The organism is Isoptericola sp. NPDC055063 (genome assembly GCF_053608125.1).
The window spans coordinates 201,723-259,393 of record NZ_JBSGUW010000003.1; the positions used below are offsets into that span (position 1 = coordinate 201,723).

Here is a 57,671-nt window from a genome sequence, read left to right on the forward strand (position 1 = left end):
GCGGCGACGCGGGCGTGTTGGCCGGGCAAAGGGAAAGACGTCAATCGAAAAACCGACAACACGAGGGCCCCCGGGGGGGGGGGGACGGCGGGTCCCCCCCCCCCCCACCGGGGGCCCGTGTGTCGTGCGCCGTATCTCGCGGGCTACGACGTCGCGAGCGTGAACGTCACCGTGGTGGCGTTCCCGGCGACATCACGCACGACGAGGGTGTTGGCGCCCCCGACCGCGCCGAACGCCCCCGGCTTCACGTAGTTCAGGTCCGACCACGTGTTGTCGGTGAGGTCCTTGGCCGTGCCGTTGAGGGTGAGGCCGTCGACCTTGCCGGCGTCGTGCAGCTTGAACGACACGAGGCTGTACGTGCCGTCCGAGCCCACCGTGAGCTGCGCACCGTCCTTGACGGTGACGGTCGGGCCCGTGACGTCGAGCGTGAAGGTCACGGTGGTGGCGTTCCCGGCGAGGTCCTTGACGACGAGGGTGTTGGTGCCCTCGACCGCGCCGAACGATCCCGGCTTCACGTAGTTCAGGTCCGACCACTCGTCGTCGACGAGGTCCTTCTCCACCCCGTTGAGGGTGAGGCGGTCGACCTTGCCGGCGTCGTGCAGCTTGAACGAGACCGTGCTGTACGTGCCGTCGCGGCCGGTGGTGAACTCGTCGCCCTCCTTGACGGTGACGGTCGGCCCGTCGACGTCGGCCGGCGTCGACGTGACCGTGAGGTCGCGCAGGCGCCCGTAGTTGTCGAACGACCCGAACCCGACCCTGCCGGTCTCGAAGGTGGTGTCGTTCGCGGTGAGCAGCGGGGTGTCGAGGCCGTCGAGGTAGACGGCGATGTCGCCGCTGTCCGTGCACCGCACGACGCGCACGTCGTGCCACTCCTCGTCGGTGATGGCCGGGGGAGCGCCGACGGTGCCGTCCCACTGGTCGTCGATCCGCTCCCGGTCCTTGCCGTCGACCTTGAAGATCCCGTTGTGGGGGTAGATCGTGTTGTCCTTCGACAGGTGGGCGTAGTAGTACTCCGTGTCCGACTGCCAGCCGAACACCACGATGACGTCGCGGTTGTTCACGCTGGCCGGCTCGTCGATCCGGACCTGCGCGCCGAGGTCGAACGACCCGAGCTCCGGCCCCTGGGTGAGGACGGCGTACTCGAACGGCCGCCGGATGCCGTCGTCGGGGTTGGTCCCCGCCTCGGTCTGGATGATCTGGTCCCCGGGGAACTGCCACTTCGCGGGAGTCTTCGGGGCCCAGTTCTCCGCCGCCATGACGTCGGTGGTCGTGGAGCCGGCGGGCGTGCACGACGGCGGCTCCGTGGGCTCGGTCGGCGTCGCGCCGAACAGCGCGTACTGCGCGGCGACCTGTTCCGGCGTCGGGACGGTGTCGAGGAACATCAGGTCGTCCATCCGGCCGTTGAACGGGTTCGCCTCCTTGGTGTCCTGCGGGAAGCTGCCGCCGATCTTGATGCCGCGCGACGTCGTCGCCGACGTGGGGCCGGATCCCCACGGGTTGGACGAGGTGTACCGGCCCGCGAGCTCCTCGCCGTTGCGGTACAGCTTCATCTCGCCCGCCGCGAAGTCGAACGTCGCGGTGAGGTGGACCCACTCGCCCTGCGCCAGGATCTCGTCCCACGGCATGTCGGCGGCGAAGGTCCACGACCCGGCGCCGTCGACGCGCCGCCCGAGGGCGACCAGCTTGAGCTCGTCGCCCACCGTGATCACCTCGAGCAGCGCCCGCACGGCATGGCCGTCGGAGTCGCCGGTCAGCACGCCGGCCAGCCCGATGGCGTTGTACCGGTCGTCCGGGTTCGTCGTGCCGGAGTTCAGGCCGGCGACGTTCGCGCCGGTCCGCTTGAACCAGCCCATGACGGCGGCCTGGTCGGTGGCCGAGAACGCGTCGAGCGAGGCGACGCCGTTCGCGTCGTACACGCCCGCCTTCCAGTCGTCGTTCGACGCGGTGGCCGGGCTCATCTGCTGGGTCTGCAGCGCGCGGCCCGCGCCCGGGTAGGCACGGTCGGTGACGCGCTGCTCGACGCCGCCGTTGACGAGCTGGATCTTCGTGCCCGACCAGCCCTGGTCGGCCTCGAAGGTCGTGGCGCCCGCGACCGGGTGGTCGAAGTCGTAGTGCGCCACCAGGTTCGGGGCGAGTTCGGGGAGCGCGACGGGGGAGGTGGCCGCGACCCGGTGCGCGCCGGTGACCTTCCAGATCTTCCCGTTCGCCTTGGAGATCAGGTAGAGCTCGCCGTCGGCGTCGGAGCCGAAGCGCAGGTCGACGCGCTTGTCGCCGACCAGCTCGGCGAACGTGGTCTCCTTGCCGCCGGCGAACACGCGCAGCTGCTCGATCGGCGCCAGGTCCTCGACGTCGCCGTCGTTACGGACCATCTTGTCCGCCTCGGTCGACAGCACCCAGCCGTGCACCAGGTCGGTGAACAGGTAGCGCCCCCGCAGGGCGGCGATGTCGCCGCGGTAGACGAAGCCGCCGTTGTTGGCGACGCCGGCGTCGCCGGTCTGGCCGGGGTCGCGGTTGTGGTCGTAGGCGGCCACGGGGTACGTGAACCCGTTCTTGGCGTCGTCGGCCGGCAGCGGGTAGATCTGTCGGTTGTCCGCCCGGAAGGGCCCCTCGCGCTCGGACCAGCCGAAGTTGTCCCCAGGCTCGACGGCGTAGATCGACTCGACCTGCCACTCGCCGATGTGCCCGAGGTACATGGTGTGGTCGCCAGCGGGGTCCCAGCTGATGCGGTGGGGGTCGCGCATGCCGATCGCGTAGATCTCGGGCAGTGCGCCCGCGGTGTCGAGGAACGGGTTGTCGTCGGGGATACCGTACTCCCCGTTGGCGCTGTCCCGGCCCAGCGGGTCGATCCGGAAGATCTTCCCCTGCGGCGTGGTGACGTCCTGCGGGTTGCCGTTGCCGACGCCCGCGCCGCCGTCGCCGACCAGGATGTAGAGGTTGCCGTAGTCGGGGTCGCCCGGCTCGGCGGTCGGGTTGAACGAGATCTGCTGCACGGTGTGCACGCGGCCGGCGAACGGCACGCGCATGATCTCGCGGCTGGTGCCCTCGAAGGTCGCCGCCGACGGGTCCGTGGCCTTCCACTCGGTGACGACGCTGTGGAACTGCGTGGTGCCGTAGCCGGGGAAGTCGGGGGTGTCCTCCGTCAGGGCGGTTCCGCCCTCCGTGTGCACCGTGTAGAAGAGGCCGTTCTCGGCGAAGTCCGGGTGGAACTCGGCCGCGCCGAGGCCGGTGCCCAGGCCGGCGGAGTTGTGGAAGTTGTCGATGAACGCCTGGCGCACGTCGAGGTACGGCGTGTACGCGCCGGTCTCCTTGTCGACCGTGTACAGCGTGCCGTTGTTGTCCGGGACCATGAGTCGGCCGGAGCCGTCCGGGATCTCGTCGAGATGCGTGATCCGGTTGTACCGGTCAAGGCGCGGGTCCTGCGTCGCGGGCGTGGTGTGGGACTCGGGCAGCTGGGCGAGCTCCTCCACCTCGACGCCGAGCGTCGACATCTTCGGGTCGGGCAGCGGGTTGATCAGCGGGGCCTCGGACTCGCCGCCGGCCGCGCAGTCGCCCGGGTTGCCGGTCGCGATTGAGAGGTTCTCGCCGGCCGTGTCGACGGCGACGTCGTCGAGCATGAGGTTGCCGGCGCTGCTGGCGCCGTTGATCCACCAGAAGCGGTCGAGCGCCGTCGTGACGCCCTGCCGGAAGCCGAACTGCTGCTCGGTGCCCTCCGGGAGCCGCGTCAGCTCCTCGTAGGGGCCGCCCTGGCTGTACACCGAGACCTTGTCGGCGGCGTTGTCGGCGACGACCCACACGCACTGCCAGGCGTCGCGGCCCCAGATGCCGGCGGGCTTGAAGCCGCCGCCGTCGCGGACCAGCATCTGGTCGCTGTTCTGGTTGTTGACGTACGCGCGGCTGTCCCCGGTCCCCGACGGCTGGTCGACGTCGGTGAGCCCGAACGACGTGTCGACGCTCCCCGTGCGCAGGAACCGGAAGAACAGGGTGCCGGTGGAGCCGTCCGCGATCCCCGGGACGGCGCGGTAGGCCTTCTGGTTGCCGCCCGTCATCTCGAGGACCTGGTTGTTCCCGTTGAGCGGGTCCGCGATCACCTTCGCGGCGCCGGACGCCGACCAGCCGTCCTGGCCGTCGAGCGCCGTGCGCGCGTACTGCTCGAAGCCGAGCAGCTCGGTGAACTCCTGGTCCGCGGCGTCCGCGGTGGCGTCCGCGGCGGACTGCTCCGCGGCGAGCGCGGGGGCCCCGACCAGGAAGGTCGTGCCGGCGACGGCCGCGGCGGCGACCGCGGCCGCGAGGCGCGCGGGACCCGATCGCGGGGTGGTGGGTACGGGCGGGCGGGCCGGGTCCGTTGGCCGCCGGGGGATGAGCTCGCGCATCTGTGACCTCTCAACGTCGTTGTCGAACAGGGCCCTGCCAGGGTGCTGAAAGCGCTTGCCAGGCAAGCGCTTTCAGGATGGTAGGCCGACGCACAGGATGCGGCAAGGGATGGCCCAGGGAACTCGGACCGGCGACGCAACCGGGACGCGGGCAGCGGCCTGCCGCCGGGTGATCCCCCTCTGCGCACCCGGCCCGGCGCTTCCGGACCGGCGTCGCCGTCAGCGGTGTGAGACCAGCGGACTGCCGGCCCGGCACCTCCCGACCCGGGCCGCCGTCAGCGGCCGGCCAGCGACATGCCCATCGTCCGGCCCCAGGGCTGCTCCTCGAGCGTGCGGAACCCGAGGTGCTCGTAGAAGCCGATCGCGCGCACGTTGCGGCCGCCGACGCCCAGGTGGATGCCGGGGGCGCCCGCTGCGGCGACGGCGTCGAGCACCGCCTCCAGCACGCGCCGTCCCGCGCCGCCGCCCTGCGCCTCCGGCAGCAGGTCGACGTGCAGGTGCGCCGGGTACTGCTCCAGCCACGGCGCCGCCGACCGCGACGGCGCGTGGATCGCATGCAGGAGGCGCGCGTCCGGCGACTCGTCGTCGGGCGCGGGGACCGCGAGCCGCGCGCGCAGCGGCGGCCACCAGGACTCCTCGCAGCGGCGTTCGAAGTCGACGGTGCTCGCCGTGGCCACGCAGTAGCCCACCGCCGTGCCGTCCGCGCGGCGCAGCACGCGGGCGAGCCCCGGCTCCAGCTCGAGGTAGGCCCCGAGGTAGACGTGGCCGAGCAGCTCGCCGTCCTCGTACATGTCCGTGGCGTCCTCGCCGGAGTCGCCGGTGCGCAGGCAGACGTCGTAGAGGGCGGCGCGGTCGGCCGGGTCGTACCGGTCCACCGCGAGGGCCGGGCGGGCGTGCGGCTCGGGCGTCGTGACGTCGGGTCCGTGGTGCGGGCTCATGGACGTATCGTCCCCGGTCGTGGGCGCGGAGTCACGCTTCCGGGCGGTCGGGGAGCGTGGAACGGCGCGTCCGGGGCCGGGCGGCGGCCCCGGACGCGTCGGGCACGGGCGCGGGCCGGGTCAGGCCCGCGGGACGGACAGCTTCCGCAGGTTCGCGTACGAGACGTTGGCGGTGCGGACGGGGTCGGGCTGCTGGTCGCGCTCGACGACGAACTCGTGGCGCCCCATCGCGTGGACGTGCGAGAGGATCCCCCGGAAGTCCACGGTCCCCTCGCCGAGGTCGGTCTCGATGCCCTGCGTGGGGGTGCCGTCCTTGAGGTGGAACAGCGGGAACCGGTCCTGGTGCGCGTCGAGGTAGGGCACCGGGTCGGCCCCTGCCCGCAGGATCCAGTACAGGTCCAGCTCGAACGACACCAGGTCGGGGTCGGTCTCCGCCAGCCAGACGTCGAAGAGGACCTCGCCGGTGGTGGGGTCGGTGTGGAACTCGTTGTCGTGCAGGTGGGCGTACCACCGCAGGCCATAACCGCGGGCGACCTCGCCCCACCGGTTCATCTCCTCGGCCATGCGCCGGTAGCCGTCCGCCGTCTGGGCGCCGTCCATGTACGAGACGCCGACGTACTTCTGGCCGAGGGTCACGGCACGCTCCAGGGTGACCGCCGCGAGGTCGCCCCGGAAGTCGTACGGGTTGTGGTGGCTGCCCACGACCCGCAGGCCGTTCGCGTCGACGATGGCGCGGAACTGCTCCGGGGTGCGGTTGCCGTAGTCGTAGGCCGGCTCGACCGACGCGTACCCGGCCGCCGCGACCATCGCGAGGGTGCCCTCGGGGTCGGCGCGGAGCATGTCCCGCACCGAGTAGAGCTGGAAGCCGATCTTGCCGGGCGGGACCGCCCGGCCCCCGTCGTCCGTCGCCGCCGAGGCCGTACCGGGCAGCGAGACCGCGCCGAGGCCGACCGCTGCGGCGGCGCCGGCACCCTGCAGGAAGGTGCGACGGGAGTACTTCTGAGCGTGACCAGTCAACTTTTCCACCTCATCGTCAAAAGTCGGGTGAAATCGACTGTAGGCCTGCGCCCAGCTCTTGACAACACCCGACCTGCCCTCGGCCTGCGCGGACGTTGCGGGCCGCCAGGTTGGCCGCACCCGCTCTGGGGCCGATGATCGAGTTCAACTTTCAACAAAAGCGATGCCTGTCATGCAATTCCTATGCGGATACCGGACAACTTCTGATTGACAGTCGACAGAAGTCTCCCTAATGTCGGCACCGCACCTGTGATGTGCGTGCGCACCCCTCCGAGTCGTCGTCAGACGGATTCCCTCGGGGAGGTACGCGAGCCGTGTCCTGGAGGGAACGACGATGAGGTCTGCCTTCGCACCACCAGCACGTGTCGTCCGCGGTGTCGCCGCCGACGGTCCCGCGCGCACCAGGCCCGTCGCCTCCCGCACTTCTGTCCGCCGGACGAGCTGACGCCCCCGGCGACGTCGAACGGAGTCTCATGCCTGAGAACAGCACGGAGTACAGCACCGCGACGGAGGGACCACGGCACGACCGTGTCTCGCGTCGGTCGATGCTGACCGGCACCCTCGCCGGACTGGTGGTGCCGGCCACGGCCGGCGCCCTCGGCGTCGGGGCGGCCGCGGCCGCACCGAAGCCCACCCCGACCCCCACCCCGACCCCCACCCCGACCGCGACGCCGACGGTGGCGCCGAACGCCACGACCCGGAACATCACGGTGTTCGCCGAGTCGCTCGGCAACGGTCAGGTCGGCTACGGCCTCGCGCCGGGGGAGGCCACGATCCCCGGCCCGCTGCTCGAGATGTGGGAGGGGGACACCCTCCAGATCGAGCTGGTGAACAACACCGAGAAGCGGCTCTCGATCCACCCGCACGGCGTGGACTACGAGACCGACTCCGACGGCAGCCCGTTCAACGACTCGTTCAACGAGCCCGGCGAGACGCGCACGTACGTGTGGCGCTCGCACACCACGCACCAGGCCGAGGACGGCCGCTGGGTGACCGGGTCCGCGGGCTACTGGCACTACCACGACCACGCGATGGACGGCGAGCACGGCACGGCCGGCCTGCGTGCCGGGCTCTACGGCGCGCTCGTCGTGCGGCGCCGCGGCGACCGCGTCCCCGACCGCCAGTACACGGTCGTGTTCAACGACATGACGGTCAACAACAAGATGGCCCCGAACACGCCGATGTTCGAGGCGAACCTCGGCGAGACCGTCGAGTGGATCGCCATCGGGCACGGCGACCAGCTGCACACGTTCCACCTGCACGCGCACCGCTGGGCGGACAACCGGACCGGCTACCTCGCCGGGCCGGACGACCCCAGCCGGGTCATCGACACGCGCGACCTCAACCCGGGCACGTCCTTCGGGTTCCAGGTGGTCGCGGGCGAGGCGGTCGGGGCCGGGGCGTGGATGTACCACTGTCACGTCCAGTTCCACTCCGACGGCGGCATGGCCGGCGTCTTCCTCGTCCGGAACGCCGACGGCTCGATGCCCGACGGCGCCCAGGCGGCGATCGACCGCTTCAAGAACCACGGCGGCCACTCGATGTGATCCCGGGCGAGAGGGCGACCGCGCCCTCGCCCGACGTGCTTCGGTCCCACGCAAAGGAGCAGTGATGGAACGGACAGCAAGAGGCAGCGCCCGTATCACACCACGGGCTGCTCGCGGCATCCTCGCCGCGGCCACCGGCGCCGCGCTCGCCTTCGGGCTGGCGGCCATGCCCGCGGCCGCGCAGCGCACGCCGCAGGACGAACCGACGCAGGCGCCGTCGGCGGACGTGGCGAAGGAGCCGACCGCCAGCGTCGTCCCCTCCGCGGCGATCCTCCCGACCGCCGCGGAGAACCCCCGGGTGCTCGTGTTCCACGGTGACCCGGCGGACCAGGTGGACCCGGTCACCATCGCGACCACCACGATCAAGCAGCTCGGCAAGGAGAACGGCATCGCCGTCGACACGGCGACCGAGCCTACCGTCTTCACGGCCAAGAACCTCGCGGACTACCGCGGCGTCGTCTTCCTCTCCTCGGAGGGCGTGGAGATGTCCACGGCGCAGGAGGACGCGCTGCAGGCCTACATCCAGTCGGGCGGCGGGTTCCTCGGGGTCCGCGACGCCGCGCGGGCGCAGGCGCGCTCGCAGTGGTTCACGGGCCTCATCGGCACGCGTCCGGCCGGCAACCTGCCGGACTCCGTGCCCGTCAAGACCGTGACGGCGAGCGCCGAGAACCCGCCGAACGAGATCGCCACGAAGCTCATCGACCGCGACTCGGGCACCAAGTGGCTCGCGTTCGAGCCCACGGCGTGGCTCCGCTTCGACCTGAACGAGCCCGTCGCCGTCGCGCGCTACGCACTGACGTCGGCGAACGACTCGGACGGCCGCGACCCCAAGGACTGGACGCTCCAGGGGTCGAACGACGGCGGCGCGACGTGGAAGGATCTCGACCGGCGCACCGGCGAGGACTTCCCCGACCGGTTCCAGACCAAGGACTACGCCGTCGCGAACACCGAGGCGTACTCGTCCTACCGCCTCGACATCACGGCCAACTCCGGCGACGGCCTGACGCAGCTCGCCGACCTCGACCTCTTCGACGCCGCCTCCGCCGAGGAGCCGGAGCCCGAGGTCCCGGTGCAGGAGGCGACGGTCAACGTCACCGACCGCAAGCACCCCGCGACCAAGGAGCTCCCGGTCAAGTGGACGCGGTCCGACCGCTGGCTGAACTGGTCGCCGAACCCCGTGGGCGACGTCCACACCGTGGCCCAGGTGCAGGAGTGGGACTACGACCCGGGCGAGGGCGCGAACGGCCCGTTCCACCCGGTGTCCTGGTGCCGTGACTACGACGGCGGCCGCTCGTTCTACACCGGCATGGGCGGCACGGCCGACAGCTACTCCGAGGAGGGCTTCCGCAACCACCTGCTGGGCGGCCTGCTCTGGTCCGCGGGCATGGTGCGCGGCGACTGCCAGGCGACCATCGCGGCGAACTACAAGACCGAGCGGCTGACGCAGCAGAACGCGGCGGGCACCCTCGACCAGATCGGCGAGCCCCACGGCCTGACGGCGGCGCCCGACGGCGGGATCTTCTACGTCGGCAAGGCGGCGTGCCCGAGCGGCCCGATCGTCTCGTGGGACGACCCGGACGTCGGCCTCGGGTGCGGCACGATCCACCGCTGGGACCCGGAGACCAAGACGACCAAGCTCCTGACCACGCTGCCCGTGATGGGCAACCGCGGGTCGGGTGACGAGCTCGTCAAGAACGAGGAGGGCCTGCTGGGCATCACCCTCGACCCGAAGTTCGAGGAGAACGGCTGGTTCTACGTCTTCTGGATGCCGCACGAGTCGGTCGACCGGGAGCGTCAGGTCGGCGAGCGCACCATCTCGCGCTTCACGTACGACGCCGAGGCGAACACGATCGACCAGGCGACGCGCAAGGACCTCCTGGCGTGGGAGACGCAGATCCACTCCTGCTGCCACGCGGGTGGCGGGATGGACTTCGACGACGAGGGCAACCTGTACGTCGGGTCCGGCGACAACAACTCGTCGGGCGGCTCGGACGGCTACTCCGGCAACAACTGGACCGAGGAGTTCGCCGGGCTGTCCTTCCAGGACGCGCGCCGCACCGCCGGCAACACCAACAACCTCAACGGGAAGATCCTGCGGATCCACCCGGAGCCGGACGGCACGTACACCGTGCCCGACGGGAATCTCTTCCCCGAGGAGGACGACCCGGGCGACAAGACCCGGCCGGAGATCTACGTGATGGGCGTGCGCAACATCTCGCGCCTGGCCTGGGACTCCGAGAAGGACTGGCTGACGGCCGCCTGGGTGGGGCCGGACGCGTACTCCCCGGACCCGGAGCTGGGCCCGGCGAAGTACGAGACCGCCACGATCATCACCGAGGCGGGCAACCAGGGCTGGCCCTACTGCATGGGCAACAAGCAGCCCTACCGTGACCGGAGCAACGAGGACGCGAGCGTCCTCACGGGCTGGTACGACTGCGACCACCCGAAGAACACCTCGCCGCGCAACACCGGCCTGGTGGACCTCCCGCCGGTCAAGAAGAACATGATCTGGTACTCGCCCAGCGGCGGTGGCCCCGTGTTCCCGATCGGCGAGGACGGCATCCCGTCCTACGTCGACGACGAGGCGACCTACACCGAGCCGTACCTGCGCGGCGGCGGCCAGGCCGTGATGAACGGCCCGACCTACCACCGGTCCGAGGTGGACACCGACAGCGGTGCCGCCTGGCCGGACTACTGGGAGGGCAAGTGGTTCCTCGGCGACCAGTCGAACGCCGGCAACCGCATCGCCGTCACGGTGGACCCGGACACCGTCGACGAGGCCGGTGCCCCGCTCTACGCGGAGGACCTGCGTCGCATCATCCGCGGCGGCAACGCCGGGAACCAGGTGCAGAGCTGGATGGACGCCAAGTTCGGTCCGGACGGCGCGCTCTACCTGCTCGACTACGGCGGCGGGTTCTTCACCCTGCACAACAACCAGAAGCTCGTCCGGATCTCCTACACGGGCGGCCCGGCGACGCCGGCCCCGGCCGCGTCGGCGGCGAGCGTGCAGAGCGACCCGCTGACCGTCGCGTTCGTCGGCAGCAAGTCGGGCGGCGCCTCGTACGCCTGGGACTTCGGTGACGGTGCCACCTCCACCGAGGCCAACCCGCAGCACACCTACAAGCGGGTCGGGAAGTACGACGCGACGCTCACGGTGACGTACGCGGACGGTGAGAAGGAGACGGTCGACGTGTCGGCCGCCACCACCTGCACCATCCCGGACTCCCGCGCCACCGTCGTCATCGGCGAGGTCGACTCGACGGTGAAGAACAAGGACCTGGGCGGCTGCACCATCGCCGACCTCATCCGCGACGAGGCCCAGTGGGACTCCAACGGGCGGTTCGTCAACCACGTCACCGCGGTGGCCGACCAGCTCCTCGCCGACGGCGAGATCAAGGGGGGCGAGCGCACCAAGCTGATCAAGGCGGCGCAGACGTCCCGCATCGGGTCCGCCGGGACCACCGGGTACACGTGGCTCTTCGACGGCACCGCCTCCTCGCTCGCGGGGTGGCGGCAGGCGCCGGGCGGGGGCTTCGACCTGGAGGACGACGGGTCCATCCGGTCGCACGGCGGCCTGGGCATGCTCTGGTACGCCCAGAAGGAGTTCGGCGACTTCTCCGTGAAGCTCGAGTTCAAGGACGTCGCACCCGGCGACGGCCACGCCAACAGCGGCGTCTTCACCCGGTTCCCCGACCCGCGCGTGCCGCGGGACGAGCGACCGGCGTGCGGGCAGCTCACGTCCGACGAGGCCTGGGTGGCGATCTACTGCGGCCACGAGATCCAGATCTACGACGGCCCCACGGGCGAGGTCCAGAAGACGGGGTCGGTGTACAACTTCGACCCCAACACCATGGAGAACGCCGGCGTCACCCCGAAGGGGGAGTGGAACGCGTACGAGATCCGCGTCGTCGGGCAGCACTACACGATCATCCGCAACGGCGTCGTGATCAACGAGTTCGACAACACGCCCGGGAAGCAGTCGTCGCGCGCGGGTGACCCGCCGACCGACCTGCGGCAGTTCCTGAGCGGGTACATCGGGCTGCAGAACCACAGCGACGCCGACGCCACGGAGTTCCGCAACATCCGGGTGAGGGACCTGTGACCGCGCCCGCGACGACGAGAGGAACGTCGATGTCCCGAAGGAGAGTGCCCCGCCCGTGGGTGGGGGCCTCAGTGGTAGCACTGAGCATCCTGTCGTTCGGCCTCGCCGGCGCCGCGTCAGCGGCGCCGGCCGGGCCGGCCGCCCAGGCGGTCCAGGCCGGGTCGCTCGCGACCGCCGGCGACGCCGGCACCGCCACCACGGACCAGGTGCTCACCTGGACCGGCAGCAACAGCGTCACGCAGTACGCGTCCGCGCCGGCCACGGCGAAGGCGGGGCCGGCGACGATCGTGTTCGAGAACAGCGTCGCCACCGGCAACACCGTCGGCATGAGCCACACGCTCACGTTCGACACCAGCACGCCGGGGTACAACCACGACGTCACGCTCGACATCCTGGCCAACCCGCTGGACGAGAACGGCGGGCGCTGGGAGCAGGACGTCGTGCTGACGCCCGGCACGTACCGGTACTACTGCGTGATCCCCGGGCACAGCACCATGGTCGGTGAGCTGGTCGTCACCGAGGACGGCGGCGAGGTGGACACCACCGCGCCGACGGTCACCCCGGAGGTCACGGGGGAGCAGGACGCGGACGGGGCCTACGTCGGCTCCGCCACCGTGAGCCTCGCCGCCGAGGACGCGGGCTCCGGCGTCAAGAGCGTCGAGTACGCCCTCGACGGCGGGGACCTCCAGCCGTACACGGCGCCGCTCGTCCTGAACGACCCGGGGGCGCACTCCGTCGCCTACCGGGCCACGGACAACGCCGGCAACGTGTCGGAGACCGGCACCGTGGACGTCGTGGTCGTGGCCGCGGGGGAGGACACGACGGCTCCCGTCGTGACCGCCGAGGTCACCGGCCAGCTCGACGGCGACGGCGCCTACATCGGCACCGCGACGGTCGCGCTGTCCGCCACGGACACCGGCTCGGGCGTCGCGAGCGTCGAGTACGCGCTCGACGGCGGGGAGTACACCGCCTACTCGGCGCCGGTCGCGGTGGACGGGCCGGGCGAGCACACGGTGACCTACCGGGCCACCGACAAGGCCGGCAACGTCTCCGAGCCCGGCTCGTCCACGTTCACCGTGGTGGAGCCGCCCGAGGACACCACCGCCCCGGTGGTGACCGCTGAGGTCACGGGCAAGCAGGACGCCGACGGCGCCTACGAGGGCTCGGCCACGGTGCAGCTGCACGCCGAGGACGCCGGGTCGGGCGTGGCGAGCGTGGAGTACGCGCTCGACGGCGGCGACTTCCAGGAGTACACGGCACCCGTGGTGCTGGACCAGGTCGGCATGCACATGCTCGACTACCGGGCCACGGACAAGGCCGGGAACGTGTCCGAGGCCGGCATGGTGCACGTCGTCGTGGTCGAGGCGGGCCCCCCGCCGGACACCACGCCGCCGATCGCGTCGGCGCAGGTCGACGGCGTCCAGGACGCCAACGGCGTGTACGTCGACCAGGCCACCGTGACGATCACGGCCCGCGACTCCGGCTCCGGGGTGGCGTTCATCGAGTACTCGCTCGACGACAGCGCATTCCGCGAGTACGAGGGCCCGATGGTGATCGAGGAGTCGGGGGCGCACGCCGTGCGGTACCGCGCCACCGACAACGTCGGGAACGTCACCCGGACGGGGACCCTGACGTTCGCGCTCACCGTCAAGACCGTCGACGCGTGCCCGGCCTCCGACGAGCGGGACACCGTCTTCTTCGGCGACCTCGACACGGGCGTCGCCAACGTGGACACCGGTGACGGCTGTACCGTCGCCGACCTGCTCGACGCGGACGGACCGTGGGTGAACCACAAGGCGTTCGTCTCGCACGTCACGGACGTCGCGGGCGGCCTCGCGGCGAAGGGCACCATCACGAGCGCGGAGCTCAAGTCGCTCGTGCAGGCGGCGAAGCGTTCCAGCATCGGGAACTGACCCGCACACGCGGTCGGCGCAGTCCCGGATCTCCGGGGCTGCGCCGACTCGTGTTCCGACGACGGCCTGCGGACCTGCCGCTCGGACGGATCAGACGGAGAAGTACTTCGCCTCGGGGTGGTGGAAGACGAACGCGTCGGTGGACTGCTCCGGGTGCAGCTGGAGCTCGTCGGACAGGGTCACGCCCACGCGGTCGGGGCGCAGCAGCTCCACCACCTTGCGGCGGTCCTCCATGTCCGGGCACGCGGGGTAGCCGAGGGAGAAGCGGGCGCCGCGGTACTGCAGCTTGAACAGCCCCTCGACGTCGGTGGGCTCCTCGCCCGCGAAGCCCAGCTCGTCGCGCACCCTCGAGTGCCAGAACTCGGCCAGCGCCTCGGTGAGCTGCACGGACAGCCCGTGCAGCTCCATGTACTCGCGGTAGGCGTTCGCCTCGAACAGCTTCGCGGTGTGGCCGGACACGGCGTCACCGACGGTGACGAGCTGCACCGGTAGCACGTCGAACCGTCCCGACTCCTCGGCGAACGACCGCGGGCGCACGAAGTCGGCCAGGCACAGGTGCCGGTCGCGCCGCTGCCGCGGGAAGTGGAAGCGCAAGCGCTCGGTGCCCGGCTCGCCGCCGGAGCCGCCGTCGGGCCCCTCGTGGTGCGCGACCACCAGGTCGTCGCCCTCGGACCACACGGGGAAGTACCCGTACACGACCGTGGGGTCCATGATCTGGTCGGTGCGGACGCGCTCGAGCCAGGCGGCCAGCCGTGGCCGGCCCTCGGTCTCGACGAGCTCCTCGTAGCTGGCGCCGTCGTCGCCGCGGCCGGGCTTGAGGCCCCACTGGCCCATGAAGGTCGCGCGCTCGTCGAGGAACGCGGCGTAGTCGGCGAGCTGGATGCCCTTGACGATGCGCGTGCCCCAGAACGGGGGCTCCGGCACCGGGTTGTCGGCCGCGACGTCGGACCGCGCGGGCAGGTCCTCGGGCGCGGTCTCGGTCACCGTGACGACGCCGTGCCGGCGCTTGCGCAGCGCGGGCAGCCCCACGGAGTCCGGGTCGGCGCCGCGCGCGATGGCGACGAGCGGCTCCATGAGCCGCAGGCCCTCGAACGCGTCCTTCGCGTACCGGACGGTGCCGGGGAACGCGGAGGCCAGGTCGTCCTCGACGTAGGTGCGGGTCAGGGCGGCGCCGCCGAGCAGCACGGGCCAGCGCTGGTCGAGACCGCGCGAGGCGAGCTCCTCGAGGTTCTCCTTCATCACCACGGTCGACTTCACGAGCAGGCCGGACATGCCGATGACGTCGGCGTCGTGCTCCTCGGCGGCCTCGATCATGGCGGAGACGGGCTGCTTGATGCCGATGTTCACCACCGTGTAGCCGTTGTTGGTGAGGATGATGTCGACGAGGTTCTTGCCGATGTCGTGCACGTCGCCGCGGACCGTGGCCAGCACGACGGTCCCCTTGGAGCGGCCCTCGCCGCCCTCGACCTTCTCCATGTGCGGCTCCAGCAGGGCGACCGCGGTCTTCATCACCTCGGCGGACTGCAGCACGAACGGCAGCTGCATCTGGCCGGAGCCGAACAGCTCTCCGACCACCTTCATCCCGCCCAGCAGGTGCGTGTTGACGATGTCGAGCGCCTTCATGCCGCCCGCCAGCGCCTCCTCGATGTCCTCCTCGAGGCCCTTGCGGGCGCCGTCGACGATGCGGCGCTCCAGGCGCTCGCCGACGGGCAGCGCGGCGAGCTCGGCGGCGCGCTGGTCGCGCAGGGCGGTGGCGTCCACGCCGGAGAACAGCTCCAGCAGGTGCGACAGCGGGTCGTGGGTGAGGTTGCCGTCGGCGTTGTACGCGCGACGGTCCCACACCAGGTCCTCCGCGGCCTGCCACTGCTCGTCGGGGATGGCGTTGCGCGGCAGGATCTTCGCGGCGTGCACGATGGCGGAGTCCAGGCCGGCCTGCGTGGCCTCGTGCAGGAACACCGAGTTGAGCACCGTGCGGGCGGCAGGGTTGAGGCCGAACGACACGTTGGAGACGCCGAGCGTCGTGTGCACGCCCGGGTAGCGGGTGGTGATCTCGCGGATCGCCTCGATGGTCTCGATGGCGTCGCGCCGCGTCTCCTCCTGCCCGGTGGCGATGGGGAACGTCAGGGCGTCGACGATGATGTCGTCGACCCGCATGCCCCAGTCGTTCGTGAGCTGCTCGATGAGCCGGGTGGCGATCGCGACCTTGGTCTCCTGGGTGCGCGCCTGGCCCTCCTCGTCGATCGTCAGGGCGACGACGGCGGCGCCGTGCTCCTTCACGAGCGGCATGATCTTCGCGTAGCGGGAGCCCGGGCCGTCGCCGTCCTCGAAGTTCACCGAGTTCACGACGGCGCGGCCGCCGAGCAGCTCGAGGCCCGCCTGCAGCACGGCGGGCTCCGTCGAGTCGATCACCAGCGGCAGGGTGGACGCCGACGCGAGCCGGGAGACGACCTCGCGCACGTCCGCGACGCCGTCGCGCCCCACGTAGTCGACGCAGACGTCGAGCAGGTGGGCGCCGTCGCGCGTCTGGGCGCGGGCGATGTCGACGACGTCGTCCCAGCGGCCCTCGAGCATCGCCTCGCGGAACGCCTTGGAGCCGTTGGCGTTGGTGCGCTCGCCGATCGCGAGGTAGGAGGTGTCCTGGCGCAGGTCGGTGTGGGAGTACAGCGACGCGACGCCGTTCTCCCGCTGCGGGTGCCGGTCGGGGAGCTCCGTGCCGCGCACGGCCTCGACCACCTGGCGCAGGTGCTCCGGCGTCGTGCCGCAGCAGCCGCCCACGAGCCCGAGGCCGAACTCCCGCACGAACTGCGTGTGCGCGGCGGCCAGCTCCTCCGGCGACAGCGGGTACACCGCGCCGTGCGGCCCGAGCTCCGGCAGGCCGGCGTTCGGCATGCAGGTGACCGGCACCTCGCTGTGCCGCGCGAGGTGGCGCAGGTGCTCGCTCATCTGGTCCGGGCCGGTGGCGCAGTTCAGGCCGATCGCGTCGACGCCGATCGCCTGGAGCGTGGTCAGGGCCGCGCCGATCTCCGAGCCCATGAGCATCGTGCCGGTGGTCTCCACGGTCACCGACACGATGACCGGGACGCTGCGACCCACCTCGGCGATGGCGTCGTGGCAGCCCGTGACCGCGGCCTTGGCCTGCAGCAGGTCCTGGCTGGTCTCCACGAGCAGGGCGTCCGCGCCGCCCTCGAGCAGCCCCGCGGCCTGCTCGGCGAACGTGGTGCGCAGGTGCGCGTACGTCGTGTGCCCCAGGCTGGGCAGCTTGGTTCCCGGGCCCATCGAGCCGAGCACCCAGCGCGGGCGGTCCGGCGTGGCGAACGCGTCGGCGCGGCCGCGGGCGAGGGCGGCTCCCGCGCGGGCGAGCTCGCGGATGCGGTCGTCGATCCCGTAGTCGGACAGGTTGGACCAGTTGGCGCCGAACGTGTTGGTCTCGATGGCGTCGACGCCCACCTCGAGGTACTCGTCGTGCACGGCCCGGATGATGTCCGGCCGCGACACGTTGAGGATCTCGTTGCAGCCCTCGTGCCCCTCGTAGTCCTCGAGGGTCGGGTCCGCGGCCTGGATCATCGTGCCCATGGCGCCGTCGGCCACGACCACGCGGGTGCGGAGGGCCTCGCGGAGGGCGGTGGACCGGGCGTCGGCGGCGGCGGGATCGAGCGTGGTCGTCACCCGTGCAGCGTAACGGCGCCTGGCACCGTCCGGACGGGGCGTCCATGCCTGCGGGCGGCGCGCCCGGTGACCCGCAGGCCGGGCGCCTCAGAGCAGCGGAGCGCCGTTCACGGTGAGCAGGATCGAGTACACCGACGTGGACGCCGTGACGAACAGGCGGTTGCGCTTGCGGCCGCCGAACGCGAGGTTCGAGACCTCCTCCGGCACGTGCAGCCGCCCGAGGAGCGTGCCGTCGGGGTCGAGCACGTGCAGCGCCTCCCCGGCGGCCACCCAGACGCGGCCCGCCGTGTCGACGCGCAGGCCGTCCGGGCCCCCGTCGAGGTCGGCGAAGACGTCCCCGCCCGTGATCCGCGGTCCGTCGAGGTCGAAGACCCGCAGGTGCCGGTGGCGCGTGTCCGCGACGTACAGGCGGGTGCCGTCGACGGACAGCGCGAGGCCGTTGGGCCGCTCGAAGTCCGTGGCGACGGCGTCCACCTCGCCCGTGCCCGGGTCGACCCGGTAGACGTGGCAGCCGTCGATCTCCGGCTCCGCGCGCTCGCCCTCGTAGTCGGTCGTGATGCCGTACGGCGGGTCGGTGAACCAGACCGCGCCGTCGGCCGACACCACCACGTCGTTCGGGCTGTTCAGGCGCCGGCCCTGCCAGCGGTCGGCGAGCACGGTGGTGGAGCCGTCGTGCTCGGTGCGCTCCACGCGGCGCGCGCCCTGCCGGCAGGTCACGACCCGTCCCTGGCGGTCGATCGTGCGCCCGTTCGGGTAGCGGGCCGGCGACTCGAGGACGCTCACCGACCCGTCCGCCTCGTCCCAGCGCAGCACGCGGTCGTTGGGGATGTCGCTGAAGAGCAGGTAGCGGCCGGCGGGCACGTACAGCGGTCCCTCCGTCCAGCGGCCGCCGGTCCACAGCCGCTCCAGGCGGCCGTCGCCCCTGACGGCGGCGAAGCGCTCGTCGAGGGGCTCGTAGACGGCGGGGACGGAATCGGTCATCGCGCGCTCCGGGGGTCGTCGTGCTCGGGTCCGTGCAGGTCAGCAGGCTGCACCGTGCCACACGCGACCGCCGGCGGCAACAGGCCCGCCGCGCCGAAATACCGATGCGCCCGGCCCCGCGCGAGTCCTACCGTGGGCACATGTCCCAGCCCGACCTGCTCGCGCCGATCGCCGAGCGCGCCGCCGCCCCGGCGGTGCTGCCCGTGCCGACCGCCGGCGGCCTGACGTGGCGGCCCGCGACGACCGCCGACGCGCCCGCGCTCCTGGAGCTGCGGAACACGATCGCGGCTGCCGACCACGAGCCCTACCGGGAGACCCTGGCGGAGGTCGTCGAGACCCTCGAGGCGCCCTGGCGCGACCTCGCGGCGGACACGGTGCTCGGGCTGGACGCCGCGGGTGCCCTGCGCGCCTACGGCTCCGTCGAGTCGATGCCCGGTGACACGCTGCTCGTGCGGGCGTTCCTGTGGGGCGGCGTGCACCCGGAGCGCCGTGGCGAGGGGATCGGCCGCGAGGTGCTCGCCTGGCAGGTGGCGCGTGCCCGTCAGGTGCTGGCCGCGTCCGGCAAGGAGGCCCCGGCGCGGATCGCGAGCTTCCTCGAGGACGACGCCCCGGCCGCCAAGGTGCGGCTCCACGAGCGCGCGGGGTTCACGCCCCGGCGCTACTACTCCGACCTGGAGCGCGACCTGCGGGACCTCGACGCCCGCCCGGTCCCGTCCGTCGAGCTCGACGGCGGCCTGCGTCTCGTGCCGCTCGGCGACGAGCACGACGAGGCCACCCGGCTCGCGCACAACGACGCGTTCCGCGACCACTGGGGCAGCCAGCCGATGACGCACGAGCAGTGGCGCAGCGGGCGCAGCACCTACGCGCCCGAGTGGTCGTTCGTCGTCGTGGACCCTGCTCCCGACCTCGACGCCCTGCTCGCCGCCCCGGCCACGGACCCCGACACCGCGGCGGCGCTGCGGGCCGGCGAGCCGCTCGTCGTCGGCTACCACATCGCCGCGAGGTACACGGAGGACTTCGCCGTGCGCGGCTACCCGTTCGGCTACACGGAGATCCTCGGCGTGCGCCGCGCGTACCGCGGCCGCAAGGTCGCCGTCGCGCTCCTCGCGGAGGGGATGCGGGCCTTCGCCGCCGACGGGATGGCGGCCGCGGCGCTCGACGTCGACACCCAGAACCCGAGCGGCGCGCACGGCCTCTACGCGAGCCTGGGGTACGCCAAGCGGCACGGGTCGCGGCTGGTGTCGATCGAGCTCTGACCGGCGGCGCGCACAGGACGGCGCGGAGCGGGTTTCGACGGAGGCCCCGGGGGGCCTAGGCTGCCCGCCGTGACCGACGTCGCTCATGCCGGGCTCCTGCCCGCGCCGCCGCAGCGCCTGCTGCCCACCCCGAGCTCGCGCGCCGCCGCCGTGGCGCTGGCCATGCTCACCGTGCTGCACCTCGTGTCCCAGGTGGCCGAGGCGAGCGCTTGGGCCCGTGTCACGCAGGGCGCGCTCATGCCGCTGCTCGCGGTCACGCTGTGGTGCGCCGCGCCCGCGCCACGGTCGCGGCTCGTGCGCTGGGTGGCCGTGGCGCTCGGGCTCTCGTGGCTCGGCGACACGGCGCCCGCCGCGTTCTCCGGCCACGCCGCCTTCCTCGTGATGGTCGGCTTCTTCCTGCTGGCGCAGGTGGCGTACGTCGTGGCGTTCTGGCCCACCCGCGCGCAGAGCGTCGTGCGCCGGCCGCTGCTCCTGCTGCCCTACGCCGCGGCGGCCGTCGCCCTCGTCGCGGCCTGCGCGGCGGCCGCCGGGCCCCTGCTCGCCGCCGTCGTCGTGTACGGGGTGTGCCTGGTGACGATGGCGGTGCTCGCCACGGGCGTGCACCCGCTCGCCGGCGTCGGCGGCGTGGTCTTCCTGGCTTCCGACGCGATGATCGCGCTGGGGGCCTTCACCGACTGGTTCGCGCCGCCCGCGTCGGGCTTCTGGGTGATGCTGACCTACGTCGCCGGTCAGGCGCTCGTGGTCGCCGGGGTGCTCGCGCGCACCAGCCAGGTTCCGGGCTCGGGGACAGGGGTGAACCCGAGGCGGTCGTAGACCGGTCGTCCGTCCTCCGACGCCCGCAGCAGCACCCGCGCGAGCCCGAGGGCGGCGACGTCCTCCATGGCCGCGGCGACGACGGCGGTGCCCAGTCCCCGCCCGCGGTGATCGGGGTCCACGATGACGTCGGCGAGCCAGCCGAAGGTGGCGCCGTCCGTCACGAGCCGCGCGTACGCGACCGTCGCGCCGTCCGGCGCGAGCACCGCGTAGTTCCGGGACCCTGCCAGCGCCCGGTCCTGGAGCTCGCGGGGCCGTCCTGCCGCCCAGTACGCGTGCTCGACGAGCAGTGCGTGCACGCGCCCGGCGTCGATGCGGGCGGGGTCGGCGGTGAGCTCGAAGCCGTCGGGCAGCGCGGGGACGGGCGTGGTGGGCGACGTGGCCATGGCGGCAGTGAAGCAGGTGCCGTGTCGGAGGTCACTCCTAATCTCGTGGCATGGACATCATCCTGGTACCCGGGTTCTGGCTGAACGGCTCCGCCTGGGACGCCGTGGTCCCCGTGCTGGAGCGCGCGGGCCACACCGCGCACCCCCTGACGCTGCCGGGGCTCGGGTCGAAGGACGCGGACCGGTCCGGCATCCACCTCGCCGACCACGTCGCCGCCGTCGTGGCGGCAGTCGACGCCCTGCCGTCCGACGCCCCGGTGGCGCTCGTGGGCCACTCCGCCTCCGGCGGGCTCGTCTACGCGGCGTCCGACGCGCGCCCGGGCCGCGTCTCGCACGTGGTGTACGTCGACTCGGGCCCGGTGGGCGACGGCTACGCGATGAACGCGGACCTGCCGGCCGACGTGGTCGAGGTGCCCCTGGTCTGGTCCGACTTCGAGGAGGACTCGCTGCGGGACATGACCGACGAGATCCGCGCCGCCGTCGACGCCGAGTCGGCGCCGCAGCCCGGGGGGACGGTGCGCGAGCCGCACCGTCTCGGCGACGACCTGCGCCGGCTCGACGTGCCCTCGACCGTCGTGGCGTCGGAGATGCCGGCCGAGGTGCTGCGCGGTCTGATGGCCGAGGGACACCCGTTCGTCGACGAGCTCGCGAAGCTGCACGACTACGAGATCGTGGACCTGCCCACCGGGCACTGGCCGATGTTCACGCGGCCGGAGGACCTGGGTGACGCGATCGTCGCGGCCGTCGGGCGCTGACCGGCGGGATCACCCGATCGCCGCGACGGGGGTGGCCAGCGGCTGGCCCGAACCGTCCCGGCGGTCGGTGCTCTCCGGCAGCTCGGCCGGCTGCCCGGCGCCCCCCACGGCGCGGGCCGGGCCCTCGCCCACCCAGGCGAGGACGAGGCCGTCCTCGCCCTTGAGGAAGCGGTGCGCCCGGACGCCGCCGGTCCCACGGCCCTTGCCCGGGTACAGCTCGTAGGGCGTGACCTTGGCGGAGCCGCCGCCCGTGCCCGGCAGCGCGCCGGACGTCCCGGCGACGGTGACGACGGTGTGCAGGTCGCGGGTCGCGGCGCGCGCGACGCCGAAGAAGACGACCCGCTGGCCGGCGCCCAGGCGGATGCCCGCCATGCCGGCCGCGGCGCGCCCCTGCGGGCGGACGGCCGAGGCGTCGAAGTGCAGCAGGCTCGCGTCGGAGGCCACGAAGACCAGCTCGTCGTCGTCGCCCACGGGCGCGGCGCCCACGACCCGGTCGCCGTCCTTGAGCGCGATGACCTCCCACTCGTCGCGGTTGGCGGGCACGTCTCCCGCGGCGACGCGCTTGACGACGCCGTTCGCGGTGCCGAGCGCCAGGGTGGGCGCGTCCTCGTCCAGGGAGACCACGGCCAGCGCGGTCTCGCCGGGCGCGAGCGCGACGAGCTCGCTGACCGGGATGCCGCCCGAGAGCGACGGCGGCCCGTCGACCGGCGGCAGCGCCGGCAGGTCGAGCACGGACACGCGCAGCAGGCGGCCCGCGGTGGTGACGAGGCCGACGTCGCCGCGGGTGGACGTCGCGACGTCCCCGCGCATCGCGTCGTGGGCGTGCCGGCGGCCCGCCCGCTCGAGGGGGGCGTCCGCGGCCTCGCCCGACGTGCGGGCCAGGAGCCCCGTCGCGGAGAGCAGCGCGCGGGTGGGGGCGTCGGCGATCTCCAGGCTGATGGCGGGCGCCTTGCTGCGCCCGTTCGTCGCGGCGGGGGCCGTGGCGCCGCCGGCCGAGTCGAGCAGCACGGTGCGGCGGGGGGTGCCGTAGGTGGCGGCCACCTCGCCCATCTCGGCGCTGACGACGGCCCGCAGGCGGGCGTCGTCGGCGAGGATCTCCTGGAGCTCGGCGATCTCGCGCTCCAGCTCCGACTGCTCCTTCTCCAGCTCGATGCGGGAGAACTTGGTCAGCCGGCGCAGCTGCAGGTCGAGGATGTAGGTGGCCTGCGGCTCTGACAGGTCGAAGACGCTCATGAGGCGCTCGCGCGCGGCGGCCGCGTCGTCGGAGGTGCGGATGACCTGGATGACCTCGTCGATGTCGACGATGGCCAGCAGCAGGCCCTCCACCAGGTGCAGGCGCTCCTGCCGCTTCGCGAGCCGGAACGTCGAGCGGCGGCGCACGACGTCGATCCGGTGCGCCACCCACACGCGCAGCAGCTCGAGCAGGCCGAGCGTGCGCGGCTGCCCGTCGACGAGGGCGACGTTGTTGATGCCGAAGGAGTCCTCCAGCGGGGTGGTGCGGTAGAGCTGCTCGAGGACGGCGTCCGGGTCGAAGCCGGTCTTCACCTCGACGACGAGCCGCAGCCCGTGGGTGCGGTCCGTGAGGTCCTGGACGTTGCTGACGCCCTGGATCTTCTTCGACTTCACGCCGTCGGCGATCTTCTCGATCACCTTCTCGGGGCCCACGCCGTACGGGAGCTCCGTCACGACGATCCCCTTGCGCCGCGCCGTCACGTTCTCGATCCGGGCGGTGGCGCGGGTGCGGAACGTGCCACGGCCGGTGCGGTACGCGTCGCGCACGCCCTCGAGGCCGACGATCTTGCCGCCGGACGGCAGGTCGGGGCCGGGCACGAAGCGCATGACGTCGTCGAGGGTGGCCTCGGGGTTCGTGATGAGGTGCTGGGCCGCGGCGACGACCTCGACGAGGTTGTGCGGCGCCATGTTCGTGGCCATGCCCACCGCGATGCCGGACGCGCCGTTGACCAGCAGGTTCGGGACGGCCGACGGCAGCACGGACGGCTGGGTGAGCTTGTTGTCGTAGTTCGGGACGAAGTCGACGACGTCCTCGTCGAGCCCGGCGGTCATCGCCATGGACGGCGGGGCGAGGCGCGCCTCCGTGTACCGGGGGGCGGCCGGGCCGTCGTCGAGCGAGCCGAAGTTCCCGTGGCCGTCGACCAGCGGCAGCCGCATGGAGAAGTCCTGCGCGAGGCGCACCAGCGCGTCGTAGATGGCGGTGTCGCCATGGGGGTGGAGCTTGCCCATGACCTCGCCGACCACGCGCGAGGACTTCACGTGCGCGCGGTCGGGCCGCAGGCCCATGTCCGACATCATGTACAGGATCCGGCGGTGCACCGGCTTGAGGCCGTCGCGGGCGTCCGGCAGGGCGCGGGAGTAGATGACGGAGTACGCGTACTCGAGGAACGACGCCTCCATCTCCGCCGCGACGTCGATGTCGACGATCTTCTCGTCGAACGGCTCGTCGGTGGCGGGTGCGCTGCTGCTCTTGCGCGCCATGCGGTGCGGCTCCTGGTTCTCGGTGTGCTCGGTGACGGGAGCGGGGGCTCTCGAGGACGGCACCAGACTCTAGTCGTCGGGACCCACACGGCCGTGCAGGCGCGGCGACGAGCCGCCGTCGGGGGCCCCGGATAGCCTGCACGGGTGGACGAACCCGACCAGCCGGACGCCCGGCCAGGCGCGCAGCAGGACCCGCAGCCGGGGCCCGAGTACCCGGTCGCGTGGGAGGCCGACGTCGTGCTGCGCGACGGCTCGACGATGCACCTGCGCCCGCTGCGCCCCTCCGACGCCGACGCCATCCAGCGCTTCCAGGAGGCGCAGTCGGAGCGCTCGGCGTACTTTCGGTTCTTCGCCCCCGTGAAGCGGCTCACCGAGCGCGAGCTGGACCGCCTCACCCACCTCGACCAGCACGACCGCGTCGCGCTGATCGGGGTGCGCCCCGGCGTCGACGAGGCGGGCGACCCGCGCGAGGACGTCCTCGGCGTCGCGCGGTACGACAAGGTCACCGACACCGAGGCGGAGGTCGCGTTCAACATCGCCGACGCGATGCAGGGCAAGGGCTTGGGGTCCGTGCTGCTCGAGCACGTCGCGGCCGCGGCGCGCGAGCGCGGGGTGCGGCGATTCACCGCCGACGTGCTGCCGCAGAACGCGTCGATGCTCGCCGTCTTCCGCGACGCCGGGTACGCGATCAGCCAGCACCTGGACGACGGCGTCGTGACGGTGGCCTTCGACCTCGATCCCACGGAGCGCTCCCGCGAGGTGATGGCCGACCGCGAGCACCGCGCCGAGGCGCGGTCCATGCAGGCGCTGCTGTCCGCGCGGCGGGTGCTGCTGGTGGGCCCCGGACCCGCCGGGCCGGGACCCGCGACGCCGGAGCACCACCTCGCCCGCCGCGTGGTGGACTCCGCGCTGGCCGACCCGGGGGACACGGAGCTCACGGTGCTCGGCGCTCCCGGGCCGCTCCCCGACGGGCTGCCCGCGCCGTCGGACCTGGCGGGCCCGGGCGTCGCGGTGGCCGCGTCGTGGGACGACGTGGCGGACGTCGACCTCGTGCTGCTCGCCGTGCCGCCCGGCCGGGCCGTGGCCGCGGTGCGGCGCCTGGCCGGCCGCGGCGTGCGCGGCGTGGTCGTCCTCGCCGCGGGCTACGCCGAGACGGGGCCCGCCGGGCTGGCGCGGCAGCGCGAGTTGGTGCGCGCCGCGCACGCGGGCGGGATGCGCGTGGTCGGCCCGGCGTCCTTCGGGCTGCTCACCACGACCCCGGGCGCGAGCCTGCACGCCAGCCTCGCCGAGCGGGCGCCGCGCGCCGGTGTCGTCGGGATGTTCTGCCAGTCGGCGCCCGCGGCCGTCACGCTCACGCGCACCCTCGAGCGGCGCGGGCTGGGCGTCTCGGCCCTGCTGTCGGCCGGGCACCGCGCCGACGTCTCGGGCAACGACCTCATGCAGTACTGGCAGGACGACGTCCGCACGGCGGTCGTCTGCCTCTACCTCGAGTCCATCGGCAACCCGCGCAAGTTCTCCCGGATCGCGCGCCGGCTCGCCGGGGTGAAGCCCGTGGTGGTCGTGGTGGCGGGGCAGTCCGGGCAGGTCGTGCCCCCCGGCCACGCGGTGCGCGCGACCCGCGCACCGCGCCGCCTGCTCGACGAGATGCTGCGGCAGTCGGGCGTGATCCGGGCCGAGAACACCCACCAGCTCATGGACGTGGCGCAGGTGCTGGCCCACCAGCCGCTGCCGGCGGGGGAACGGGTCGGCATCCTCGCGTCGTCGGCCGCGCTCGCGGCCCTGGTGGCGGAGGCCGCGGCCGCCGCGGGCCTCGTCGTCGCCGCGTCGTCGGACTTCCTGCCGCCTGACGCGACGGACGCGCAGATCGCCCAGGTGACCGACGCGCTGTACGCGCCGGGGGCGTGCGACGTCGTCGTCGCCGTCGACGTGCCCGTGGTGGTGCCCCGCACCGGTGCGGTGGCCCGCGCCGTCGCGGGGGCCGCGGCCCGGACCGGACGCGCCACCGTGGCCTCGATGCTCGGCCTCAGCGGGCTGCCCGACGAGCTCGCCGCGACCGGCCCCGACGGCACCCCCGTGCGGATCCCCGCCTTCTCGACGCCCGAGGACGCGGTGACCGCGCTGGGCAAGGTCGTCACCTACGCCCGCTGGCGCACGGAGGACCGGGGCACGCACGTGCGGCCCGACGGCATGGACGCCCGCCACGCCCGTCGGCTCGTCGAGGGCTGGCTCGCGGGGGCCGCGGACGGCGACGGCCGCGGCCTCACCCAGGACGAGACGGCGGAGCTGCTCGACTGCTACGGGCTGCGGCTGTGGCGCTCGCGGACGGTGCGGACGGCGGACGAGGCCGTGGCCGCGGCGGGGGAGCTCGGCTGGCCGGTCGCGCTCAAGACGGCCTCGACCGCGCTGCGCCACCGCACCGACCTCGGCGGGGTGCGCCTCGACATCGCCGACGAGGGCGAGCTGCGCGCCGACGTCGAGCGCATGCGCCAGGTCGCCCGGGAGGTGCTGGGGGAGGCCGAGCCGGAGATGGAGGTGCAGTCGATGGCGCCGGTGGGGGTGCCCTGCGTGATCCGCTCCGGCGAGGACCCGCTGTTCGGGCCCAAGGTGTCGTTCGGGCTCGCGGGCGACGCGACCGACCTCCTGGACGACGTCGCCTACGGCATCCCGCCCCTGACCGACGTCGACGTGGCCGCCATGGTCCGCACGGTGCGGGCCGCGCCACGGCTGTTCGGCTACGGCGGCGCCCCGGAGGCGGACATCGACGCTCTCGAGGACGTGCTCGCGCGCGTGTCCGTCCTCGCGGACGACCTGCCCGAGGTCGCCTCCCTGGAGCTGTACCCGGTGGTGGTCGGCTCCGCCGGGGTGAGCGTGCTGCACGCGGGCGTCCGGCTGCGGGCCGCCCAGCGTGCCGACGCGCCCCGCCGGGCCCTGCCCGGCTGAGGCCTCGGGCCGATCCGGGCGGATCTCGCCGAGGCTGTCGGTCGGACCGCTCCTCGTTCGTCGACAGGGTGGAGCGCGTCGACGACTCTCGGCGCGCTCGCCAGTCCGCCGCGATGCCGGCGGTCCGACGACGTCGAGGAGAGTGCCATGAGCATCACCGAGAGCCACGCCCGCCGCGGCGGGGAGAGCCACGCAGCGCCGGCCGTCCCGCCCGTCGTCGACCGGGCGGCCTGGCAGGCCGCCCGCGACGAGCTGCTCGTGCGGGAGAAGGCGCACACACGGGAGGGCGACGCCATCGCGGCGGCCCGCCGGCGGCTGCCCATGACGGAGGTCGACGCGGGCGCCACGGTGGTCGGGGCCGGCGGGCCGACCACCCTGCTCGACCTGTTCGACGGGCGCGAGGAGCTCGTCGTCTACAAGCACATGTGGCACGCGGGCGAACCGTTCGAGAACCAGTGCGAGGGCTGCACGCTGACGTACTTCCCCGCGCAGGACCCCGCCTACCTGAACGCCCGCGGCGTGTCGCTCGCCGTGTTCGCCCAGGCGCCGTACGACGAGCTGGCGCCGTTCGTCGCGTTCATGGGGTACCCGCAGCACTGGTACTCCGTGGTCGACGTGGCGGACCCGGACGTGAACGGGGAGGACTTCGGGACCTGGATGTGCTTCCTGCGCGTCGGCGAGCGGGTGTTCCTCACCGGCACGCTGACCGGGCGCGGCGGCGAGGCCACGATGCCGGCGCTCGCCCTGCTGGACATGACGCCGCGCGGGCGCATGGAGGCATGGCAGGACTACCCGGACGGCTGGCCGCAGGGCAAGGCGCCCTGCTGGTTCTGGCGTGCGGACGCCGACGGCGTCGGGAACGAGGGCGCCGGCGGGCGCCCGACGATCCAGTGGACCCGTCCCGGAGCCACGCCGGTGGCCTCGGTGGGCCACGAGCACCACCACTGAGACCGGAGCGCGCACCGTGCATGTCGTCCTCGCCGCGGGCTCGCTCGCCGCAGCCGGGGTCGGGACCGGGTGCTGCCTCGCGGGGCGGCACCCGGTCGGGGCCACGGCCGTGGCGGGCATGGCCGCGATGCTGCTCGGCATGGCCGACACGATGCTGACGGGCGGCACCCTGCTGCGCCCGTGGGCGTGGGCGGCCGTGCTCGTCGGGCTCGGCCTCGTCGCGCTCGCCGCGCGGCGCCGCTCCGCGTGGGACGGCCCGCCGGCCGGGCCGGGCACGCTCCGCGCGCTGCACCCGGTGGCGATGGGCGTGCTCGTGCTGGCGGCGGCCGTCGGGCCGGGCGGGCCGGCCGCGGGGCACGCGCCGGGCCACCACGGCGCTGCGGCGCTCGGGACCGCGCCCGTGCTGGTGGTCGCGGCCGCGGTGGCGGTGGGCTACGCCGTCGCCTGCGCGGTCGAGGCCCGTCGGCAGGGCGACGTCCTGCTCCGCGCCGAGCTCGCGGCGGCGGCCGCCTCGACCCTCGCCATGGCGGCGATGCCCTGGCTGGCGCCCTAGCCGCCCGAGCGCACGCGGGCCCCCGGGAGTGGGACAATGCCCGGGTGCCGCATGCCACCGCTCGAGACAACCTCCGTGCCGACCTGTCCGCCCACGTGCGACGGGCCGGGTACTACCCGGACCTCGTGGAGGACGTCCTGGACGTCGCGCTCGCCGACGAGGACGTGCTCGCCCACCTCGTGCAGGCGGAGACGACCTTCGACGACGCGGTGCGCCGCCACCTCACGGTGCTCGCGCTGACGCCCACGCGGCTCGTCACCGCCCACGTCGACGACCACGAGGGCGACGCCGCCCACCCGTCGTCCGCGGCGGCCACCACCGAGGCCGTGCCGCTCGGCGAGATCCGGTCGGTCGCGCTCACCCATGTGGTCGACGAGCCGGCCGAGCACCGCCCCGGCGACAGCGCGTCCGAGCTGACCCTCGCCATCGGCTGGGGCGCCGTCTCCCGGATCGACCTGGAGCCCGCGCAGTGCCCCGACCCGGCGTGCGAGGCCGACCACGGCCTCACGGGCCAGCTCACCCCGGACGACGTCGTCGTGCGGGTCAGCGGCGCCGCCGAGGGCCGCGACGCGCTGCGTCGGGCGACGGCGTTCGCGCGCTCCCTGTCGGCCGCCACGGGGGCGGGCGGGCGCGCCGCCCGATGACGACCACGGTCGCGCTTCCCGACGGCCTGATCGCGCCGTCGTACGGGACGGGTTCCCTCGCCGCCGTCCTGCCCGCAGTGGCGGGGTCCCTCGGCAAGGACGTCACCACCGCCACCGGGCTGCGCTCGGCCGACTGCCGCGACGCGCTCGGCCTGCCCGCGGGCGTGCAGCGCGCGGTCGTCGTGCTGGTCGACGGGCTGGGGCTCGCCAACCTGGCGGAGCGCGGCGGGCACGCGCCGTTCCTGCGCTCCCTCGCGGCGGACGGCCGCTCCGTGCTGTCCAGCTTCCCGTCGACGACGGCGGCCGCGCTGGCGACCTTCGGCACGGGTACCGCGCCCGGCCGCACGGGGCTGCTGGGCTACACGCAGCGCAACCCCGCCACGGGCGGCCTGGCCACCACCGTCTCGTGGACCGAGCAGTCGGACCCGTACCGGCGCACGAAGCTCTCCGGACCGATGCGGACGGAGCCCGAGGACCTGCAGCGCGAGCGCACGGTGCTTCAGACGCTCGCCGCCGACGGCGTGCGCGTCGTCGCGCCCGGCCCGGCGCGGTTCGCCGGCTCCGGGATGACCCGGGCGGCCCTGCGCGGGCCGCGGTACGTGACCGCGGAGGGCCTGGACGCCCAGGTCGGCGCGACGGTGCGGGAGCTGCGCGAGCCCGGCCTCGTGTACCTGTACCACGGAGCCGTGGACAAGGCGGGCCACCAGCACGGCCCGCAGTCGTGGCAGTGGGGCGACGCCCTCGAGGAGACGGACTCCGAGCTGCGCCGCCTGGTGCGGTCCGTCCCGCGCGGCACGCTCGTCGTCGTCACCGCCGACCACGGACAGGTCACCGCGGACCAGGCGCGCCAGCACGACGTCGCGGCGCACCCCGAGCTGGCGCGCGACGTCGCCCTGCTCGGCGGCGAGCCGCGCGCCACCCACGTCTACGTGGAGCCCGCCGCGGACCCCCGCGACGTCGCGGAGCGGTGGGCCGGCGTGCTCGGCGACGACGCGCTCGTCATGCTGCGGGACGACGCCGTCGCCGCGGGCTGGCTCGGGCCCGTCGCCCCGCACGTGCTGCCCGCCGTCGGCGACGTGCTGGTCGCGGCCCGCGGCGCGGCGACCGTCGTCGACTCGCGGCTGCACCCGTCCGGGGCGCGCGAGATGCCCGGCGTGCACGGGTCGCTCACGCCGGCGGAGATGGTCGTGCCGCTGCTCGTCGCGCAGGCGTAGCCGCGCTCGAGGGCCGCGTCGCGGCGCCGCGAAAGTCGTGGCGAGCCCGTCGCCCGGGTGTCACGATGCCGGGATGGAACCCCGTGAGCAGGAGCCCCGTCCCGCGTCCCGGTGGACCCGGGCGACCGTCTACCCCGACATGTGGGTGGACCCGGACGACGACCCGCGCGAGGCCCTCGAGCGCGAGCCCGGGGCGGACGACGAACGGGCGTTCCTGCTCGACGCGCTGCGCTCCTACCGGCTGACCCTCGAGATGAAGTGCGCGGACCTGGACGCCGAGCAGCTCGCCCGCCGCTCGGTGCCGCCGTCGACCATGTCCCTGCTGGGGCTGGTGCGGCACGTCACCGAGGACGAGCGGCACGTGCGCCGCATCATGACCGGCGAGGACGTGCCGTGGCTGTACCGCAGCGACGGCCACCGCGACGGCGACTGGGACGGCGCGGTCGCCGACCCGGCGGTGGTGGACGAGGCGTTCCGGAGCTGGCGTACGGAGGCTGCCGCGACGGACCGCATGGTGGCGTCGATCGCCGACCTCTCCACGACGAACGCCGGGCTGTCCGACCTCGGCCCCGAGCCCGGCGGCGAGATCCAGCTGCGCGAGCTGCTGCTCAGCCACGTCGAGGAGTACGCGCGCCACTGCGGCCACGCCGACCTGCTGCGCGAGTGCGTCGACGGGCGCGTCGGGCAGTAGGGCCGGGAAGGCCCGCGGGCCTGACAGGATCTGACAGGATCTGCCCCATGGCCGAGCTCGTCTTCTTCTCCGGGACCATGGACAGCGGCAAGTCGACGCTGGCCCTGCAGACCGACCACAACCACCGCGCGCGCGGGCGGACCGGGCTGATCTTCACGCGCGACGACCGTGCGGGGAACTCCCGACTCTCCTCGCGCCTCGGCCTCGAGGTCGACGCCCGCGAGGTCACCGACGGCACCGACTTCTGGGACGTGGTCGCCGGGGAGCGGCAGTCCGGCCGGACGGTGGACTACCTGGTGTGCGACGAGGCGCAGTTCTACTCCACGGCCCAGGTGGAGCAGCTCGCCCGCCTCGTGGACGAGGTGGAGCTGGACGTCTTCGCGTTCGGCATCACGACCGACTTCCGCACCCGCCTGTTCCCCGGCGCGGCGCGGCTCATCGAGCTCGCGGACCGCATCGAGGTGCTGCAGGTGCGGTCGCTGTGCTGGTGCGGTGCGCGGGCCACGCACAACGCGCGCACGGTGGGCGGCGTCATGGTGGTCGAGGGCGACCAGGTGGTGATCGGCGACGTGGCGGGCGCGCCGGACGCCGCGCCGGTGTCCTACGAGGTGCTGTGCCGGCGCCACCACATGCGCCGGATGACGGACGCCGACGCCCGCCTCCGGTCCGCGGTCACCGACCGGCTGGACCTGGGCGACGGCGCGTAGGCCGGTCGGAACGGTCAGGAGGACGACGGGCGGCCGCCGCCGAAGACGATCTCGTCCCAGCTCGGCACCTGCGCGCGGCCCTTGCGCCCCGAGCGGCGCGCCGACGCGGGCTTGTCGTTGCGGGGGGCGGGCGCGGCCGGCTGGGGGCCGGCGCCCTGGGCGGGCGGTCCGCTTGGCGCCGGAGCGTCGTCCACGACGTCGTCGCGGGCCGCGGCGGGCCGGTCCTCGCCGCCGTCTGCCGGCTCGTCCGCGGCGGAGCCGGGCGCGCCGGGCACCCCGGGCATCGGCCGGCGGGCGCTGCCGGACGGGTGCGTCGACCTTTCCGGCGCCGGGACTCGCATCCCGGCGCGGCGCGAGCCGAGGTCGACGACGCTGGCGCCGGCGGCCTGGTCGGCACCGTCGGGATCGGGGTCCGCGGGCGCGAGCTCGACCCCGGGCGCCGACACGCGGCCCACCGGGACCTCCGAGGCGGTCGGGGCTTCCTCGTCCTGGCGCCGGGGCGCGGGGGAGCGCAGCCGCTCTCCCGCGCGCTGCCCGCGCCGTCCGGCGAGGTCGTCCAGCAGGAGGGCCGTGGTGTCGTCCTCGACGTGGCGGCGCGGCGGGACGGTGCGGCTGCCCGCCGAGGGCACGCCCAGCACGTCCGGGGAGAGCGGGTCGTCGGGCTGGCCGAGCCAGCGCGCCTCGTCGTCGAGCGGCGTCACGACGCGGCCCTTGGGGTCGTAGGTCCAGCGCGCGGAGCGGTCGCGGTCGCCGGCGGAGAACCGCACCTCGACCACCCACGGCGCGGCGCCGTCGCGCCGCGCGGACCAGCGCGCCTCGGCGGTCGTGACCCCGCGCGCGGCCAGCCGCGTGTCCGCGACCTCGCCGAGCGTCGTCGACTCCTCGTCGCCGGGCAGCCGGTGGGCGCGCACCTGGCCGATCGCGTGGTCGCGCTCGGCGACCACCGGCCACTCGTACCGCTGCACGTGCTCGACGGGCAGGCCGGACTCCTCGGCCAGCTCCTCCGCCGTCGCCCCGGCGCGCAGGCGCGCCTGCAGGTCGCGCGGGCGCAGCGTCGTCGCGGCCTGGGCGCGCAGCGCCTCCGTGCGCGGCCGGTCCCGCCGCACCGCGGCGCGCAGCGCCTCCGTGATGGGCAGCGTGCTCTCGGTGCCGTCCGGGCCGCGCAGGACCAGGCGCTCACCGTCCTCGTGCAGCCTCACGAGCTCGAGCTCGGCCATGCTTCCTCCCTCACAGGTCGCCCACGGTGACGTTCAGTCGGGGCGGGTCCGCCGGTTCGAGGGTGCCACCGGCGCGGGGCGCCGCGGCGCAGGCGCGTCGGTGTGCCGTCGATTGACGCGCCGGTGCCGGCGGCGCCTGGGAGGATGACGTCCCGTGGATGTGTTCACCTCGGGCCCGGTCTCCGTCGTCGAGCTCGTCGCGGTCTTCGTCGCGGCCGTCTCGGGCGGCCTCGCTGCCGTGCGCAAGAGGTTCGACGCCTTCGGCGTGCTCGTGCTGGCGTGGGTGACGGGGCTCGGGGGCGGCATCCTGCGCGACCTCCTCATCGGCGACACCCCGCCTGTCGGGATCTCGAGCTGGCGGCTGGTGGCGGCGGCCCTGGCCGCGGGCGTCATCATCTTCTTCTTCCACCCGGGCCTGGAGCGCATGCGCCGCTCCATCCTGGTGCTCGACGCCGCGGCCCTGGCGCTCTTCGTGCTCCAGGGCACGACGAAGTCTCTGGGCCTCGGCGCCGGCGTGCTCGCCTCCGTGGTGGTCGGCATGCTCACGGCCGTGGGCGGCGGGATCCTGCGCGACGTCCTCGTGGGCGAGGTGCCGCTCGTGTTCGCCGACCGCCAGCTCTACGCCGTGCCCGCCCTGGTGGGCGCCGGCATCACCGCGGCGCTGTGGCAGGCGGGCGAGCTCGGGGTCTGGACCGGGCTCGGGGTCGTGGTGCTCGTCCTCGGGTTCCGCCTCCTGTCCCTCGCGCGCGGGTGGACCGTGCCGCACCCCGGTCCCGGCTGGACCGCGCGCTGGGGCCGGCGGTCCGGGAAGATGTAGCGCGTGGACGACGACGCGGCAGGGAACCCGGGACACGACGGCGGCGAGGGGTACGACACCGAGCGGCACGACGTCGAGGCGCTGCGCGACCTGGCCCGCAGCCTCGCGCGCGAGGCCGGCGCGCTGGTCCGCGACGGGAGGCCTGCGCAGGTCGAGGTCGCGGCGACCAAGTCGAGCGCCGTCGACCCGGTGACCGAGATGGACCGCGCCTCGGAGGCGCTGCTGCGTGCGCGGCTCGCCGCCGAGCGGCCGCACGACGCGATCCTGGGGGAGGAGGGCGACGACGTCCCCGGCACCTCCGGGCTCACCTGGGTGCTCGACCCGATCGACGGCACGGTCAACTACCTCTACGGCGTCGCGTCCTACGCGGTGTCCGTGGCGGTCGTCGCCGGGCCCGTGGACCCCGAGCGCTGGACGGCCCTGGCCGGGTGCGTGCACTCGGTGGTGGACGGCCGCACGTGGACGGCCGCCCGCGGCGGAGGCGCCGAGCGGGACGGCGCGCCGCTGCGCGTGCGCCGGCCGGCCTCGCTGGCCGAGTCGCTGGTCGCCACGGGCTTCGGCTACGCCGCCGCGCGGCGCGCGGAGCAGGCTCGCGTCCTGGCGGACGTGCTGCCACGGGTCCGGGACATCCGGCGGCTGGGGTCGGCGGCGATCGACCTGTGCCTCCTGGCCGAGGGCGCGGTCGACCTCTACTACGAGCGCGGGCTCAACCCGTGGGACATGGCGGCGGGCGGGCTCGTCGCCGCGGAGGCCGGCGCGTGGGTCGGCGGGCTGCGCGGACGCGGTGCGGGCAGCACGATGACCGTCGCCGGCGCGCCGCCCGTCGTCGACGAGCTGGTCCGGCTGCTCGAGGACGCGGGTGCCGACACCGGGGCCTGACGGCGACCGGGTTCGGCCCCGCTCCGCGCCGCCGGAGCAGGTGAAAAAGTTCGTCACCGCCCGGCTGTCCGCTGGCGGTGAACGCCACGACCGACCGATGTCGTCGCAGGTCAGAGCCCGATGACGGCGCTGTGACACGGGGAACAGCGTGCGGTGTCGCGCGCCCGCCCGAAATGGTGCACAATCCGTGGGCCGACCGGGAACAAAACCCGGTCACCGAGCATTATCAGCGCGTACCGATACCGACACCACGGAGCGTGACCACACAGATGGCAACCGACTACGACGCCCCCCGCAAGAACGACGAGGACGCGGAGCAGGACTCGATCCAGGAGCTCCAGGCGCGTCGTTCCGACAAGTCGTCGGGTGTTGTCGACGAGGACGAGACGGAGGCCGCGGAAGGCTTCGAGCTTCCCGGCGCCGACCTGTCCGGCGAGGAGCTCGCGGTCCGCGTCCTGCCCCGCCAGGCCGACGAGTTCACCTGCACGAGCTGTTTCCTCGTCCACCACCGCAGCCAGCTGGCCTACGAGAAGAACGGCCAGATGGTCTGCACGGAGTGCGCTGCCTGAGCCGCAGTCCCTGCACCACCGCCGGGGGCGCGCAGCACCACGGACGACACGGGCCGTCACGTCGAGGACGTGACGGCCTTCGTCGTCCCCAGTCAGCCGCGGAGCGCGGCCGCGAGCTCCTGCGGACGCCGGGTGGACAGGAGCCAGTAGGGGGTCGGGTCCAGCGGGTCCTCGAGGTCCACGCGCACCCCGGTGCGGGCCCACGCGCGCAGGCACACGAAGGCGCGCGCATCGAGGGCGGTGCCGAGCGCGGTGCGCATCTCCTCGGGGCTGTCCATCGTCGTGATCTCGCCCAGCACGTCGACGCCGATCTGGGCCCGGCCGGCGCGCAGCCGGCCGTCCGTGACCTCGATGACCGGGGCGGTCGCCAGGAGCGCGGCGAGCGTGCCCGCCGCGACGAGGACCCCGACCACGACACCGACCGCGTGCATGAGGGGCCACAGCGTCACCCCGACGATCAGGCCCAGCCCGACCGCGCCGCACCAGGCGCCCGGGCCGGGCGAGAGGCGCTCGCGGAAGGCCGGGCCGGTGGTGGAGGAGTCCTCGGGCTGCTGCTCGCTCATGGCCCCATCATCCCAGCCGCTCGCGGGCCGGGTGACCGCCGGTCGGTCGGCTACGCTTCGCGGGTGTCCGACACCGCCAGCCAGCCCGTGACCCCGCCCGTGAGCCACGATGCGAGCCACGACATGAGCCACGACGCGAGCACCGTGGACGTCCTCGTCACCCTGCTCGACGACGTGCCGACCCCCGCGTACGCGCACCCGGGCGACGCGGGGGCCGACCTCGTGACGACGGTGGACGTGGAGATCCCGCCGCAGGGCCGCGTCACGGTGCCCACCGGCGTCGCGATCGCGCTGCCGGAGGGGTTCGCGGCGTTCGTGCACCCGCGCTCGGGCCTCGCCGCGAAGCACGGCGTCACCGTGGTGAACGCGCCCGGGACGATCGACGCGGGCTACCGCGGGGAGATCAAGGTGATCCTTCTCAACACCGACGTCGCCGAGCCGGTGCACCTGCGCCGGGGCGACCGGGTGGCCCAGCTCGTGGTCCAGCGGGTGGAGCACGCCCGCTTCCTCGTGGCGACGAGCCTGCCGGGCTCGCACCGCGGCGACGGCGGCCTGGGCTCCAGCGGGGGCTTCGCCGGGGCCTGACCGGCGGCCCCGCGGGGCACCCCTGAGGGAGGCCGAACCGGTCTACTGTGGGAGATGGGTAGGACCCGCTCGGGCCGATCACCGGACGAGCAGGACGACGAGAAGGAGATCCTCCGTGGGGCTGTTCCGGCGCAACGCGTCGAAGAAGGAGACCGGCGAGGCGGCGCCCGAGAGCGCCGCGACGCCCGCCGCCGACGGCGAGGACGCCGGCGCGGCGGACCGCCCCGAGCGCGGGCCGTTCGACTCCACCCAGGTGACGGGCATGGGCCCGCGCGTGGACCTGGGCGCCATCTGGCTGCCCGTCCTGCCGGGCCTCGAGCTGCGCATGGAGGTCGACAAGAAGACCCAGAAGGTCACCGGCGTCTCGGCGACCCTCGGCGGCTCCGGCCTGCAGGTGCAGGCGTTCGCCGCTCCCCGCACGGACGGGATCTGGGACGAGGTGCGCGCCGAGATCGGCACGTCCATCACGCGCCAGGGCGGCACCGTCGACGACGTGCCCGGCACGTTCGGGCGTGAGCTCATCGCGCGGATCCCGGCCACCGGTCCCGACGGGCAGCCGGCCGTGCGCCCCGCCCGCTTCGTGGGCGTCGACGGCCCGCGCTGGTTCCTGCGCGGCGTGCTGTCCGGGCGCGCCGCGATCGACCCCGAGGCGGCCCGCCCGCTGGAGTCCGTCTTCGCGAACGTCGTCGTCGTGCGGGACGGCAACCCCCGCCCGCCGCGCGACCTGCTGACCCTCACGCTGCCGAAGAACGCCCGCCAGGGCGGCACCCCGGACGGCGAGCCCGCGGCCGGCCCCGAGAGCGCCGCGCCGCAGACGCCGTCGTTCGACCCGCTGACCCGCGGCCCGGAGATCACCGAGATCCGCTGACCGGCCCACGGCCATGACCACCCGCCTGGAGCACTGATGTCCCTGCGCACCGCCGTCCAGCACGCGCTGGCCTCGGCCGACGAGGTCGCCGCCGACGAGGAGCGGCACGAGGCCGCCACCTACCGCGGATGCACGCCCGTGTCCCAGCTGAGCGACCGCAAGCGCGCCAGCGCGGCGGGCTCGCTGCGCTCGGTCGTGCTCCGGCCCCGCGAAGGGGTTCCCACCGTGGAGGCGGAGCTGTACGACGGGTCGGGATCGCTCGACCTCGTGTGGCTCGGGCGCCGGTCCATCGCGGGTATCGACCCGGGCCGACGGATCCGCGTGGAGGGCCTGGTCTGCGACGTCGACGGGCGCCGCACGATGTTCAACCCCCGCTACGAGCTGCGCGCGCGGGCCGACGAGTGAGCCAGGCGACGGGCGGGGCCGCCGGGCAGGGCCCGGCGGCCGACGGGCGCGGCGTGCGCGCGGTGACGGGGGAGTCGTTCTCCTTCGGGCAGGCGGTCGGCGGCGTGCGCGGCGTGGTCGAGGCGGTGCTGCCCGGCCTGCTCTTCGTCGTCATCTACGTGGTCGCGTCGATGGGTGGCGACGAGCGCGGCGCCCTCACCTGGGCGCTCGTGGCGTCGGTGGGCGCGGCCCTCGTCGCTCTCGCGGTCCGGCTCGCGCAGCGCACGCCGATCACCCAGGCCCTGGGCGGGCTGCTCGGCATCGGCGTCGGCGTCTTCTGGGCATGGCGCTCCGGCGAGGCGCAGAACTTCTACGTGTGGGGGCTGTGGACCAACGCGGCCTACCTCGCGGCCATCCTCGTGTCGCTCGCCGTGCGCTGGCCCGTCGTCGGCCTCGTCGTCGAGGCGGTGCGCGGCGGGTTCGCGGACGTCGCGGCCGAGCGGTCCCGCGGCGCGCACGCGGGCGACCAGCACGCCGCCGGTGCGACCCCGGCCGGCGCGGCGGCGCCGAACTCGCTCGCCGCGCTGGTCGCGTGGCGCAAGAACCCGGAGCTGGTGCGGCGCTACACGCTGGCCACGTGGTTCTGGGCGGGCCTGTTCGCGCTGCGCCTGGCGGTCAAGGTGCCGCTGTACTTCGCCGACAGCGTCGGCTGGCTGGGCACGGCCCACCTGGTGCTCGGCGTCCCGCTGTGGGGCCTGGTGCTCTGGCTGACGTGGGTCGTCGTGCGCGGCGCCCACGACGACGGCCGGCCCGCGGTCGAGGACCGCGAGCCGGCCGCCTGAGCAGCCGGTGAGCCGGTGACCGGCTAGAGCTCGTCGTCGGCGTCGAGAGGCGCGCCCGCCACCTCCGGGGCGACGAGCGGGGCGCCGTCCTCGAGGGCGGGGACGCTCGGCCCGCCCGTGACGAGCAGGCGCTGGAGCGACTCCTCGTCCGCCTGGCTGCCCATGACCAGCACCAGCTCGTCGCCCGACTCCAGGGTGTCGTCCACGGTCGGGGCGAGTGGCTGCGAGCCGCGCACGACGCAGGCGAGCACCGTGTCCGTGGGCCAGCCGACCGAGCCCACCCGTGCCCCGACGAGCGGGGAGTCGGCGGGCAGCGTCACCTCGACGATGTCCGCGCCGGACTGGTGGAACGTGAAGATCCGCACCAGGTCGCCGACGGCCACGGCCTCCTCGACCATCGCCGTCATGATCCGCGGCGTCGAGACGGCGACGTCCACGCCCCACGACCCGTCGAACATCCACTCGTTCTTCGGGTTGTTCACGCGGGCGACGGTGCGCGGCACGCCGAACTCCGTCTTGCACAGCAGGGAGAACACGAGGTTCGCCTTGTCGTCGCCCGTGGCGCCGACGACGACGTCGGCGCCGGCCACGTCCGTGGCCTCGAGCGAGGACAGCTCGCAGGCGTCGGCGAGCAGCCAGTCCGCCTCGGGCACCTGGGCCACGCGCATCGCGGCGGGATTCTTGTCGATGAGCACGACCTCGTGGTCGTGCGAGAGCAGCTCGCGGGCGATGGACCGGCCCACCGAGCCGGCGCCGGCGACGACGACGCGCATCAGCTCTCCCCCTGCCGCGGCTCGTGGGTGAGGACCCGCTCGACGGCGGCGGCGTCGTCGGCGCGCATGAGGACGTGCAGCACGTCGTTCTCCTGCAGGACGGAGGACGCGGTCGGGACCACGCCGTCGGTGTACCGGGACAGGAACGCGACGCGCGCGCCGGTGGCCTCCTCGATGCGGTGCACCGTGATGCCGGCCCAGGCGGGGTGGTAGTCGACCTGCGCGAGGCGCACCTGCCCGGACGGGTCGCGGTACTCGTCGGTGGCCCCGAGCGGGAGCATCCGGCGCAGCACCTGGTCGGCCGTCCAGCGCACCGTGGCGACGGTGGGGATGCCGAGCCGCTGGTAGATCTCGGCCCGCTGCGGGTCGTAGATGCGGGCCACCACGTTCTCGACGCCGTACGTCTCGCGCGCGACGCGCGCGGCGAGCACGTTGGAGTTGTCGCCGTCGGACACGGCGGCGAACGCGTAGGTGTCCTCGATGCCGGCCTGGACGAGGGTGTCGCGGTCGAAGCCGACTCCCGTCACCTTCTGGCCGGAGAACCCGGCCGGCAGGCGGCGGAACGCGTCGGGGTTCTGGTCGACGACGGCCACCGAATGGCCGTGGGACTCGATCGTCTGCGCGAGCGTCGACCCGACGCGTCCGCAGCCCATGATCACGAAGTGCACGAGCGAAACGCTATACCTCGCGGGTCGGTCCTTCTCCGCGATGCCCGGGCGCGAGACGGCGTGCCCGGCGGGGCATAGCATTGCTCGACGTGTCGGACATCGCGGACGCTGCCAAACGGCTCCTCATCGGTCGCCCCATGCGCAGCGAGAACCTGGGGCACACGCTCCTGCCCAAACGCGTCGCGCTGCCCGTCTTCGCCTCGGACGCGCTGTCGTCCGTGGCCTACGCGCCGGACGAGATCCTCCTGACCCTGGCGGTCGCGGGCATCGCCGCGACCACGATCTCCCCGTGGGTCGGGCTCGGCGTCGTCGTCGTGCTGCTCGTCGTGGTGTCCTCCTATCGGCAGAACGTACGGGCCTACCCGTCCGGCGGCGGCGACTACGAGGTCGCGACCACGAACCTCGGCCCGGCCGCCGGCATCGGCGTCGCGTCGGCCCTGCTGGTCGACTACGTGCTCACGGTGGCGGTGTCGATCTCCTCGGGCGCCCAGTACGCGGCCTCCGCGCTGCCGTTCCTGCGCGGCCACGAGGCGCTGTTCGCGGTGGTCGTCGTCGTGATCCTCACGGTGATGAACCTGCGCGGCGTGCGCGAGTCGGGCACGGTGTTCGCGATCCCGACCTACTGCTTCATGGCCCTCGTCGGTCTCCTCGCCGTCGTCGGAGCGATCAGGTTCTTCGCGGGCGACCTGCCGGTGGCGGAGAGCGCGGGCTTCGAGATGACGCCCGAGGCCGGCTTCGACCAGGGGCTCACCGGCCTCGCGGGCGCGTTCCTCCTGGCTCGGGCGTTCGCGTCCGGCTGCGCCGCCCTCACCGGCGTCGAGGCGATCAGCAACGGCGTCCCGGCGTTCCGCAAGCCCAAGTCGAAGAACGCGGCCACCACGCTGGCCCTGCTGGGCGGCATCTCCGCCACGATGATGATCTCCATCCTGCTGCTCGCGCAGGCCACCGGCGTGAAGTACGTCGAGAACGCGCACGACCAGCTCACCCTGAACGGCCAGCCGCTGCCGGCGGACTACAACCAGCACCCCGTGCTCAGCCAGCTCGCGGAGGCCGTGTTCCAGGGCTTCACCCCGGCGTTCGTCGCGATCTCGATCGTCACCGGTCTGATCCTGGTGCTGGCGGCCAACACCGCCTTCAACGGCTTCCCGGTGCTGGGCTCGATCCTGGCCAAGGACGGCTTCCTGCCGCGCCAGCTGCACACCCGCGGGGACCGGCTCGCGTTCTCCAACGGGATCATCACCCTCGCGGTCGCGGCGATCGTCCTGATCATCGCCTTCGACGCCCAGGTGACCCGCCTCATCCAGCTGTACATCGTGGGCGTGTTCGTGTCGTTCACGCTGTCGCAGCTGGGCATGGTGCGGCACTGGACGCGGGCGCTGCGCAAGGAGCCCGACCCGAAGGAGCGCTCGCGCATGCAGCGCTCGCGCGTGGTCAACGGCGTCGGCTTCGTGATGACCGCGACGGTGCTCGTCATCGTGCTCGCCACCAAGTTCACGCACGGCGCCTGGATCACCCTCCTGGCGATGGGCGTGCTCTTCGGCCTCATGAAGGCGATCCGTGCCCACTACGACCGGGTGCGCGAGGAGCTGGCCCTCGACGACGTGGCGGGGGCGCGCGCGCTGCCCAGCCGCGTGCACGCCGTCGTGCTGGTCTCCAAGATCCACAAGCCGACCATGCGGGCGCTCGCGTACGCGCGGGCGTCGCGGCCGTCGGTGCTCGAGGCCGTCACCGTGGGCGTCGACCCGGACGAGATCGCCGACATCCGGCGCCGCTGGGAGGAGCTCGACCTGCCTGTGCCGCTGCGCGTGCTCGACTCCCCGTTCCGCGAGATCACGCGACCCGTGCTGAAGTACGTGCGCTCGGTGCGGCGCGACTCGCCGCGCGACCTGGTGGTCGTGTACATCCCCGAGTACGTCGTGGGCCACTGGTGGGAGCAGCTGCTGCACAACCAGTCCGCGCTGCGCCTCAAGGGGCGGCTGCTCTTCACGCCCGGTGTGGTCGTGGCGTCGGTGCCGTGGCAGCTCTCGTCGTCGGCCGGTCAGACCGGTCTGGAGGGCACCTCGCCCCGCGGCCCGCGGTACTGAGCGCCGTCAGAGGGCGCGGGGCGCGCGTCGGGCACGACACAGCGGCCGCGGTCGGCCCGCGCCCGTGTCCGGGAGAGAATGGTGCCCATGCCCCGACCTCGACGTTCCGCGCCGCGCCCCCGCACCACCGCCCCCGACCCGGAGGTGGGGCGCGAGGTCGAGCTGGAGGTCGGCCCGGTCGCGCACGGCGGCCACTGCGTGGCCCGGCTCGACGGGCGCGTCGTGTTCGTGCGCCACACCCTGCCCGGCGAGCGCGTGCGCGCCCGCGTCACCGAGACCGGCTCCCGGTTCTGGCGCGCGGACGCCGTCGAGGTCCTCGAGGCGTCGCCCGACCGCGTCCCGTCCGCCTGGCCCGAGGCCGGCCCCGGCGGCGTCGGCGGCGGGGAGCTGGCGCACGTCGCGCTCCCGGGGCAGCGGCGGTGGAAGGCCGCCGTCCTCGCCGAGCAGCTGCAGCGGCTCGCGAAGCTCGAGCGCGAGGTCGAGGTGGAGGCGGCTCCCGGCGACGACGAGCGCGGCGGCCTCGGTTATCGCACCCGCGTCGACCTCGTCGCCGACGCCGAGGGGCGCGCGGGGATGCGGCGGTTCCGCAGCCACGACGTCGTGCCGCTGGAGGGCATGCCGCTCGGCACCGACGAGGTCGCGGCGCTGGCCGACGCCGAGGGCGTGTGGACGCGGCGCTGGCGCCCGGGCGCCCAGCTCCAGCTCGTGGCCCCCGCGGACGGCTCCGACCCCGTCCTGCTCGTCGACGACGTGCCCTGGCGTCGCGGCCGCGGGGACACGCGCCCCAACGCCCGCCGCGCGGTCGCCGAGACGGTGCGCGCCGGCGGGGACGAGCACCGTTACCGCGTCGCGGCCGACGGCTTCTGGCAGGTGCACCGGGCGGCGCCCGACCTGCTGACCGGCGCGGTGCTCGACGCCGCCGGGGACCTCGACGCGGCCACCGTGCTCGACCTGTACTCGGGCGCCGGCCTGTTCACCGTGCCGCTCGCCGCGGCGGTCGGCGGCTCCGGCCGCGTCGTGGCGGTCGAGGGCGACGCCCGGGCCGTGAAGGACGCCCGTCGCAACGCCCACGACCTGCCGCAGGTCGAGCTGCACCTGGGCGCCGTCGACCGCGTCCTGGCGGACGGCGACGCGGCGGGCTCCGACGTGGGCGCCGCCGACGTCGTCGTCCTGGACCCGCCGCGCGCCGGCGCCGGCCGCGCCGTCGTCGACGCGATCGCCGGCCGCGGGCCGCGGCGCGTCGTCTACGTGGCGTGCGACCCTGCCGCCCTCGCGCGCGACGTCGCCTACCTCGCCGGGCACGGCTACCAGCTCACCGGCCTGCGCGCGTTCGACCTCTTCCCGATGACGCACCACGTCGAGGCGGTCGCCGTCCTGGACCGCTGACGCTCGACGTCGTCCCCGGGTCAGGTGTGGCGCGCGGCGGTGGACGCGAACCCCAGCCAGGTGTGCCGGTTGCGCCACCAGCACCAGCCGACCTTGGGCGCGCCGCGGCGGGCGGTGCCGTCGCGGCCCGTGCCGTTCGAGATCCAGACGGCGGGCGTGCGCGCGTCGTAGGACCCGTCGGGCCGGCGCAGCCGCGAGCCGATGGTCATGAAGCACAGGTTCCGGGCGAGCACGTCGGGGGACTGCAGCACCCAGTGGATCCCCTCGGCGAGGGTGAGCGGGCTGCGCCCGCGCGCGGCGATCGCCGGCTCCGCCTCCTCGGGGGACCAGTTCGTCATCTCGTCGCCGCGGTCCGGGGCGGCGACGGCGTAGACGTCGGCGTCCGGGACGTCGAGGCCGGGCACGGGCGCGAAGTCGTCGACGTCGGTCATGTCGACCACGACGAAGCCCTCCCGCTCCACGGGGCGGCGGCGCACGGTGGCCGTCAGGCGCAGGTGCCCGGCGAGGGCCGACGGCGGCAGCAGCCGGGGGTGCACGACCAGGAGCGACCCGTCGGGCGCGGTGCGCGCCAGCACGGCCGCCGCGGCGCGCAGCGCGGCGGGGGACAGGGCCTCGGGCAGGACGCCGCGGTCGATCAGCAGCTCGGCCTGCGCGGCCAGCGGCGGCAGCGCGGGCGGCGCGTCGGTGGCGGTGCGGGGCTGGCTGCGGGGCTGAGTGGCGGGATCGGGAGAGGCGACGGGCTGCGGCATGCGGTGTCCTTCCGGTCGAGGGCAGCGGGACAACGCCCGACCCCGCCGGGTTGTTCCCGTCCACCGTACGGAAATGGCGCTCGCGTCGTCGTGACGGGGACCTGACACCGAGATATCTTGACGTCAAGATATATGGGCTATGCTGGTCAGGTGCCCGGCGTACGCTGGGCGGAGCCCCCAGAACCCACGGCGTCGGAACCGTCGCGCCGCAGCGCGCACGGTGCCGCCGTCGGCCAGCCCCGCAGAAGGAGCCGCAGTGAGCAGCGTGGACACGTTCGGATCGAAGGGAACGCTGGAGGTCGGCGGGAAGGCCTACGAGATCTTCCGCCTCTCCGCCGTCGAGGGCGTCGAGCGCCTGCCGTACTCCCTGAAGATCCTCGCCGAGAACCTCCTGCGCACCGAGGACGGCGCGAACATCACCGCCGACCACGTGCGCGCCCTCGCCGCCTGGGACCCGGACGCCCAGCCCGACACGGAGATCCAGTTCACGCCGGCGCGCGTGATCATGCAGGACTTCACCGGCGTGCCCTGCGTCGTCGACCTCGCCACGATGCGTGAGGCCGTCGCGGAGCTCGGCGGCGACCCGAAGCGGATCAACCCGCTCGCCCCCGCCGAGATGGTCATCGACCACTCCGTGCAGATCGACGTCGCCGGCCGCGCGGACGCCTTCGCGCGCAACGTCGAGTTCGAGTACCAGCGCAACCACGAGCGCTACCAGTTCCTGCGCTGGGGCCAGACGGCGTTCGACGACTTCAAGGTCGTCCCCCCGGGCACCGGCATCGTGCACCAGGTCAACATCGAGTACCTGGCCCGCACGGTCATGACCCGCGAGGTGGACGGCGTGCTGCGCGCCTACCCCGACACCTGCGTCGGCACCGACTCGCACACCACGATGGTCAACGGCCTGGGCGTCCTGGGCTGGGGCGTCGGCGGCATCGAGGCCGAGGCGGCCATGCTCGGCCAGCCCGTCTCGATGCTCATCCCGCGCGTCGTCGGCTTCAAGCTGAAGGGCTCCATCCCGGCCGGCGTGACCGCGACCGACGTCGTCCTCACGATCACCCAGATGCTGCGCCAGCACGGCGTGGTCGGGAAGTTCGTCGAGTTCTACGGCGCGGGCGTCGCCCAGGTGCCGCTGGCCAACCGCGCCACGATCGGCAACATGAGCCCCGAGTTCGGCTCGACGGCCGCGATCTTCCCGATCGACGACGTCACCCTCGACTACCTGCGCCTCACCGGCCGCAGCGACGAGCAGCTCGCGCTCGTCGAGGCGTACGCCAAGGAGCAGGGCCTGTGGCTCGACCCGAGCTCGGACTCCTACGTCGAGCCGACGTTCTCGGAGTACCTCGAGCTGGACCTCGGCACCGTCGTGCCGTCGATCGCCGGCCCGAAGCGCCCGCAGGACCGCATCGAGCTCTCGCACGCCAAGACCGAGTTCGTCCGCGACCTGCCGAACTACGCGCCCGACGTCGTCAACATGATCGACCAGGCGGAGTACGAGTCCTTCCCGGCCTCCGACTCGCCCGCGATCGACACGAACGGCCGCCGCACCTTCCCGGTGACGGACAGCGAGGGCAAGCAGTTCGAGCTGTTCCACGGCGCGGTCGCGATCGCGTCGATCACCTCGTGCACCAACACGTCCAACCCGTCGGTGATGCTCGCGGCGGCGCTCCTGGCCAAGAAGGCCGTGGAGAAGGGCCTCGTGTCCAAGCCGTGGGTCAAGACGTCGATGGCGCCCGGCTCGCAGGTCGTGACGAACTACTACGAGAAGGCCGGCCTCTGGCCGTACCTCGAGAAGCTCGGCTTCCACCTGGTGGGCTACGGCTGCGCCACCTGCATCGGCAACTCCGGCCCGCTGGACGAGAAGATCTCCGAGTCGGTCAACGAGCACGACCTCGCCGTCGTCTCGGTGCTCTCCGGCAACCGGAACTTCGAGGGCCGCATCAACCCCGACGTGAAGATGAACTACCTGGCGTCCCCGCCGCTGGTCATCGCCTACGCGCTCGCGGGCACGATGGAGTTCGACTTCGAGTCCGACCCGCTGGGCCGCGACGAGGCCGGCAACCCGGTGTTCCTGCGGGACATCTGGCCCACGCCGGAGGAGGTCCAGGCCACGATCGACGCCTCGATCGACCGCGACATGTTCACCAAGGACTACGCGGACGTCTTTACGGGCGACGAGCGGTGGCGCGCGCTGGAGACCCCGGAGGGCGACACGTTCTCCTGGGACGGCGAGTCCACCTATGTGCGCAAGCCCCCGTACTTCGAGGGCATGGGCGCGGAGCCGTCGCCGGTCTCCGACATCTCCGGGGCCCGCGTGCTGGCGAAGCTGGGCGACTCGGTCACGACCGACCACATCTCGCCCGCCGGCTCGATCAAGGCGGACAGCCCGGCCGGCAAGTACCTGGCCGAGCACGGCGTGGGCCGCCGGGACTTCAACAGCTACGGCTCGCGCCGCGGCAACCACGAGGTCATGATCCGCGGCACGTTCGCGAACATCCGCCTCAAGAACCAGCTCCTGGACGGCGTCGAGGGCGGCTACACGTTCAACTTCGTGAAGGACGCCCAGGACACCATCTACGACGCGGCGCAGGACTACGCGGCGGCCGGCACCCCGCTGGTCGTGCTCGGCGGCAAGGAGTACGGCTCCGGCTCGTCGCGCGACTGGGCGGCCAAGGGCACCGCGCTGCTGGGCGTCAAGGCCGTCATCACCGAGTCGTTCGAGCGCATCCACCGCTCCAACCTCATCGGCATGGGCGTGCTGCCGCTGCAGTTCCCCGCCGGGGAGAACGCCGACTCGCTCGGCCTGGACGGCACCGAGACGTTCGACATCGCGGGCATCACCGCGCTGAACGACGGCGCCACCCCGGAGACGGTCAAGGTCACCGCCACCAAGGCCGACGGCACGTCCGTCGAGTTCGACGCCGTGGTGCGCATCGACACGCCCGGTGAGGCGGACTACTACCGCAACGGCGGCATCCTGCAGTACGTGCTGCGCTCGCTCGTCGCCTGAGGCGGAGGCCCGTAGCGGAACCGCAGACTCGGGCGGCCACGAGAGTCGCCTGACGAGCGGCGCCGCATCACGACCGCGCCCCGTCCCTCCTGTGCGGAGGGGCGGGGCGCCGTCGTGCTCAGGGAGCGCCGGGCGGGCGCGTCGCCAGGACGCCGATCGCGACGCTCCGCCGCACGGGTCAGGGGTAGACCTGGACCTCGCCGCCGTCCACGAACAGCTCGCTGCCCGTGATGAAGCTGGACTGGTCCGAGGCCAGGAAGAGGACGGCGTTGGCGATCTCGGCCGGGTCGGCGGCGCGTCCCAGGGGTGTGCTGCTCGCCAGCTCGTCGAGGAACGCACCCGCCTGCTCCGGGTTCTCGGCGAGGCCGCGGAGTCCCGGGGTGTCGGTGGGGCCGGGCACCAGCGTGTTGACGCGCAGGCCGCGGTGCGCGAGCTCGGCGGCCCAGACCCGGCCGAGCTGCCTGATGGCCGCCTTGGTGGCGGAGTAGACCCCGAAGCCGGCGGTGCCGCGGTGCGCCGAGCTGGACCCGGTGAGCACGATGCTCCCGCCGTCGTTCAGCAGCGGGAGCGCCTTCTGGACCGTGAAGACGGTGCCACGCAGGTTGATCCCGAAGGTGTGGTCGAAGGACTCGGGCGTGAGCGAGGCGAGGGGCTGTCCGGCTCCGCCGCCGCCGGCGTTCGCGAAGAGGATGTCGAGGCGATTCCCGTCCGCGGCGATCCGTTCGAACAGCCTGTCGAGGTCGTCCAGGTCGGAGACGTCGTTCTGGATCGCGATCGCCTCGTCGCCCAGCGCGTGGGCCGCGGCGTCGAGCGGCTGCTTCCGGCGTCCGGTGAGGTAGACGCGCGCGCCCTCGGCGACGAAGCGTTCCGCCGTGGCGAACCCGATGCCTGTGCTCGCGCCGGTGACCAGCGCCGTCCTGTCGGTGAGCTGACCCATGGGAAGCCGTCCTCTGCGATGTGGTGTGAACCGCCGGAGGGGCGGCCGGCGGTGGCATGGCGTGCGGACCAGTTGTTGACCGCACGGTCCACGATATTCATGGTGGACCGAGCGGTCAAGAATTGGTACCGTGGGGCGATGGCGAGGCCACGACAGTTCGACGAGGACGAGGTGCTGTGCTCGGTCCGTGACCAGTTCTGGGACGCGGGCTACGCGGCGACGTCGCTCCAGGACCTCATGCGGGTCAGCGGCCTGGGCAAGGGCAGCCTCTACGCCGCGTTCGGGGACAAGCACCAGCTCTTCCTCCGGGTGCTGCGCCGGTACGTGACGTCGCTCGACCACGCGGTGCGTGGGCCGATCGACTCCGCTCCGCGCGCGGTGGACGCGCTGCGCTCGTTCGTGCTGATGCCGGTGGGTGATCCTGCCGGCAGGGCTGCCCGACGTGGGTGCCTGCTCGCCAACAGCACCACCGAGCTGGCTTCCGCCGATCCTGTCGTCGCCGCGGAGGCGCAGCGAGCCTACGAGGGGATCGCGGCGGCGCTGACCGAGGGGGTGCGACGGGCTCAGGCGGAGGGTGACCTGAGCGCCTCGGTCGACCCCGTCGGCGTCGCCCGGGCGCTGCTGGCCGCGCAGCAGGGCCTGACGTTCATGGGCCGCGCCGGGATGGATGTCGAGACGCTGGCGGCCACCGCCGATGCGCTGGCGACCCAGCTCCTGCCCGCCGCGGTCGACCCTCGCGACAGCATGCACCCGCCCCGTGGGCCGGGGGACCCCGTCGCGCCGGCGCCGGGCGTTCCGCGCGCTGCCGCCTCGTCGCGGGGAGGCGCTTCGCCGTCGGCGGCGTCGTGAGCAGATCTGCCTCGATTGCTGCGCCGGCGTGGTCAGTGGTGCGGGAGCCGGTCGGCGAGGTGCACGACGCCGAGCCGGGCGGCGGGGCCGGGCAGGCGGCGCGCCGCGACGCCGCGACCGCGCGCCCGCAGGAGCGCGACGAGGAGCTTGCCGATCAGTCCTGCGCCACCGACCATCGCGATGCGCACGGCGCACCTTCCGGGTTCGACGCGGGCCGCCCGGCCCGCCCGGTCACCGTCTCACGGTGAGGGGCAGCGGCGCCGTGACGTGGGCGACGACGGCCGCCACGACGGCGGGGTCGTCGAGCACCCGGTTGTGCCCGAGCCCGCGGGTGGTGAAGAGCTCGCTTCCCGGCACCGCCGCGTGCAGGAGCGGCGCGCCGGCGGGCAGCGACATGCGGTCGTCGTCGTCCTGGACGAAGAGCGTCGCGACACGCTCCGGGACGGGGTGCGCGAGGAGGTCGATCCGTGCGCGGACGTCGCGCACGTCGCCGGGGAAGGTGCGCTCGACGTGCTTGCAGAAGCGCTCGTGCAGCCCGGCGGGCATCCCGACCAGGCGCAGGAAGGACTCGGCGATCGCGTCGAAGCCCGTCATCGCCGCCACGGAGGCGAAGCGGTCGACGGGGAGGCCGTCGGCGAGCGCGAGCCCGGCCGCCAGGGCGCCCAGGGAGTGCCCCACGACGGCGGTGAAGGGCCCTTCGGCGTGGTGCGCGGCGCGGATCGCGGCCTGGTGCTCGAGGGCGGACATGTGCCGGCCGCTCGAGTCACCGTGGGCGACGCCGTCGAACGCGACCACGCCCAGGCCGGCGGCCTCGAGGGCGTCGACGAGCCCCGCGAACCGGGAGGCCCGGCTCTTCCAGCCGTGCACGAGGAGCACCGCGGGCGCCTGGTGGTCGCCCCACCGGTACGTGACGACCCGCTCGCCGTCGACGTCCACCGCCCGACGCTCGGCGCGTTCGTGCACGGCGCGGTCGGCCGGCCGGACATCGGCCGGTGGGCCGACGTACCAGAAGGCCCGGGCGGCGACCCGGAGCGCGAGCGGGGGAGCGACCGCGGACAGGGCGCGCAGGCCCGCGCTGACGGGGGCGGGGACGTAGGGCACGACGGCCTCCAGGGTGAGGGCGGGCGAGGTAACTGTACGAACGTTCGCACAGTAACACTGAACGAACGGTCGTACACTCAACTCGTGACCGCCGAGACGCCGACCACCCCGCACGACGGGCCCGCCGACGGCCGCCGCGTGCGCGGCGACCGGTCGCGCCGCGCGGTCCTCGATCTCGCCGTCCAGGAGGCCTCGGTGCGCGGGCTCGAAGCCGTCACCCTCGGCTCGCTGGCCTCGCGGCTGCCGGTGAACAAGAGCGGGATCGCCGGGCTGTTCGGGGGCAAGGAGGGGTTGCAGCTCGCCGCCGTGGAGCACGCCCGCGGGATCTTCGTCGAGGCGGTCGTCGAGCCCGCCCGGGAGGCGGTGCCCGGTCTCGCCCGGCTGTGGTCGCTGGTGCGGCGCTGGACGGACTACTCCCGCCGCAGGGTCTTCGCGGGCGGGTGCTTCTTCCGCACGGTGGAGGTCGAGTTCGACACGCAGGACGGCGCGGTGCGCGACGCGGTCGTCGCGGCCCACCGCGACTGGACGTCGTACCTGCGCCGGCACGCGGAGCTCGCCGTGGAGTCCGGGGAGCTCGCGGGCGGCACGGACGTCGACCAGCTCGCCTTCGAGATCAACGCGATGCTGAACGCGGCCAACGACGGCTCGCTCCTGCTCGAGGACGACGCCGTCTACGACCGTGCCCTTGCCGCCGTGCGGGGTGCGCTCGAGGCGCGCGGCGCCGACCCGGCGGTGCTCGCCGCCGATTGACCGTCACCGACTGACCGTCACCGACTGATCGTTACCGACTGATCGTCACCGACTGATCGTTACCGACTGTCCCTCACCGGGGCGAGGGGTCGCCGCCCTCGCGCGCCCGCAGCCCGTACGTCCCCGCGGTGAGCGCGGCGTAGGACGCGGCGACGATCTCCTCGAGGACGTCGAGGTCCACCTGGGCGAGGTCCTTGAGGTACAGGCACCCCACGCCCGCCGTGTGCGGCCCGAGGCGCGCGAGCGCGTCGGCGTGCGCGTCGACGCCGTCGGAGAGGTAGACGACGCACGCGGTCGCGCGCGGGGAGAATCCGGCCGCGGCGGCGTGGCCGGTCCGGCCGCTCGCGTACGCGTACCGGTACTCGCCGAACCCCACGATCGACGTGCCGAACATCCGCGCGGGCTGCCCGGTGGCGCGCTCCATCAGGGCGAGCAGGGCCTCGGCGTCCCGCCGGCGCGCGGGGCGGGCCACGGCGGCGACGAACGCGCGGGGGTCGGCGTCGGTCCAGGTGGTCTGCTGCGCGTCGCGGGCCATGCCCCGAGTCTGCCGCAGCGATGCCGTCCGCAGCGCCGTCCGCCGCTCAGGCGGCGCCGTCGAGCAGCGCCGCGAGGGCGTGCCGACCGATCGGCACCATGCGCGGGTGCTGCTCGGGGTGCGCGAGCATGTTCGTGGCGTACAGCAGCGCCCAGCCCGCGGCGCGGGCCCACGTGGCGTCGTCCCACCCGCGGCCGCCGTTCGCCCGGGCCTGGACCTCGGCCCGGCACGCCGCGTGTCCGTCCGCGTCGAAGCACAGCCACAGCGAGCCGAGGTCGGAGGCCGGGTCGCCGGAGGTCACGTCGCCCCAGTCGACGACGGCGGCCAGCCGGTCCGGCCCGCCGTCCCCGCCGGGCGCCACCACCAGGTTCGCCGGGTGCGGGTCACCGTGCAGCCACACGGGCGGTCCGTCGAAGGCGGGGACCTCCAGAGCGTGTTCCCAGACGCGTCGCGCGGCCGTGCGGGCCCCCGGCGGGACCGCCGCCAGACGCTCGTCGAGGGTGGCGGGCTCACGCGCCTCGGCACGATCGCGCAGCGGGACGCCGCGCACGGGGTTGGGCGGCGCGTCGTCGGAGGCGGGGGAGTGCACCGCGGCGAGCAGGCGGCCGAGCGTGCCCGCCCAGGCGGTGCGGGTTTCCGGTGGCGTCGCCTCCGCGCTGACGCCGTCCGCCCACGGCACCACGTTCCAGGACCACGGGTAGCCGAGAGGCTTGCTCGGTCGTCCGACGCGCACGGGCACCGGCACGACGACGTCGGGCACCGTCGCGCGCAGGCGACCGGCCAGCGCGGGCAGCGCCTGCTGCTCGTGCTCGACGAGGGGCGCGGCCAGCGCGCGGCGCGGCAGCCGCACGGCCAGGTCGTCGCCGAGGCGCACCATGACGTTGTCCCAGCCGTGCGCGACGAGCTCCAGCGGGCGATCGGCCAGGTCGGGGTGCTGCTCGGCGAGCAGCGCGCGGGTCAGCGGGAGGTCGACGTCGATCTCGGCGGCAGGCACGCCGACCATCATCCCCGACGCCCAGCCCTGGCACCGTGGGCCCGTCGTCGGCGCGGCCGCGCGCGGCGTCCTCACCCCCGGTCAGACCCGGAGGCTGGTCCGGTACTCCGTCGGCGTGCGGCCGGTCAGCTCCCGGAACGCGGCGTTGAACGCCGACAGGGAGGCGTACCCGACCTCGTGGGCGATCGTGGTGACCGGGAGGTCGCCGGCGGCGAGCTCCTCGATCGCTGCCAGCACGCGCATGCGCCGCACGACCGCCCGCCAGGTCGCGCCGGTCTCCTCCTCGAAGCGCCGCGCCAGCGACCGCGGCGCGAGGCCGACGTCGGCGGCGACGTGCTCGAAGCGGAGCTCGCCGCCGAGACGCTGCCGCGTCAGGTCGAGGGCTCGGCGCAGCTCCGGTGACCGGCCCGCGGGCACGACGACCGGGCTCGGCCGCTCGGCCAGCCGCCAGGTGACCGCGGCGAGTGCGGAGAACATCGTCTCCGCGTACGGCGTCAGGGTGTCGTCGGCCTCGCCCCAGGTGCGGCACTCGGCCAGCAGAGCGCGCGACAACGGGTCGAGGTCGAACACCACCAAGGGGGCGGGCGGCGGCGGGGCGAACCCGGTGTCGAAGAGGACTGACGCGGTCGTGGCCGGTCGGGTGACACTCACCCGGATCGGCTGTCCTGCCTCGATCAGAGCGGCTCGCGCCGGCGGCAGCAACCAGACCTGGCCCTGCGCCTCCAGCCGGAGGGTCCCGGCGGAGGCGCAGAGCAGGTAGTGGCGGTCCGGGCACAGGTCCCGAGCCGGCTCCGGCGCGAACGTGCGGACGAAGGCGTAGGCGCTGCGGGTCATCGACGGTCTCGCACGGGTCGATCCTCGGCGTGCGTCGCTGCGCCGGTCAGGCCGCCGCCTCCGGCAGGTCGGCCCGGAATCGCCTGCTCCGCGGGTCCCCGGTCATCATCGGACGGAGCACCTCGCCCCATCGTGCGAAGGTGGCGGACCCCAGGTAGCCCGCCATGGAGGCCTCGTCCTCCCACTCGTGGACGACGGTGATGGCCGTGTCGTCCTCGCGGGCGGCGTAGACCCGGAAGGTGACGTTTCCCGGCATGGCGCGCACCCGGTCGGCCTCCTGGTCGAACTGGGCGAGGGCGGCGGGCCGGTCGACGGCGGACGTCGTGAAGTCGAGGATTGCGAGGAGCACGGGGACCTCCGAGGGGAACGGGGACTGGACGTTCCGATCCTGCGGCAGCCCGTGCCAGGCCCGCCTCCGTCGATCGGACGAGGTCACGCTCTCAGCGGCCACCCGGGGTCCGAGGCGCTCAGAGATCGCGCTCATGGGCGCGGTCCCACGGTTCGGTCCACCCGAGCCGGTCGAACGCGGCGTCGAGGATCCCCGCCGTGAAGCCCCAGACCAGGTGCGGCACGCCGGCGCCGTCGAGCACCTCGAACCCGGGGCCCCGCCAGGTGCGGCCGCCGCGGCGCAGGACCGTCGTCACGCGGTGCTCGGGGTCGAGCAGGTCGGCGACGGGGGCGCGGAAGACGTGCGCCGACTCGGCGACGTCCACCACGCGCACGGGCGTGGGCCGTGCCCACCACCCCAGCACCGGGGTGACGAGATGGTTGCTCACCGGCATCGGGAGCTCGGCGAGGGTGCCCAGCACCTCGACGCCGCCGGCGTCGAGGCCGGTCTCCTCGACCGCCTCGCGCAGCGCCGCGTCGACGGCCGTCTCGCCGTCCTCCGCCCGCCCGCCCGGGAACGCGACCTGCCCGGCGTGGGAGCGCAGCGTCGTCGCGCGCTCCAGGAGCAGGACGTCGAGGTCGTGCGCGACGGCGAGGGCCTGGGCGTTGTGGTCCGCGGCGAGGTCGTCGAGCACGCCGAACAGCACGAGCACGGCTGCCGGGCGGGCCGAGGCGGTGTCCAGCTCCCCGCGCGCGAGGCCCCAGTCGCCCAGGAAGCCCGGGTCGGACGCCAGCGCGACGAGCTGGGCGCGGGCGGGGTGGACGGGGTGGGCGGAGGGGAGCGGGGCGGCGGGCTCCGGGCCCGCCGCCCCTCCCGTGGACGGGGTCGTCACCGGGTCACCAGCTCGTGGCGACCGGCATGCCCTCGGCGTACCCCGCGGCGGACTGGACGCCGACCAGCGCCCGCTCGTGGAACTCCGGCAGGCTGGCGGCGCCCGCGTAGGTGCAGCTCGAGCGCAGGCCGGAGGTGATCTCGTCCAGGAGGTCCTCCACGCCCGGGCGGCGCGGGTCGAGGTACATCTTCCCGGTGGAGATGCCCTCCTCGTACAGGGCCTTGCGCGCCCGGCCGAAGGCGGAGCCCGCCCCGGCGGTGCGGGCGGCGACGGCGCGGGCCGAGGCCATGCCGAACGAGTCCTTGTAGAGACGGCCGGTGCCGTCGTCGTGCAGGTCGCCGGGCGACTCGTACGTGCCGGCGAACCAGGAGCCGACCATGACCTGCGAGGCGCCCGCGGCCAGGGCGAGGGCGACGTCGCGTGGGTGCCGCACGCCGCCGTCGGCCCACACGTGCTTGCCGAGCTCGCGCGCGGCGGCGGCGCACTCGAGCACCGCGGAGAACTGCGGGCGCCCCACGGCGGTCTGCATGCGCGTGGTGCACATGGCGCCCGGGCCGACGCCCACCTTGATGATGTCCGCGCCCGCGGCGACGAGGTCGCGCACCCCGTCGGCCGTCACGACGTTGCCCGCGACGACCGGCACCTGCGGGTCGACGGAGCGCACGGCCTCCAGCGCCCGCAGCATGGTCGACTGGTGCCCGTGCGCGGTGTCGACGACGAGCACGTCCACGCCGGCGTCCAGGAGCTCGCGGGTCTTGGCGGCGACGTCGCCGTTGATCCCGACGGCGGCGCCGATGCGCAGGCGGCCCGCGGCGTCGAGCGCCGGGCGGTACACCGAGGAGCGGACCGCGCCCTTGCGCGTGAGGACGCCCGCGAGGACGCCGTCGCGCACCACGGGCGCGAGGTGGATCTTGGCGGCGTGCATCCGCTCGAACGTGGCCTCCAGGCCGTCCGCCTCGAGCTGGGCCGCGTCGAGCGCGACCACGTCGGCCGACATCACCTGGTGCACCTGCGCGAACCGGTCGACGGCCGCGCAGTCGCCCTCGGTGACGACGCCCACGGGCTTGCCGTCGGCGACCACGACGGCCGCGCCGTGCGCCCGCTTGCCCAGCAGGGTGAGCACCGTGGAGACGGTGTCCGTGGGGGCGACGACGACAGGCGTCTCGATGACCGGGTCCTTGGACTTCACGTCGGCCACGACGTCGGCGACGACGTCCACCGGGATGTCCTGGGGGATGATCGCGATGCCGCCGCGCCGGGCGACGGTCTCCGACATCCGGCGTCCCGCGACGGCCGTCATGTTCGCGACGACCACGGGGATCGTGGTGCCGGTGCCGTCGTCCGTGGCGAGGTCGACGTCGAACCGGCTGGTCACGTCCGAGCGGGACGGGACCATGAAGACGTCGCCGTAGGTGAGGTCGGTGGTGGGCTGCTGCCCGTCGAGAAAGCGCACAGGTGTCCCCTGAGAGGTGTGTCGGGAGAGGACGAGCTTCCTTCGGTCGTCCCCCTGCCGAACGCTCGCCGGCGGTCACGTGTTCCCGTCGGCAGGGTCGAAACTACCCCGTGCGGCGTCGGGAGGTGTCGGCGGACGGCCTGTGGGACGCTGCGGACCGCCTATTGTGGTGTGGTCATGAACGGGGAGGAACGCATGAGCCTGCTGAGCAGCATCGGCTCGCCGGAGGACGTCCGCCGGCTGTCGCCGGACCAGACGACACAGCTCGCGGCGGAGATCCGGGCCTTCCTCGTCGACCAGGTGTCGCGCACCGGGGGGCACCTGGGGCCGAACCTGGGCGTCGTCGAGCTGACGATCGCCCTGCACCGCGTCTTCGCCTCGCCGCGCGACACCCTCGTGTTCGACACCGGGCACCAGGCCTACGTGCACAAGCTGCTCACCGGCCGCCAGGACTTCTCGGCGCTGCGCAAGGCCGGCGGCATGTCCGGCTACCCGTCGCGCGCCGAGTCGGAGCACGACGTCGTCGAGAACTCGCACGCGTCGACGGCGCTGTCGTGGGCCGACGGCATCGCGAAGGCCAACGCCGTCCAGGGCCGCCCGGACAAGCACGTCGCGGCCGTCATCGGCGACGGCGCGCTCACCGGCGGCATGGCGTGGGAGGCCCTCAACAACATCGCGGCCTCGCAGGACCGCCGCCTCGTCGTCGTCGTCAACGACAACGGGCGGTCGTACTCGCCCACCATCGGCGGCGTCGCGAACCACCTCAACACCCTGCGCACCACCCGCGGGTACGAGGCGTTCCTGTCCTGGGGCAAGCGCACCCTGCACCGCACGGGCGCCCCGGGCCGCTTCGCCTACGACTGGCTGCACGGGCTGAAGAAGGGCCTCAAGGACGTCGTCGCGCCGCAGGGCATGTTCGAGGACCTGGGCCTGAAGTACATCGGCCCGGTCGACGGGCACGACGTGGCCGCCATGGAGCACGCGCTGCGCCGCGCCCGCGCGTACGGCGGGCCGGTCATCGTGCACGCGATCACGGAGAAGGGGCGCGGCTACACGCCCGCCGAGCAGGACGTGGCCGACCGGTTCCACGCCGTCGGGCGCATCCACCCCGAGACGGGCCTGCCCGTCGCGCCGTCGCGCTTCGGGTGGACCTCGGTTTTCGCCGACGAGATCGTCAAGATCGGGCGCGACCGGCCCGACGTCGTGGCGATCACCGCGGCGATGCTGCACCCCGTCGGCCTCGCGCCGTTCGCGCAGGAGTTCCCCGATCGCACCTTCGACGTCGGCATCGCCGAGCAGCACGCCGCGACGTCCGCGGCGGGCATGGCGTTCGCCGGGCTGCACCCCGTGGTGGCCGTCTACGCGACGTTCCTCAACCGGGCGTTCGACCAGGTCCTCATGGACGTGGCGCTGCACCGGGCGGGCGTGACCTTCGTCCTGGACCGCGCCGGCATCACCGGCGACGACGGCGCCAGCCACAACGGCATGTGGGACATGGCGATGCTGCGCATCGTGCCGGGCCTGCGCCTGGCCGCGCCGCGCGACGAGCCCACCCTGCGTGCCGCCCTGCGCGCCGCCGTGGACGTGGACGACGCGCCGACCGTCGTGCGCTACGCCAAGAGCGCGCTGGGGGACGCGATCCCGGCCGTGGAGGAGCTGGACGGCGTGGA

47 protein-coding genes (1 of these 47 only partly in view) are annotated in these 57,671 nt (G+C 74.0%); 26 read left to right on the forward strand and 21 right to left on the reverse strand.

Annotated features, from left to right (window positions below):
* Positions 1-143: 143 nt before the first annotated feature.
* The 3 genes from ACWF41_RS04960 to ACWF41_RS04970 form a co-directional block, all read right to left on the reverse strand.
* Positions 144-4,370: a PQQ-dependent sugar dehydrogenase gene (locus ACWF41_RS04960; protein WP_380324371.1), complete on the reverse strand. Its 4,227-nt coding sequence runs from the start codon at positions 4,368-4,370 to the stop codon at positions 144-146.
* A 275-nt stretch (positions 4,371-4,645) separates the two neighbouring features.
* Positions 4,646-5,308, reverse strand: a complete 663-nt coding sequence (locus ACWF41_RS04965; RefSeq protein ID WP_380324368.1) for a GNAT family N-acetyltransferase — start codon at positions 5,306-5,308, stop codon at positions 4,646-4,648.
* A 120-nt stretch (positions 5,309-5,428) separates the two neighbouring features.
* Entirely contained in the window at positions 5,429-6,325 is an 897-nt protein-coding gene (locus ACWF41_RS04970) for a sugar phosphate isomerase/epimerase family protein (RefSeq protein WP_380324365.1), read from the reverse strand.
* Positions 6,326-6,870: 545 nt separating this feature from the next.
* On the opposite strand from ACWF41_RS04970, the gene ACWF41_RS04975 reads away from it, so the two are divergent.
* From ACWF41_RS04975 to ACWF41_RS04985, 3 genes are all read left to right on the forward strand, one after another.
* A complete protein-coding gene (locus tag ACWF41_RS04975) occupies positions 6,871-7,872 on the forward strand; it encodes a multicopper oxidase domain-containing protein (RefSeq protein ID WP_380324362.1) in 1,002 nt (333 codons plus the stop codon).
* Positions 7,873-7,936: 64 nt separating this feature from the next.
* The gene (locus tag ACWF41_RS04980; RefSeq protein WP_380324359.1) at positions 7,937-11,974 is read left to right on the forward strand and encodes a ThuA domain-containing protein; all 4,038 of its coding nucleotides are present in this window, start codon (positions 7,937-7,939) and stop codon (positions 11,972-11,974) included.
* A 71-nt stretch (positions 11,975-12,045) separates the two neighbouring features.
* The gene (locus ACWF41_RS04985) at positions 12,046-13,887 is read left to right on the forward strand and encodes an OmpL47-type beta-barrel domain-containing protein (protein ID WP_380346762.1); all 1,842 of its coding nucleotides are present in this window, start codon (positions 12,046-12,048) and stop codon (positions 13,885-13,887) included.
* 90 nt (positions 13,888-13,977) lie between these two features.
* Here the strand turns inward: ACWF41_RS04985 and metH are convergent, their stop codons facing one another.
* On the reverse strand, positions 13,978-17,553 hold the full coding sequence (metH, locus tag ACWF41_RS04990; RefSeq protein WP_380319771.1) for a methionine synthase: 3,576 nt from the start codon (positions 17,551-17,553) through the stop codon (positions 13,978-13,980).
* Between the two features lie 87 nt (positions 17,554-17,640).
* Complete coding sequence (locus ACWF41_RS04995) at positions 17,641-18,534, reverse strand: SMP-30/gluconolactonase/LRE family protein (RefSeq protein WP_380319774.1); 894 nt, start codon at positions 18,532-18,534, stop codon at positions 17,641-17,643.
* A gap of 140 nt (positions 18,535-18,674) precedes the next feature.
* On the opposite strand from ACWF41_RS04995, the gene ACWF41_RS05000 reads away from it, so the two are divergent.
* Both ACWF41_RS05000 and ACWF41_RS05005 read left to right on the forward strand, forming a co-directional pair.
* Complete coding sequence (locus ACWF41_RS05000) at positions 18,675-19,790, forward strand: GNAT family N-acetyltransferase (RefSeq protein WP_380319777.1); 1,116 nt, start codon at positions 18,675-18,677, stop codon at positions 19,788-19,790.
* A 69-nt stretch (positions 19,791-19,859) separates the two neighbouring features.
* Complete coding sequence (locus tag ACWF41_RS05005; protein ID WP_380319780.1) at positions 19,860-20,603, forward strand: lysoplasmalogenase family protein; 744 nt, start codon at positions 19,860-19,862, stop codon at positions 20,601-20,603.
* Here the strand turns inward: ACWF41_RS05005 and ACWF41_RS05010 are convergent.
* A complete protein-coding gene (locus tag ACWF41_RS05010) occupies positions 20,519-20,989 on the reverse strand; it encodes a GNAT family N-acetyltransferase (protein WP_380319783.1) in 471 nt (156 codons plus the stop codon). The genes ACWF41_RS05005 and ACWF41_RS05010 overlap by 85 nt on opposite strands.
* Positions 20,990-21,039: 50 nt before the next feature.
* On the opposite strand from ACWF41_RS05010, the gene ACWF41_RS05015 reads away from it, so the two are divergent.
* Positions 21,040-21,744 carry an alpha/beta fold hydrolase gene (locus ACWF41_RS05015; RefSeq protein ID WP_380319786.1) on the forward strand — a complete coding sequence of 235 codons (705 nt, stop codon included), beginning with the start codon at positions 21,040-21,042 and terminating at the stop codon, positions 21,742-21,744.
* Between the two features lie 9 nt (positions 21,745-21,753).
* On the opposite strand, the gene ACWF41_RS05020 is transcribed toward ACWF41_RS05015, so the two are convergent.
* Positions 21,754-24,237, reverse strand: coding sequence for a DNA gyrase/topoisomerase IV subunit A (locus ACWF41_RS05020; RefSeq protein WP_380319828.1), 2,484 nt, complete (start codon positions 24,235-24,237; stop codon positions 21,754-21,756).
* 144 nt (positions 24,238-24,381) lie between these two features.
* Here ACWF41_RS05020 and ACWF41_RS05025 point away from each other — a divergent pair, with 144 nt between their 5' ends.
* From ACWF41_RS05025 to ACWF41_RS05055, 7 genes are all read left to right on the forward strand, one after another.
* Positions 24,382-27,177, forward strand: coding sequence for a GNAT family N-acetyltransferase (locus ACWF41_RS05025; protein WP_380319789.1), 2,796 nt, complete (start codon positions 24,382-24,384; stop codon positions 27,175-27,177).
* A 147-nt stretch (positions 27,178-27,324) separates the two neighbouring features.
* A complete protein-coding gene (locus ACWF41_RS05030; protein WP_380319792.1) occupies positions 27,325-28,125 on the forward strand; it encodes a DUF899 family protein in 801 nt (266 codons plus the stop codon).
* Between the two features lie 16 nt (positions 28,126-28,141).
* Positions 28,142-28,678 (forward strand): hypothetical protein, encoded by a 537-nt coding sequence (locus ACWF41_RS05035; RefSeq protein ID WP_380319795.1) that lies wholly within the window; start codon positions 28,142-28,144, stop codon positions 28,676-28,678.
* A 44-nt stretch (positions 28,679-28,722) separates the two neighbouring features.
* Positions 28,723-29,322: a DUF5998 family protein gene (locus tag ACWF41_RS05040; protein ID WP_380319798.1), complete on the forward strand. Its 600-nt coding sequence runs from the start codon at positions 28,723-28,725 to the stop codon at positions 29,320-29,322.
* Entirely contained in the window at positions 29,319-30,536 is a 1,218-nt protein-coding gene (locus ACWF41_RS05045) for an alkaline phosphatase family protein (protein WP_380319801.1), read from the forward strand. Before ACWF41_RS05040 ends, ACWF41_RS05045 begins: the two co-directional genes overlap by 4 nt.
* Before the next feature lie 73 nt (positions 30,537-30,609).
* Positions 30,610-31,227: a DinB family protein gene (locus ACWF41_RS05050; protein WP_380319804.1), complete on the forward strand. Its 618-nt coding sequence runs from the start codon at positions 30,610-30,612 to the stop codon at positions 31,225-31,227.
* A 47-nt stretch (positions 31,228-31,274) separates the two neighbouring features.
* Positions 31,275-31,934 carry a thymidine kinase gene (locus ACWF41_RS05055; protein ID WP_380319807.1) on the forward strand — a complete coding sequence of 220 codons (660 nt, stop codon included), beginning with the start codon at positions 31,275-31,277 and terminating at the stop codon, positions 31,932-31,934.
* Positions 31,935-31,948: 14 nt separating this feature from the next.
* Here ACWF41_RS05055 and sepH read toward each other — a convergent pair whose 3' ends face one another.
* On the reverse strand, positions 31,949-33,151 hold the full coding sequence (gene sepH / locus ACWF41_RS05060; protein WP_380319810.1) for a septation protein SepH: 1,203 nt from the start codon (positions 33,149-33,151) through the stop codon (positions 31,949-31,951).
* 154 nt (positions 33,152-33,305) lie between these two features.
* Between sepH and ACWF41_RS05065 the strand changes: the two genes are divergently transcribed.
* The 3 genes from ACWF41_RS05065 to ACWF41_RS05075 all read left to right on the forward strand — a co-directional run bounded on the left by ACWF41_RS05065 (position 33,306) and on the right by ACWF41_RS05075 (position 35,416).
* Positions 33,306-33,968 carry a trimeric intracellular cation channel family protein gene (locus ACWF41_RS05065; protein WP_380319813.1) on the forward strand — a complete coding sequence of 221 codons (663 nt, stop codon included), beginning with the start codon at positions 33,306-33,308 and terminating at the stop codon, positions 33,966-33,968.
* 81 nt (positions 33,969-34,049) lie between these two features.
* Entirely contained in the window at positions 34,050-34,847 is a 798-nt protein-coding gene (locus ACWF41_RS05070) for an inositol monophosphatase family protein (protein ID WP_380319831.1), read from the forward strand.
* A 269-nt stretch (positions 34,848-35,116) separates the two neighbouring features.
* Positions 35,117-35,416 (forward strand): DUF4193 domain-containing protein, encoded by a 300-nt coding sequence (locus ACWF41_RS05075; protein ID WP_380319816.1) that lies wholly within the window; start codon positions 35,117-35,119, stop codon positions 35,414-35,416.
* A gap of 92 nt (positions 35,417-35,508) precedes the next feature.
* Here ACWF41_RS05075 and ACWF41_RS05080 read toward each other — a convergent pair whose 3' ends face one another.
* Entirely contained in the window at positions 35,509-35,979 is a 471-nt protein-coding gene (locus tag ACWF41_RS05080; protein ID WP_380319819.1) for a DUF3093 domain-containing protein, read from the reverse strand.
* Positions 35,980-36,102: 123 nt separating this feature from the next.
* Between ACWF41_RS05080 and dut the strand changes: the two genes are divergently transcribed.
* From dut to ACWF41_RS05100, 4 genes are all read left to right on the forward strand, one after another.
* Complete coding sequence (gene dut / locus ACWF41_RS05085) at positions 36,103-36,564, forward strand: dUTP diphosphatase (protein WP_380319834.1); 462 nt, start codon at positions 36,103-36,105, stop codon at positions 36,562-36,564.
* Between the two features lie 115 nt (positions 36,565-36,679).
* The gene (locus tag ACWF41_RS05090) at positions 36,680-37,432 is read left to right on the forward strand and encodes a DUF3710 domain-containing protein (RefSeq protein WP_380319822.1); all 753 of its coding nucleotides are present in this window, start codon (positions 36,680-36,682) and stop codon (positions 37,430-37,432) included.
* 36 nt (positions 37,433-37,468) lie between these two features.
* A complete protein-coding gene (locus ACWF41_RS05095) occupies positions 37,469-37,837 on the forward strand; it encodes an OB-fold nucleic acid binding domain-containing protein (protein ID WP_380319825.1) in 369 nt (122 codons plus the stop codon).
* Complete coding sequence (locus tag ACWF41_RS05100; RefSeq protein ID WP_452182127.1) at positions 37,834-38,658, forward strand: DUF3159 domain-containing protein; 825 nt, start codon at positions 37,834-37,836, stop codon at positions 38,656-38,658. The genes ACWF41_RS05095 and ACWF41_RS05100 overlap by 4 nt, the downstream gene beginning before the upstream one ends.
* A gap of 23 nt (positions 38,659-38,681) precedes the next feature.
* Here ACWF41_RS05100 and ACWF41_RS05105 read toward each other — a convergent pair whose 3' ends face one another.
* Positions 38,682-39,431 (reverse strand): potassium channel family protein, encoded by a 750-nt coding sequence (locus ACWF41_RS05105; RefSeq protein ID WP_380320072.1) that lies wholly within the window; start codon positions 39,429-39,431, stop codon positions 38,682-38,684.
* Positions 39,431-40,084 carry a potassium channel family protein gene (locus ACWF41_RS05110; RefSeq protein WP_380320135.1) on the reverse strand — a complete coding sequence of 218 codons (654 nt, stop codon included), beginning with the start codon at positions 40,082-40,084 and terminating at the stop codon, positions 39,431-39,433. The genes ACWF41_RS05105 and ACWF41_RS05110 overlap by 1 nt, the downstream gene beginning before the upstream one ends.
* A gap of 104 nt (positions 40,085-40,188) precedes the next feature.
* Between ACWF41_RS05110 and ACWF41_RS05115 the strand changes: the two genes are divergently transcribed.
* Together ACWF41_RS05115 and ACWF41_RS05120 are read left to right on the forward strand one after the other, a co-directional pair.
* Positions 40,189-42,183, forward strand: a complete 1,995-nt coding sequence (locus ACWF41_RS05115) for an APC family permease (protein WP_380320075.1) — start codon at positions 40,189-40,191, stop codon at positions 42,181-42,183.
* Between the two features lie 87 nt (positions 42,184-42,270).
* The gene (locus ACWF41_RS05120) at positions 42,271-43,569 is read left to right on the forward strand and encodes a class I SAM-dependent RNA methyltransferase (protein WP_380320078.1); all 1,299 of its coding nucleotides are present in this window, start codon (positions 42,271-42,273) and stop codon (positions 43,567-43,569) included.
* Between the two features lie 20 nt (positions 43,570-43,589).
* Here ACWF41_RS05120 and ACWF41_RS05125 read toward each other — a convergent pair whose 3' ends face one another.
* Positions 43,590-44,318, reverse strand: coding sequence for a DUF5701 family protein (locus ACWF41_RS05125; RefSeq protein ID WP_380320081.1), 729 nt, complete (start codon positions 44,316-44,318; stop codon positions 43,590-43,592).
* Positions 44,319-44,574: 256 nt separating this feature from the next.
* On the opposite strand from ACWF41_RS05125, the gene acnA reads away from it, so the two are divergent.
* Entirely contained in the window at positions 44,575-47,328 is a 2,754-nt protein-coding gene (gene acnA, locus ACWF41_RS05130; RefSeq protein WP_380320084.1) for an aconitate hydratase AcnA, read from the forward strand.
* 178 nt (positions 47,329-47,506) lie between these two features.
* Here the strand turns inward: acnA and ACWF41_RS05135 are convergent, their stop codons facing one another.
* The gene (locus ACWF41_RS05135; protein ID WP_380320087.1) at positions 47,507-48,265 is read right to left on the reverse strand and encodes an SDR family NAD(P)-dependent oxidoreductase; all 759 of its coding nucleotides are present in this window, start codon (positions 48,263-48,265) and stop codon (positions 47,507-47,509) included.
* Between the two features lie 138 nt (positions 48,266-48,403).
* Here ACWF41_RS05135 and ACWF41_RS05140 point away from each other — a divergent pair, with 138 nt between their 5' ends.
* Positions 48,404-49,114, forward strand: a complete 711-nt coding sequence (locus tag ACWF41_RS05140; RefSeq protein ID WP_380320090.1) for a TetR/AcrR family transcriptional regulator — start codon at positions 48,404-48,406, stop codon at positions 49,112-49,114.
* Between the two features lie 32 nt (positions 49,115-49,146).
* Here ACWF41_RS05140 and ACWF41_RS05145 read toward each other — a convergent pair whose 3' ends face one another.
* A complete protein-coding gene (locus ACWF41_RS05145; RefSeq protein ID WP_380320093.1) occupies positions 49,147-49,302 on the reverse strand; it encodes a hypothetical protein in 156 nt (51 codons plus the stop codon).
* A gap of 43 nt (positions 49,303-49,345) precedes the next feature.
* Complete coding sequence (locus ACWF41_RS05150; RefSeq protein WP_380320096.1) at positions 49,346-50,215, reverse strand: alpha/beta fold hydrolase; 870 nt, start codon at positions 50,213-50,215, stop codon at positions 49,346-49,348.
* An 84-nt stretch (positions 50,216-50,299) separates the two neighbouring features.
* Between ACWF41_RS05150 and ACWF41_RS05155 the strand changes: the two genes are divergently transcribed.
* Positions 50,300-50,965, forward strand: coding sequence for a TetR/AcrR family transcriptional regulator (locus tag ACWF41_RS05155; RefSeq protein WP_380320099.1), 666 nt, complete (start codon positions 50,300-50,302; stop codon positions 50,963-50,965).
* A gap of 73 nt (positions 50,966-51,038) precedes the next feature.
* On the opposite strand, the gene ACWF41_RS05160 is transcribed toward ACWF41_RS05155, so the two are convergent.
* From ACWF41_RS05160 to ACWF41_RS05185, 6 genes are all read right to left on the reverse strand, one after another.
* On the reverse strand, positions 51,039-51,500 hold the full coding sequence (locus ACWF41_RS05160) for a DUF1801 domain-containing protein (protein WP_380320102.1): 462 nt from the start codon (positions 51,498-51,500) through the stop codon (positions 51,039-51,041).
* Positions 51,501-51,546: 46 nt separating this feature from the next.
* Positions 51,547-52,503, reverse strand: a complete 957-nt coding sequence (locus ACWF41_RS05165) for an aminoglycoside phosphotransferase family protein (RefSeq protein ID WP_380320105.1) — start codon at positions 52,501-52,503, stop codon at positions 51,547-51,549.
* A gap of 72 nt (positions 52,504-52,575) precedes the next feature.
* Complete coding sequence (locus ACWF41_RS05170) at positions 52,576-53,328, reverse strand: AraC family transcriptional regulator (protein ID WP_380320108.1); 753 nt, start codon at positions 53,326-53,328, stop codon at positions 52,576-52,578.
* Between the two features lie 46 nt (positions 53,329-53,374).
* Positions 53,375-53,677 (reverse strand): putative quinol monooxygenase, encoded by a 303-nt coding sequence (locus ACWF41_RS05175; RefSeq protein ID WP_380320111.1) that lies wholly within the window; start codon positions 53,675-53,677, stop codon positions 53,375-53,377.
* Positions 53,678-53,795: 118 nt separating this feature from the next.
* A complete protein-coding gene (locus ACWF41_RS05180) occupies positions 53,796-54,449 on the reverse strand; it encodes an NUDIX hydrolase (RefSeq protein ID WP_380320138.1) in 654 nt (217 codons plus the stop codon).
* A 103-nt stretch (positions 54,450-54,552) separates the two neighbouring features.
* A complete protein-coding gene (locus tag ACWF41_RS05185) occupies positions 54,553-56,001 on the reverse strand; it encodes a GuaB1 family IMP dehydrogenase-related protein (protein ID WP_380320114.1) in 1,449 nt (482 codons plus the stop codon).
* Between the two features lie 195 nt (positions 56,002-56,196).
* Here ACWF41_RS05185 and dxs point away from each other — a divergent pair, with 195 nt between their 5' ends.
* Positions 56,197-57,671: the 5' portion of a 1-deoxy-D-xylulose-5-phosphate synthase gene (dxs, locus tag ACWF41_RS05190; protein ID WP_380320117.1), read on the forward strand. It continues 418 nt past the right edge of the window; the window shows 1,475 of its 1,893 coding nt (coding positions 1-1,475); the start codon lies at positions 56,197-56,199; the stop codon falls past the right edge of the window.

Excerpts from the sequence above, each read along its gene's own strand:
- ACWF41_RS04960 (WP_380324371.1), bottom strand. The coding sequence starts at position 4,370 with ATGCGCGAGCTCATCCCCCGGCGGCCAACGGACCCGGCCCGCCCGCCC.
- ACWF41_RS04965 (WP_380324368.1), bottom strand. The coding sequence starts at position 5,308 with ATGAGCCCGCACCACGGACCCGACGTCACGACGCCCGAGCCGCACGCC.
- ACWF41_RS04975 (WP_380324362.1), top strand. The coding sequence starts at position 6,871 with ATGCTGACCGGCACCCTCGCCGGACTGGTGGTGCCGGCCACGGCCGGC.
- ACWF41_RS04980 (WP_380324359.1), top strand. The coding sequence starts at position 7,937 with ATGGAACGGACAGCAAGAGGCAGCGCCCGTATCACACCACGGGCTGCT.
- ACWF41_RS04995 (WP_380319774.1), bottom strand. The coding sequence starts at position 18,534 with ATGACCGATTCCGTCCCCGCCGTCTACGAGCCCCTCGACGAGCGCTTC.
- ACWF41_RS05000 (WP_380319777.1), top strand. The coding sequence starts at position 18,675 with ATGTCCCAGCCCGACCTGCTCGCGCCGATCGCCGAGCGCGCCGCCGCC.
- ACWF41_RS05010 (WP_380319783.1), bottom strand. The coding sequence starts at position 20,989 with ATGGCCACGTCGCCCACCACGCCCGTCCCCGCGCTGCCCGACGGCTTC.
- ACWF41_RS05015 (WP_380319786.1), top strand. The coding sequence starts at position 21,040 with ATGGACATCATCCTGGTACCCGGGTTCTGGCTGAACGGCTCCGCCTGG.
- ACWF41_RS05020 (WP_380319828.1), bottom strand. The coding sequence starts at position 24,237 with ATGGCGCGCAAGAGCAGCAGCGCACCCGCCACCGACGAGCCGTTCGAC.
- ACWF41_RS05030 (WP_380319792.1), top strand. The coding sequence starts at position 27,325 with ATGAGCATCACCGAGAGCCACGCCCGCCGCGGCGGGGAGAGCCACGCA.
- ACWF41_RS05045 (WP_380319801.1), top strand. The coding sequence starts at position 29,319 with ATGACGACCACGGTCGCGCTTCCCGACGGCCTGATCGCGCCGTCGTAC.
- ACWF41_RS05050 (WP_380319804.1), top strand. The coding sequence starts at position 30,610 with ATGGAACCCCGTGAGCAGGAGCCCCGTCCCGCGTCCCGGTGGACCCGG.
- ACWF41_RS05055 (WP_380319807.1), top strand. The coding sequence starts at position 31,275 with ATGGCCGAGCTCGTCTTCTTCTCCGGGACCATGGACAGCGGCAAGTCG.
- sepH (WP_380319810.1), bottom strand. The coding sequence starts at position 33,151 with ATGGCCGAGCTCGAGCTCGTGAGGCTGCACGAGGACGGTGAGCGCCTG.
- ACWF41_RS05075 (WP_380319816.1), top strand. The coding sequence starts at position 35,117 with ATGGCAACCGACTACGACGCCCCCCGCAAGAACGACGAGGACGCGGAG.
- ACWF41_RS05080 (WP_380319819.1), bottom strand. The coding sequence starts at position 35,979 with ATGAGCGAGCAGCAGCCCGAGGACTCCTCCACCACCGGCCCGGCCTTC.
- dut (WP_380319834.1), top strand. The coding sequence starts at position 36,103 with ATGAGCCACGACGCGAGCACCGTGGACGTCCTCGTCACCCTGCTCGAC.
- ACWF41_RS05095 (WP_380319825.1), top strand. The coding sequence starts at position 37,469 with ATGTCCCTGCGCACCGCCGTCCAGCACGCGCTGGCCTCGGCCGACGAG.
- ACWF41_RS05105 (WP_380320072.1), bottom strand. The coding sequence starts at position 39,431 with ATGCGCGTCGTCGTCGCCGGCGCCGGCTCGGTGGGCCGGTCCATCGCC.
- ACWF41_RS05110 (WP_380320135.1), bottom strand. The coding sequence starts at position 40,084 with ATGGGCTGCGGACGCGTCGGGTCGACGCTCGCGCAGACGATCGAGTCC.
- ACWF41_RS05120 (WP_380320078.1), top strand. The coding sequence starts at position 42,271 with ATGCCCCGACCTCGACGTTCCGCGCCGCGCCCCCGCACCACCGCCCCC.
- ACWF41_RS05125 (WP_380320081.1), bottom strand. The coding sequence starts at position 44,318 with ATGCCGCAGCCCGTCGCCTCTCCCGATCCCGCCACTCAGCCCCGCAGC.
- ACWF41_RS05135 (WP_380320087.1), bottom strand. The coding sequence starts at position 48,265 with ATGGGTCAGCTCACCGACAGGACGGCGCTGGTCACCGGCGCGAGCACA.
- ACWF41_RS05140 (WP_380320090.1), top strand. The coding sequence starts at position 48,404 with ATGGCGAGGCCACGACAGTTCGACGAGGACGAGGTGCTGTGCTCGGTC.
- ACWF41_RS05160 (WP_380320102.1), bottom strand. The coding sequence starts at position 51,500 with ATGGCCCGCGACGCGCAGCAGACCACCTGGACCGACGCCGACCCCCGC.
- ACWF41_RS05165 (WP_380320105.1), bottom strand. The coding sequence starts at position 52,503 with ATGGTCGGCGTGCCTGCCGCCGAGATCGACGTCGACCTCCCGCTGACC.
- ACWF41_RS05170 (WP_380320108.1), bottom strand. The coding sequence starts at position 53,328 with ATGACCCGCAGCGCCTACGCCTTCGTCCGCACGTTCGCGCCGGAGCCG.